40 protein-coding genes (1 of these 40 running past the window's edge) are annotated in these 57671 nt (G+C 46.3%); 26 read left to right on the forward strand and 14 right to left on the reverse strand.

Translation table 11 applies throughout. From position 1 onward, the window contains the following. Positions 1 to 289: 289 nt before the first annotated feature. Genes H8S52_RS02090 through H8S52_RS02100 form a run of 3 tightly spaced genes read right to left on the reverse strand, consistent with a single transcriptional unit; the run spans position 290 to position 4773 of the window. Positions 290 to 1261, reverse strand: coding sequence for a glycoside hydrolase family 43 protein (locus H8S52_RS02090; protein ID WP_186909237.1), 972 nt, complete (start codon positions 1259 to 1261; stop codon positions 290 to 292). A gap of 24 nt (positions 1262 to 1285) precedes the next feature. Further along, positions 1286 to 3265, reverse strand: a complete 1980-nt coding sequence (locus H8S52_RS02095) for an alpha-L-arabinofuranosidase C-terminal domain-containing protein (protein ID WP_186909238.1) — start codon at positions 3263 to 3265, stop codon at positions 1286 to 1288. A gap of 20 nt (positions 3266 to 3285) precedes the next feature. Further along, on the reverse strand, positions 3286 to 4773 hold the full coding sequence (locus tag H8S52_RS02100; protein WP_186909239.1) for an arabinan endo-1,5-alpha-L-arabinosidase: 1488 nt from the start codon (positions 4771 to 4773) through the stop codon (positions 3286 to 3288). Between the two features lie 176 nt (positions 4774 to 4949). On the opposite strand from H8S52_RS02100, the gene H8S52_RS02105 reads away from it, so the two are divergent. From H8S52_RS02105 to H8S52_RS02205, 21 genes are all read left to right on the forward strand, one after another. Then, the gene (locus tag H8S52_RS02105) at positions 4950 to 9212 is read left to right on the forward strand and encodes a two-component regulator propeller domain-containing protein (protein WP_186909240.1); all 4263 of its coding nucleotides are present in this window, start codon (positions 4950 to 4952) and stop codon (positions 9210 to 9212) included. 390 nt (positions 9213 to 9602) lie between these two features. Beyond that, entirely contained in the window at positions 9603 to 12797 is a 3195-nt protein-coding gene (locus H8S52_RS02110; protein WP_186909241.1) for a TonB-dependent receptor, read from the forward strand. 38 nt (positions 12798 to 12835) lie between these two features. Beyond that, complete coding sequence (locus tag H8S52_RS02115) at positions 12836 to 14587, forward strand: RagB/SusD family nutrient uptake outer membrane protein (protein ID WP_186909242.1); 1752 nt, start codon at positions 12836 to 12838, stop codon at positions 14585 to 14587. A 93-nt stretch (positions 14588 to 14680) separates the two neighbouring features. Further along, complete coding sequence (locus H8S52_RS02120; protein ID WP_186909243.1) at positions 14681 to 16450, forward strand: bacterial Ig-like domain-containing protein; 1770 nt, start codon at positions 14681 to 14683, stop codon at positions 16448 to 16450. Positions 16451 to 16529: 79 nt separating this feature from the next. Beyond that, entirely contained in the window at positions 16530 to 18422 is a 1893-nt protein-coding gene (locus H8S52_RS02125; RefSeq protein ID WP_186909244.1) for an arabinan endo-1,5-alpha-L-arabinosidase, read from the forward strand. Between the two features lie 164 nt (positions 18423 to 18586). Beyond that, positions 18587 to 19726 carry an aldose epimerase family protein gene (locus H8S52_RS02130; RefSeq protein WP_186909245.1) on the forward strand — a complete coding sequence of 380 codons (1140 nt, stop codon included), beginning with the start codon at positions 18587 to 18589 and terminating at the stop codon, positions 19724 to 19726. 26 nt (positions 19727 to 19752) lie between these two features. Beyond that, a complete protein-coding gene (locus tag H8S52_RS02135; RefSeq protein ID WP_022104162.1) occupies positions 19753 to 21447 on the forward strand; it encodes a sodium:solute symporter in 1695 nt (564 codons plus the stop codon). A gap of 118 nt (positions 21448 to 21565) precedes the next feature. Then, positions 21566 to 22243, forward strand: a complete 678-nt coding sequence (locus tag H8S52_RS02140; protein ID WP_186909246.1) for an NUDIX domain-containing protein — start codon at positions 21566 to 21568, stop codon at positions 22241 to 22243. 46 nt (positions 22244 to 22289) lie between these two features. Beyond that, positions 22290 to 22976: an L-ribulose-5-phosphate 4-epimerase gene (locus H8S52_RS02145; RefSeq protein ID WP_117741251.1), complete on the forward strand. Its 687-nt coding sequence runs from the start codon at positions 22290 to 22292 to the stop codon at positions 22974 to 22976. Positions 22977 to 23031: 55 nt separating this feature from the next. Beyond that, positions 23032 to 24540, forward strand: a complete 1509-nt coding sequence (gene araA, locus H8S52_RS02150; protein ID WP_186909247.1) for an L-arabinose isomerase — start codon at positions 23032 to 23034, stop codon at positions 24538 to 24540. A gap of 106 nt (positions 24541 to 24646) precedes the next feature. Beyond that, positions 24647 to 26245 carry a xylulokinase gene (locus tag H8S52_RS02155; RefSeq protein WP_186909248.1) on the forward strand — a complete coding sequence of 533 codons (1599 nt, stop codon included), beginning with the start codon at positions 24647 to 24649 and terminating at the stop codon, positions 26243 to 26245. 192 nt (positions 26246 to 26437) lie between these two features. After that, complete coding sequence (locus tag H8S52_RS02160; RefSeq protein ID WP_186909249.1) at positions 26438 to 28783, forward strand: glycoside hydrolase family 127 protein; 2346 nt, start codon at positions 26438 to 26440, stop codon at positions 28781 to 28783. Between the two features lie 72 nt (positions 28784 to 28855). Then, complete coding sequence (locus H8S52_RS02165; protein WP_186909250.1) at positions 28856 to 30400, forward strand: alpha-N-arabinofuranosidase; 1545 nt, start codon at positions 28856 to 28858, stop codon at positions 30398 to 30400. Between the two features lie 180 nt (positions 30401 to 30580). Next, positions 30581 to 32590, forward strand: a complete 2010-nt coding sequence (locus tag H8S52_RS02170) for a transketolase (RefSeq protein ID WP_186909251.1) — start codon at positions 30581 to 30583, stop codon at positions 32588 to 32590. A gap of 128 nt (positions 32591 to 32718) precedes the next feature. Then, a complete protein-coding gene (gene rpiB, locus H8S52_RS02175) occupies positions 32719 to 33156 on the forward strand; it encodes a ribose 5-phosphate isomerase B (protein WP_005654942.1) in 438 nt (145 codons plus the stop codon). A 264-nt stretch (positions 33157 to 33420) separates the two neighbouring features. Further along, positions 33421 to 34824 carry a glycoside hydrolase family 28 protein gene (locus H8S52_RS02180; protein ID WP_117666710.1) on the forward strand — a complete coding sequence of 468 codons (1404 nt, stop codon included), beginning with the start codon at positions 33421 to 33423 and terminating at the stop codon, positions 34822 to 34824. A gap of 379 nt (positions 34825 to 35203) precedes the next feature. Beyond that, positions 35204 to 35479 (forward strand): tetratricopeptide repeat protein, encoded by a 276-nt coding sequence (locus tag H8S52_RS02185; RefSeq protein WP_186909252.1) that lies wholly within the window; start codon positions 35204 to 35206, stop codon positions 35477 to 35479. A 12-nt stretch (positions 35480 to 35491) separates the two neighbouring features. Next, a complete protein-coding gene (locus H8S52_RS02190) occupies positions 35492 to 35719 on the forward strand; it encodes a ferredoxin family protein (RefSeq protein WP_004289820.1) in 228 nt (75 codons plus the stop codon). Positions 35720 to 35730: 11 nt separating this feature from the next. Next, positions 35731 to 36816, forward strand: coding sequence for a 3-methyl-2-oxobutanoate dehydrogenase subunit VorB (locus H8S52_RS02195; protein ID WP_186909253.1), 1086 nt, complete (start codon positions 35731 to 35733; stop codon positions 36814 to 36816). 254 nt (positions 36817 to 37070) lie between these two features. Next, positions 37071 to 37835, forward strand: a complete 765-nt coding sequence (locus H8S52_RS02200) for a thiamine pyrophosphate-dependent enzyme (RefSeq protein ID WP_005654929.1) — start codon at positions 37071 to 37073, stop codon at positions 37833 to 37835. Between the two features lie 19 nt (positions 37836 to 37854). Then, entirely contained in the window at positions 37855 to 38397 is a 543-nt protein-coding gene (locus tag H8S52_RS02205; protein ID WP_117904056.1) for a 2-oxoacid:acceptor oxidoreductase family protein, read from the forward strand. Between the two features lie 122 nt (positions 38398 to 38519). Here H8S52_RS02205 and H8S52_RS02210 read toward each other — a convergent pair whose 3' ends face one another. The 6 genes from H8S52_RS02210 to H8S52_RS02235 all read right to left on the reverse strand — a co-directional run bounded on the left by H8S52_RS02210 (position 38520) and on the right by H8S52_RS02235 (position 46086). Further along, a complete protein-coding gene (locus H8S52_RS02210) occupies positions 38520 to 40847 on the reverse strand; it encodes a BACON domain-containing protein (RefSeq protein WP_186909254.1) in 2328 nt (775 codons plus the stop codon). A gap of 24 nt (positions 40848 to 40871) precedes the next feature. Continuing rightward, on the reverse strand, positions 40872 to 41840 hold the full coding sequence (locus tag H8S52_RS02215; protein ID WP_186909255.1) for a hypothetical protein: 969 nt from the start codon (positions 41838 to 41840) through the stop codon (positions 40872 to 40874). Positions 41841 to 41856: 16 nt separating this feature from the next. Next, positions 41857 to 42618: a hypothetical protein gene (locus H8S52_RS02220; protein WP_186909256.1), complete on the reverse strand. Its 762-nt coding sequence runs from the start codon at positions 42616 to 42618 to the stop codon at positions 41857 to 41859. 37 nt (positions 42619 to 42655) lie between these two features. Continuing rightward, positions 42656 to 43393, reverse strand: coding sequence for a hypothetical protein (locus H8S52_RS02225; protein ID WP_186909257.1), 738 nt, complete (start codon positions 43391 to 43393; stop codon positions 42656 to 42658). A 30-nt stretch (positions 43394 to 43423) separates the two neighbouring features. After that, positions 43424 to 44077 carry a response regulator transcription factor gene (locus H8S52_RS02230; protein WP_186909258.1) on the reverse strand — a complete coding sequence of 218 codons (654 nt, stop codon included), beginning with the start codon at positions 44075 to 44077 and terminating at the stop codon, positions 43424 to 43426. Between the two features lie 104 nt (positions 44078 to 44181). After that, complete coding sequence (locus H8S52_RS02235) at positions 44182 to 46086, reverse strand: tetratricopeptide repeat-containing sensor histidine kinase (protein ID WP_186909259.1); 1905 nt, start codon at positions 46084 to 46086, stop codon at positions 44182 to 44184. A 261-nt stretch (positions 46087 to 46347) separates the two neighbouring features. On the opposite strand from H8S52_RS02235, the gene H8S52_RS02240 reads away from it, so the two are divergent. Further along, positions 46348 to 48429 carry a putative porin gene (locus tag H8S52_RS02240; protein ID WP_060385180.1) on the forward strand — a complete coding sequence of 694 codons (2082 nt, stop codon included), beginning with the start codon at positions 46348 to 46350 and terminating at the stop codon, positions 48427 to 48429. Positions 48430 to 48444: 15 nt separating this feature from the next. Further along, a complete protein-coding gene (locus H8S52_RS02245; RefSeq protein WP_186909260.1) occupies positions 48445 to 49260 on the forward strand; it encodes a transporter substrate-binding domain-containing protein in 816 nt (271 codons plus the stop codon). Between the two features lie 90 nt (positions 49261 to 49350). Here the strand turns inward: H8S52_RS02245 and H8S52_RS02250 are convergent, their stop codons facing one another. Further along, the gene (locus H8S52_RS02250) at positions 49351 to 51276 is read right to left on the reverse strand and encodes an NAD(+) synthase (RefSeq protein WP_186909261.1); all 1926 of its coding nucleotides are present in this window, start codon (positions 51274 to 51276) and stop codon (positions 49351 to 49353) included. Between the two features lie 194 nt (positions 51277 to 51470). Here H8S52_RS02250 and H8S52_RS02255 point away from each other — a divergent pair, with 194 nt between their 5' ends. Together H8S52_RS02255 and H8S52_RS02260 are read left to right on the forward strand one after the other, a co-directional pair. After that, positions 51471 to 51905: a Fur family transcriptional regulator gene (locus H8S52_RS02255; protein WP_186909262.1), complete on the forward strand. Its 435-nt coding sequence runs from the start codon at positions 51471 to 51473 to the stop codon at positions 51903 to 51905. Between the two features lie 26 nt (positions 51906 to 51931). Then, on the forward strand, positions 51932 to 52489 hold the full coding sequence (locus H8S52_RS02260) for an NADH peroxidase (RefSeq protein ID WP_005654904.1): 558 nt from the start codon (positions 51932 to 51934) through the stop codon (positions 52487 to 52489). An 88-nt stretch (positions 52490 to 52577) separates the two neighbouring features. Here the strand turns inward: H8S52_RS02260 and H8S52_RS02265 are convergent, their stop codons facing one another. Together H8S52_RS02265 and H8S52_RS02270 are read right to left on the reverse strand one after the other, a co-directional pair. Next, positions 52578 to 54242 (reverse strand): OmpP1/FadL family transporter, encoded by a 1665-nt coding sequence (locus tag H8S52_RS02265; protein WP_186909263.1) that lies wholly within the window; start codon positions 54240 to 54242, stop codon positions 52578 to 52580. A 65-nt stretch (positions 54243 to 54307) separates the two neighbouring features. Further along, positions 54308 to 55567 carry a hypothetical protein gene (locus H8S52_RS02270; protein WP_186909264.1) on the reverse strand — a complete coding sequence of 420 codons (1260 nt, stop codon included), beginning with the start codon at positions 55565 to 55567 and terminating at the stop codon, positions 54308 to 54310. Between the two features lie 204 nt (positions 55568 to 55771). On the opposite strand from H8S52_RS02270, the gene prmA reads away from it, so the two are divergent. After that, entirely contained in the window at positions 55772 to 56614 is an 843-nt protein-coding gene (gene prmA, locus H8S52_RS02275; RefSeq protein ID WP_186909265.1) for a 50S ribosomal protein L11 methyltransferase, read from the forward strand. A gap of 33 nt (positions 56615 to 56647) precedes the next feature. Here the strand turns inward: prmA and H8S52_RS02280 are convergent, their stop codons facing one another. Beyond that, on the reverse strand, positions 56648 to 57496 hold the full coding sequence (locus H8S52_RS02280) for a glycoside hydrolase family 25 protein (RefSeq protein WP_186909266.1): 849 nt from the start codon (positions 57494 to 57496) through the stop codon (positions 56648 to 56650). A 142-nt stretch (positions 57497 to 57638) separates the two neighbouring features. Then, a protein-coding gene (locus tag H8S52_RS02285) for a diphosphate--fructose-6-phosphate 1-phosphotransferase (protein WP_016661325.1) crosses the window boundary here: on the reverse strand, positions 57639 to 57671 show its final stretch. The gene runs 1614 nt beyond the window's last position; the window shows 33 of its 1647 coding nt (coding positions 1615-1647); its start codon lies beyond the right edge, outside the window; its stop codon occupies positions 57639 to 57641.

Below are 57671 nucleotides of genomic sequence, written 5' to 3' on the forward strand. Positions count from 1 at the left end.
TAAAGCAGCATGATATGATGTTACTCACAGAATCAGAAGAGGTCATCAGACTTCTTCCGGAACGTCATGTCCTGTCGGATAGAATTATGTGAGAAAGCACCGAAAAATGGCAATAAGAATGGCATATGAAGTGGTCATGTCCTATCATCTTCATATGCCATCTTATTTTTTAGGGACATTTACTGAATATCCCTAAGTAAGCACATGATAAAAACAATAGGGTGATAAAGTGGTTCTTCACAATATCACCCTATTTTTTGTTACTTTTAATTGGCCTATCACTTTTTTCCTAATAAATACCTTCTGTCGTCATTTGTATACGCTTCATCGTTCCATCTTCATTGTAATACAAACGCTCTATGCAGACCGAACGGCGAAAACTTCCTCCTGTAGGATTAATGCCACCATTATGATAGATAAAATACCAATTACCCTTAAACTCTATAATAGCCTGATGATTCGTATTGCTATTTCCAGCCAATTCATTTAAAATCCCTTTGTATTCCCAAGGACCCGTTATACTGCGACTCATGGCATAACATATCTTCTCCGGAAATTCGGAAGCATAAGAAAGGTAATACCAATCGCCTCTTTTATGAATCCAAGGAGCTTCTGTGAAGCGAAGTAAGTCAACCGGAATAATCGGCCCGTCCAATTCTATCATATTCTTCTTCAGTTTGGCGAAATAGCATTGACTATTGCCCCAATAAAGATATGCCTGCCCATCATCGTCAATAAAAACAGTGGGATCTATATCATCCCAATAACTTTTGCTGCGGTCTGCTGTCATATCGTTGGTAATGAGGGCGGAACCACGGGCATCTACAAACGGACCTGTCGGTGAATCGGATACGGCTACACCGATGGACTTACCGGGAATCGTCTCATGCTCCACCGTTACGTACCAATAGAATTTGCCTTCATGTTCTATAACCTGACTTGCCCAAGCTTCGCCTTTTGCCCAAGAAAAGTCCTTAGCCTTTAGAGGGACGGCATGTTCTGTCCACATTTTCAAATCGGAAGAGGAAAAGACACACCATTCTTTTAAGTCATAATGCTCTTTCGGTGGAGGACACTCATCATGACCACCATAAATATACATTTTTCCATCATGTACCATCGCTGCCGGATCTGCAATAAACTTATGCTTTACTATTGGATTTCCCACAGCAACAAAAGTAGTGTCACTTTGTGCCAGCAGCCCTTGCGGAACTGCCAGCATCAAAGAACTAACCCCAAAAATAAATATATTTTTCATCATGATATTCCCTTTGAGTTCAAGACATCAATACTTCAAAATATATACTGCGAAAGTAACAGGCTCCAAATCTACGTTCAAGGTATGCCCATTCACATCCAAAGATGTTTCTTGCGGAATAATTGCCAATGGATTTTCAATAGTATTATCCTTATCCATGCTAGTGAAAGAAAGTTTGATACAACGTGCTCCCGACAGAACTTCTTTCTTTTTCAATCCGTTAAAAATCAAAGACAAAGACTGCTTTTTGCCTGAGGTATTGACCACTTTCACAATGATCTCATTCTTATTTTTGTCACATACGGCACTCGCAAATAACCCGTTCTGCCCCTCGGCACCCGTTACAGGCTTTTTATTCATAGTCAGAGAAAGAACGTTCGTTCCCTTATGCGTTGCGAAAAGCTGCTGCACATAATAGCTCACTGTACACACTGAATTCAAGTTATCAAACCATATCATGTCCGGACGCCACTGCCAACCTTCTACATGAGCAAATAACGGTGCATAGGTAGCCATATGCACAATATCCGCATTCCGCTCCAATCCGGTCATAAAGGCTGCCTCGAGTAGTGAAGCATGGAAATGGTTCCACTTCTTTCCTTTGCCATGACAGGCATATTCTCCGGCAAAAACTTTCGGGCCTTTACGGTCGTAATTGTCATAACGCGCTCCCTGGCTTAGGAACCATGCTTCGGGACGATAGAAATGTTCGTCCACCAAATCGACTTTCAGACTTTTCATTTCCGGCCAGAGATAATCAAACTGCTCACCTTCCGAATCAGGACCGGAACTACCCACAATCTTTATGTCGGGATATTTCTTGCGAATGGCTTTGACAAAGGGTTCCAGATGTTCGGGATATTCCTTTCCCCACTGCTCGTTACCTATACCTATAAGTTTCAGATTGAACGGTGCGGGATGTCCCATATCGGCACGTATCTTTCCCCAGGGAGTATCAACTGCACCATTTGCAAATTCTATCAGATCGAGCGCATCCTGAATATAACTCTCCAGGTCGCAAAGAGACACATGCGCATCCATATTTGGGTTTTGAAACTGACAAGCCAAACCGCAACTCAATACCGGCAACGGTTCCGCACCGATTTCTTCGGAAAGCTGGAAGAACTCATAAAATCCCAAACCATAACTTTGGTAATAATCGGGAAAGAACCGATGCGGGAAAGTATATTGCCAACGATTTTCATTCAGCGGACGGTTCTCTACCATACCTACCGACTTTTTCCAGTCGTAGCGTGATGCGATATCAGTACCTTCTACAATACATCCGCCGGGAAAACGGAATACACCCGGCTCTATATCTGCCAGTGCCTGCACCAAATCTTTACGAAGCCCGTTTTCATGTCCTTGCCAGGTATCTACCGGGAAAAGGGAAATATGTTCCAAATCCACCGTTTGCCGGGAAGCAAGGAAAATACGAAGAATAGCTTTCGGATTGGTCACTTCCGGCTTTAGTATCACCTGATATTTTTTCCATTCCTTTGAATCGACCGTTACATCGGCAGTTGCAAAAGCCTGTTGTTCATTCATAGATTTCGTATCGGCCAGCTCCACACGGATTTTAGCGGGTGTTTCCCCTTCTGCCACACGTGCCCATACAGAGAAACGATACTCTGCGCCTTTTTTTATTCCGATACCGAAAAAGCCTTCATTGTCCAATCCGGTCTGTTTATGCGGATGTCCGGCATACGCCAAACGCACATAATGCGGGTTTCTTTCAAAAAGACCGTCATCTTTCAAAGATACCTTACCGAATGTCTTCCACCCCATAAAATGTTGCGGAAATTCAAATGAACGGTTCTTCACAAGTTCGGCATACAGACCGCCGTCGGCAGCATAATTGATATCTTCGAAAAACAGACCATACATAGTAGGCTGAATTTCCGCTCCCGGTTTCCCGGCTTGTATCACCAATTCATTTGTTTGTGCTTGCAGTGCCGAACCTGCCGCAAGAGCCAGCACTGCCAATAAACCTTTGTATTTTTTCATGGTATAAAATGTATATATGATTACTTAATTCGCTTTCCCCATATAGACCTGCCACAACTGTCCAGTCCTGTGAAAAGAACAGTTTCCTTTTCGTTTTCCCAATCGTGTCCGGCAAATATAATCAGATTATTTATAATTTCACCTTCCAGGGTCAGGGACAATAATTGCTTTGCTTCCAAAAGTTTCCAGGTACCTTTATTCTCACCTAAATGTCCGTTCTTCTCCAAGGACAGCAAATGAGACACGTTCCACTCCTCTTCTTTGAGCTGTCCCTCCCCCCATAGGATCTGGCCTGCCTGCAAACGGCGTTCATACGCAGGTTCCTGTATGCGTATAACTTCCCACTCTCCTGCCATATCTTCTGCCGAGAATTTACGGGAAACACTGCCTGTATAACGTTCGGGCGACACCACCGGCCATCCGTCGGGCGTAAAAAAGACCTGTCTCAGATGAAGATCCATCATTTGGTTATGGGGTGATAGGCGTCCCTGATGTGCCATAAAGTATTGCCCTTCATCCGAGGTGAATACACTGCAGTGTGCAGTCCCTGCCCAACCCGGATGATTATGAAAACGATATGGAGCTGTCAGAATAGGAAAATTATTAGTAGTGTCTTTCAGTTCCACGCCGGAGAAATCAACAAACGGGCCTTCCGCTTTGTCCGAACGCCCTACCCGTACGTTATAGGTGGTCATCAGCGGATCGTATGAAACAAACAAATAATACTGTTTCAGATCAGGATTGTAAATAATCTCGGGAGCTTCCAGATTATCTTTCTGATAATTGGCGCGGCGTGCGGTGAGATGCCCCTGATCTCCCTCCTCGGCGGGAAGTCCGGTTTCCGGATCCAACTCTACGCAGTACAATCCTCCAAAGAATGATCCATAATGCATCCACCACTTTCCGGTGACAGGATCGGCCATGACGCTCGGATCAATTGCATTCATTACCGAAGCCTCATTGGTCTTGACAACACAACCTCGTTGTGTCCAAGGGCCTTCGGGTGATGCAGCCTCTGCCATACCTATATACGATGTCTTGCGGCCAAAAGCCGATACGCAATAGTAGAGTCTGTATTTATCACCAAAAGGGATTATATAAGGAGCCCAGATGTTCGTTGCTCCCTCACCTCCGGCATGCGAACGTACCCACTCCACAGCTTCCTGCGGTATTTCCGGAAAAGCCCAGCCAACAAACTCCCATTTGACAAGGTCCTTGGAACGGCGCACTTGTATGTATCCCAACGGAACATTTTTTTCTTCGGCTTCTTGACGGTTCTCACCTAAAATGGCATCGGTAGAGTACATATAATAATAATCACCCAATTTACAACAAGACGGATCATGCACATTGTAAGTTCCCCACAAGCGGTAGTTGTCCATAGAGGACAAAAAAGAGTAGTCATCCTGCCAGGGATTAGGCGAAGCTATGGGAGTAAAAACCGGAGAATTACAATTAGCAAACAGAATTCCCATAGACGTGACGACCACACATAACATTTTTCTCATAATATCAGCAAATTAAAAATACAATGCAAATGTACGCCATACCCAAAACAGTAGAGGTGGATATATGACCTTTTAAGGTGGACAATCTTCCAACTTCACAAAAAAGACCGCAGACTTTTTATATCATCACAAGTAATACATTAACTTTGCTTGTGCTAATACCAAATGATGAAACAATGCATAAGTTTTTTCGTATTATTATATTATATATCGCTTTGGCAAGCCCCGCTATTTTGTGGGCTCAGGAGTCTTTTACCAACCGGTATAACACAATCTACATAACCATGAATGAGGGGCTTCCCAATAATTTTGTTGATGATATCTACAAAGACCGGCAAGGCTTCCTTTGGATTTCCATGTCGGGAGGTGGACTATCCCGATACGACGGCTATGAATTCGTCAACTTCACTCCGGCTACCCCACATTGCCGGCTCAAGAGCAACTTCATACGCAAAGTCTACGAAGACAACTTTCAGCGGCTTTGGGTTGTATCAGAAGGGGGCACTGATATTATCGACCTAACAACCATGCAGTCCGTATTGCCTCATGATCCCCGAAAGAGACTGGAGACACTCATTAAGCAACCGGCATTCATGGTTACACAAGATGCCAATGGATGTATTTGGCTGTATTGCAGCAATAGCCTGCACCGTATTGCTTTCCGCACTAATGGAGATATAGAAAGTATTCATTCACTAGAGATTCCTAATCCTTACCGATACGATATCATCTTTAAGGACGTGGAAAATGAGGGAAAAGTATGGATAGGTATCAATGGCGCACTACACAAAATAGGTATCACTGCACAAAGCAAACTAGAGGCAACCTTAATCGACGACTGCCTGAGTTTTGCACCGGATCTATATTTTACAGACTTCATAGCCAAAGAAAATGAAGTATGGATCGCCACCGACAAAGGTTTGTACCGATATAATAAAAACGAAGGTATAGTGAAACAATATATGCATACCCCTGACAATCCTCATTCCCTCTCACAAAATTTCCTGACCTGTCTCGCCATAACCAACGACAAACAATTACTGGTTGCCAGCCTGAAAGGCATCAACATATACAATCCCATAAAGGACAATTTTGAACGCATAAGTGACCAGGCATCCAATACAGGCAGCAAGCTACTGAACAGCAATTTTATCAACTGCATCATCGTAGAAGGGCAGCATATCTGGGTAGGAACCGAAAGTGGTGGTATCAATAAAATGACCGCCAAGCGTCTGTCCATACAAAATTATCAGCATGATAACAAGAATCTCCAAACAATCTCTCACAATCCGGTGAACGCCGTTTACGAAGATAATAGCGGAAACTTATGGGTAGGCACCGTAGAAGGGGGGCTGAATAAAAAGGCGGTAGGAAGCGACAGCTTCATCCATTATACATACGAAAGCGGCACTCTTACCCACAACTCTGTTAGCGCCATCACCGCCGACGGGCAAGGAAGATTGTGGATTGGTACATGGGGCGGCGGCATCAACCTTATCAACCCACAAAACCCACAGCACAGAATAGAAGCAATCACAGCCCGGAATAAAGGCAACTACCCCATAGACTTTATCGGAGCTCTGGCCTACGACTCCATAAACAACGGTATGTGGATCGGAGCAAACCAGGGATTATTCTTCTATGACCTGGCGCATAAACAGCTTTGTTCACCATTTGCCAAGCGTGCCGCCGAAGACATACGAGGTTGCATCGGCTCTATCATAGACAAAGACGGGCAATTATGGATGGGATGTCTGGACGGCGTTTATATCATCGACCTGCACTCCCGCTCCGTCTCATCGCCTGAGGGAACATTCCGTTACCGTCATCTGAAGTACAAACTGGATGATCCGTCTTCCGGACTGATAGAAAAGATATGTTGCTTTTACGAAACTCAGGACGGCACACTGTGGTTGGGCAGCAACGGTTATGGCATTTATAAACGTATGCAGAACGAAGATGGAGAAGAACAGTTTGTCTGTTACAACTCCCTTCATGGTCTGCCAGACAACAGTATCCGCAGTATCCTGGAAGATGATAAAGGATGTATCTGGATAGCAACCAACAATGGGCTGTCGCGCTTCCAACCCAAAGAAAACCACTTTATCAACTACAACCGACAAGACGGTCTTGCCGATACCCAGTTTTACTGGAATGCAGCTCACCGTTCACAATACAGCAAGCTTTATCTCGGCACCGTATCCGGGCTGGTTGCCATAGATTGCAACCTGCCTGCCCTTACAACCCAGTCTTCCAAAATACGGTTCACCCATTTGAAAGTAGGAAACGAGGAAATATTCCCCGGCAACGAATACTTGCCGCTCGATATTGCCGTCAGTAAGGCTATCCGCATCCACGAACGTGAAAAATCTTTTTCACTGGAATTTTCCGCACTCAACTACGAGTCCGACAATACCGCCACTTACAGTTACCGCCTACTGGGTTTTGACAACCGTTGGATACACGTGCCTGCTAGCCGGCGTTTTGCTACTTACACCAATCTGTCTCCGGGAAACTATACGCTGCAAGTGAAGTACACGCCCTACACCCCAACCGGAGAGGATAATATAACGGAACTGCAAATAACAATCCAGCCCTATTTTTACAAGACAACCTGGTTTATACTGCTTGTAATAATCCTTGCCACATTCGCTACATGGCAATTCTACCAATGGCGCATACGAAGCCTGAAAGAGCAAAAAGCAAGATTACACCAAAAGGTGGAACAACGCACCCATGAACTGAAAAAGCAGAAACAACTACTGGAAGAACAGACCGAAGAGTTGTCCCGTCAGAACCGGATGTTGAAGCAACAAAACGAAAAAATTACCCGGCAGAAAGCGCAGCTTACTAAAATGACACGTAAGATACAAGAGCTGACCTTGGATAAGATAGCATTCTTCACCAATATCACACACGAATTCCGCACCCCAATCACACTGATCATAGGACCGATAGAGCGTGCATTAAAGTTAAGCTACAACCCTCAAGTCATCGAGCAGTTACATTTCGTGGAACGCAATTCCAAATACCTGTTATCGCTTGTCAACCAGCTTATGGATTTCCGTAAGGTGGAGTCGGGCAAACTGGAAATCGTAAAATCCCGGAATAATTTTCTGAAATTTGCCAATGAACTGATCATATCTTTTGAAGTCTTTGCCAAAGAAAGAGACATCACAGTGAAACGTTATTTCCGGATGCCTTCACCGGAAATCTCTTACGATGAAGAAGCGATGCACAAAGTGCTGACGAACCTGCTGAGCAATGCCATTAAATTTACGCCAAACGGCGGAAGTGTGTCTTTGTTCATAGCCCTGCTACCTCCTGCTGATAACCGCAAATCCATGCTTTACATCTGTGTCAGCGACACAGGTAGCGGTATTCCTGATGATGACACAATCAAAATATTCAACCGTTTCTACCAGTCGCAAGGACAAACCAAATATCCTATGTACGGACAGGCTGGAAGCGGCATCGGACTTTACTTGTGTAAACGTATCGTACAGATGCATGGGGGTGAAATCCATGCGCAAAACAACCATACGACAGGCTGCTCGCTACGCATCCTCCTGCCAATAACACCGGAAAGCAATACGGTGGAAACACTGGCCGAAAGTGCCCCGCAACTTATGACTTCCGATGCGCTACCCCCATCCGATACTTTCGGAAAAGGTTTATCAATCCTGGTGGTCGAGGACAACGCGGATATGCGTGGATATATCCGTTCCATCCTACGGGATAAATACAATGTGTTCGAAGCTGCCCATGGAGCAGAGGCTTTGAATATATTAAACTCACATTCGGTAGACTTTATCATCAGTGACCTGATGATGCCCGTAATGGACGGCATTGAACTGTCCCGCCGGGTAAAAGAGAATTTCGCTATCTCCCATATCCCTTTCCTTATGCTGACAGCCAAGACATCGCAGGAATCACGCCTGGAAAGCTACCGCATAGGAGTTGACGAATATTTACTGAAACCTTTTGACGAGACATTACTGCTTACTCGCATCGAGAATATTCTTGAGAACCGTAAACGTTATCAAAAGAAGTTTGCTATAGCCATGGATGTGGATGCCTTGAATATGGAAGAGGAATCGGGCGACAAGAAGTTCCTCAACCGCATCATGGATGTCATTAAGGAGAACTACAAAAATTCCTATTTCGAGGTGAGCGATTTCTGCGAAGCGGCAAGTGTGAGCAAAAGCCTGTTGAACAAAAAGCTACAAAGTCTTGTCGGGCAGTCTGCCGGACAATTCATACGTAACTATCGCCTGAACATTGCCCGCGAACTATTATTGAAAAACCGGGAGAATAAAAGTATGAACATTGCAGAAATTGCCTATGAAGTAGGATTTAATGACCCTAAATACTTCACAAGATGCTTCACCAAATACTTCAATACAACACCGAGTTCACTACTTAATAAAGAAGAATAGCCTTACTTACGACAATAAACAATAAATCTATATAGTTGTATTACTTACACTTTAAGTTCGTTTATCCACCTCTAAAACTCATTTGTCCACCCTCATTTACACCATAAGTCCTACTTTTGTCGCACAATCATTGCTCATTCCTTCAAGAAATCCCTTCAAGGAAAAGCAATGATTGAAAACCTAATTTTAATATTAATATATGAAGAACGACAAGAGAACGGCTATCCATCGTAAATGGTATTAGCCAAATTCAATCTCCCCTAATTTTGTGGAGTCTGTGACCAGACTCCCCGACGGTTAACATCGGATCGTATATTGATTAATTTGATATTTTCAATATAATTAATTATACTCTAATCCATTAATTTAATAATCTTAATTCTTTTAAAAATGAGGAAACATTTATTTCTTTCCGTAATGCTTGGTCTGTGTGCCTTTAGCGGTATGACGGTGTATCCTACACCTGCCATGGCTACTGTGACACAATCTCCGACTATCAAGGTTCGTGGCCAAATTGTCGACGAACAAGGTGAACCTATGCCAGGAGCTACCATCAGAGTTAAAGGCGGACAAGGCGGAACCATTACCGATCTGGATGGAAACTTCCAGTTGGAAGTTCCCGGAAACGCTATTCTTTTGATAAGCTATGTGGGTTTCAAGGAACGCGAAGTAGCAGTTCGCAACCGCGCCATTATTGATTCCATACAATTACAGGCTGATGACCAGATGCTGGAACAAGTGGTTGTTGTAGGTTATGGTACACAAAAGAAATCCGACTTAACCGGTTCTGTTGCCGTAGTAGATGCGGAAGCTTTGAAACAGACATCAAACTCCAACATCTCCACCATGCTTGAAGGCAAGGTTTCCGGCGTGCAAGTCACCTCCGACGGACAGCCGGGTGCCGATCCTACCGTACGTATTCGCGGTGTAGGATCTTTCGGCAGTACTTCTCCCCTTTATGTCATCGACGGCGTTCCCATGGGAACTTCCATCCGCGATTTTTCTTCCAACGATATTGAAACCATCCAGGTATTGAAGGATGCTTCGGCTGCCGCCATCTACGGTTCACGTGCTGCCAACGGTGTGATTATCATCACCACCAAACGCGGACAAAAAGACCAACCGCTGAAAGTGGACTACAATGGATATTTCGGTATGGATTATATTCCTAAGGGAGTCTATGATGTAATGGATGCCGACCAATACAGCCAGTACATCGGTCAGGCTTGTGCAAACTCCAACACTCCGTTGCCATCGGGATACAAGCTCAACAGCGAAACCGGGAAATACCATTTCCAAGATGACACCAATACCAACTGGTTCGACGAAGTATTCAAAACGGGTATCCGTCAAAACCATAATATAAACCTTTCCGGAGGTGGTGCTCACAACACCTATAATATAGCATTAGACTATTTCAACCAAAAAGGAACACTCGAAGGTGCCGGTCCTAACTACGAACGTTACACCGCACGTGTCAACAACAGTATGGACACCAAGTTCATAAAGTTCCAGACCAGCCTTGTTTACTCCCACTCCGACCAAGACAACATGGGCCTGTCCAATGCTTCCGAATACGTTCAAGGTCTGTATGGCGACGTAACCAACATTCTACGCGGAACCTTACTGATGCAGCCCACCATCAAAGCATACGATTCTTCAACATGGGTGCTCGACAATTTGGTGGGAATTGCCAACAACTTCAATTATGACGCTTACGGCTATGGCGTATACTACGATACCATACATGGTGATATCTCCGCTTCCAATCCATTACTGGTAAACAACCTGCTGCAACGTAACACACGTGTGGACCGTTTCGTGGGAACAGGCTCGGCAGACGTAGACATCTTCAATATGTTCGGCTTCAACAGCAAAAACCACAAACTCAACTATAAAATAAACCTCTCTTACAGCAAAACCTTCTGCAAGGACTTCACTTGGATTCCGGCATGGGTGCAGAGTAACCGCGTCTATCTGTCCAAGAGTAATGAACGGTTGACCAAGGGTTCCCGTATTTATTCGGACGCCTTGATAGAGAATGTGCTTACTTACGATGGTACGATAGGCAAACACCACATCAACGTAGTGGCAGGCCAGACTTACGAAGAAGAAAACACCGACCTGCTGACCGGATGGGGAATCAACTTTACCGAACCTTATTTCCTACAACTTCAGAATGCCGCCAACACGTATTCCGAAAGTTACGAATACAAGCATGCTATCTTGTCCTACATCGGTCGTATCAATTACAACTACGATGACAGGTATTTATTATCGGCAACAGTACGCCGGGATGGCAGCTCACGCCTGACCAGAAGTATCCGTTGGGGAACTTTCCCTTCCGTCTCTGTGGGCTGGCGCTTCGACAAAGAAAGCTTCTTCCCTTTCAATCCGGACGTCGTGAACATGTTCAAAGTTCGTGCAAGCTATGGCGAGCTTGGTAATGAGAACATCGGTGAGTACATGTATCAGGCCGTCATGTCACGCAATAATATGACTTACAATTTCAACGGTAACGTAGTGACCGGTTCTGCCGTTTCCACTTTCGTGGACAATAACCTTGCATGGGAGAAAAAGAAGACCTACAATGTGGGTATTGATCTTGCTTTGTTCCGCAATCGTTTGGAGTTTACAGCTGAGTGGTACAAGAATACCAGCGAAGACCTTCTGTATGCTGTTCCTGTTCCGGAACAAGCCGGAGTGTCCAATACCACCGTAACGATGAATGCCGCTTCGATGAACAACTCCGGTTTTGAGTTCTCCGCTACCTACCGTAACCGCGACCATGACTTCAAATATGAAGTATCGGCCAACCTTAGCACATTACGCAACCGCGTAACCTCATTAGGTTTCGGTACCGATTCTTATATCTCAGGTTCTTACATCACTAAAGTAGGCGAAGAAATCGGTCAGTTCTACGGTTGGGTTTATGAAGGTATCGCCCGCACGCAAGAAGTTCTTGACAACCACGCCACACAAGAAGGCGCCCAAATTGGCGACTGCCTCTATAAAGACGTAAACAATGACGGTAAAGTAGACTCCGAAGATCAAGTGGTATTGGGCAGCGGCATGCCAAAAATCAATTTCGGCCTTAATGCCCGTTTTGAATACAAGCGCTTTGACCTGAGCATCGCAACGTTCGGCGCACTGAACTATCACGTTAGCGACGACATCTACAACTCACTCAACTCTTGCTATGGCTGGGGAAACAAAGAAGTGGGTATGCTCGATGCCAACCGCTTTAGCGAAGACGGCAGCACTTACCTTTCCAACGTGCCACGCACCTATGTTACCAACAGTGCCAGCTTGGGTTGGAACGACCTCTTCAGTTCACGCAAGATTCAGAATGCAGCCTACTGGAAAATAGCCAATGTAGAATTGGGCTACAACTTCCCGGATAAGTGGTTCGACAAATATGTATCCGATGTACGTTTCTACATATCGGCACAGAATCTCCACACATTTACCGGCTATCATGGTTACAATGTGGATTATGCAGGAGGAACTTTCACTCCGGGATACAATTTCTGTTCTTATCCTACTGCACGTACTTTCATGTGTGGTGTTCATTTTACATTCTAATCTTTACCTTTCTAGTACCTAAATTAAAAACAGATCTTATGAAACTAAATAAATATTCACTTGCTCTCATTTTGGGATTTGGCATGTTGACTTCCTGCAACGACAGATTAGAACTGTTGAATCCCAACCAGCAAACCTCAAGTACATTCGGCTTTAATCCTGATGACTTGGAGGAATGTGTGATTGCCGCCTACAACCACATCCGCATGGAAGGTTCTTATGCTCGTGTAGGCTACACCATCGATGTATGTCGTGGCGATGAAGCCTGGAACTCTTCACAAGTGTGGTATCTGCCTTTTGATGATCTTAATGCTGAAGTCACTTCAGACGTTACATGGTGGCCCTGGCGTGAGTGGTACTATACTATCAATGTGTGCAATTTCACCATTTCACGCTGCGGTGAAGATAACAGCCAACTTACCGAAAAAATGAAACGTATCAAAGGACAGGCGCTTTTCCTTCGCGCTCTATCCTACTACAACTTAGTGGGCTATTATCAGAATCCGCCTCTCATTACGGATTATGCTACCTACTCTTCGTTAAACGGACTTTATGGCGCCAACAGCACCTATGATGCAGTGCTCGACCAAGTGGAAAAAGACTTTCTGGAAGCAATGGAATTGCTTCCCTCCCGTGATGAAGGCAGTGAATGGAGCGGTGGACGTGCCACCTGCGGTGCTGCGGCTGGCTATTATGCCCGCGCCCTCATGATGCGTCAAAAATACAGCGAAGCACTTCCGGTATTGAAAGATATCATCGCCAAAAAGTATGGCACTTATAAACTGATGGACAACTACGGAGATAACTTCCGTGAAGGTTCGGCATACGAGAACAACACAGAGAGCCTCTTCGAAGTACAATTCCTCGACTATGGAGCGCAAGGCACCGACGATGAATGGACACCAGTAAACACAAGCCCCAATGCCACACAAGGCTCGGCCGTTGAGAGCAACTTCGCTCCAGGTGCCTACGGCGGATGGGCCGACATCTCGGCTTCGCCCTGGCTTTACCAGCTTTTTAAAGAAGAGCGTACCACCAGTGGGAAACTCGACCCCAGACTCTATTGGACCATTGGGACTTATGAAACCGATTGGGAAAACTTCGAATATGGCAACGTGGCTTATACAAATATACTTAAAGCCACTGATAATATCGTGACCAACAACACTTTCGGAGGTCTGCCGATTGCCAAATTCACGAATCTCCGCACCGGATTATATAGCACTGTGGTTACGGGCTTGCACGATGGCATCAACCTGCGGCTGATGCGCTACTCCGATGTACTGCTACGCGCTGCCGAGTGCGAGAACGAAGTCAACGGTCCTACACAGCAAGCTATCGATTGGATTAATGAAGTGCGTAACCGCGCCAATCTGGTAGATCTGAAGCTCGAAGACTTCAATTCTGCCGACAAGCTCTTTGAACAGATAGCCAACGTGGAACGTCCTAAAGAATTCGGATGCGAATTCGGACGAGGCTTCGACCTCATCCGCTGGGGATTCTTCTATGACAACGGACGCCTGCAACAACTAAAAGAACATGGCACAGTGCGCCGCTCCATAAATGGAGTAAAGGATCCTGTGAAGTACAGCGATATAGCAAGCGACTCCGAACTGAAGAGCACTTTCGATACTTACAGACCTGGACATGAGTTTCTGCCTATCGTACAGCAGTTGATGAACAACAATCCGAACCTGACAGGAAACTCAGCCAATTACAGTACAGATAATTCCATTTACTTCCGGGAAAACAAATGGAAAGTACGTCCAGTCGTAGAGTTAAGCAAGTAAATAAACTTAGAAACACACTCCCCTCAGCCCTACGGCCTCAACCGGAACAGGCGGGGAACGTTTCAAACCATTACCTATTAAAAAATAAAGAAAATGAAACATTTCTATAAAATAACATTTTTCTGTTGTGCAGCAACCTTGTGGATGTTGGTCCTGGCAAGCTGCGAAGGAGGCGAACTCTATGACGTAAATGCTCCCGAATGGATTTCTGATAAAATACAGGAAATAGAAGACTCCAAGAAAGAACCGGAAGATGAAATACTTGAAGGTATGCAGGAAGATGTATACACCATCGGGAATACGGATTTCACCTCCGGTTTCTGGGCTGCCTTTTCTAAGTATTATGTGATACCTGACGGCGAGAAATGGAACGCGGTGTTCAATCTTAACATCAACCCTGCCGATAACACATATTATAAGAACTTTGCCCTTATCATCACCAATGATGTGGAACGTGGCGGTGAGGGATATACCGAATATGGAGCTATCCGCTTTGATGTTACAGGTAACCCTGAAACTTATAACTCTCAGTGGGGCGATCATATTGACTTCCAGTACATATCGGGCACCTTGCTTCTTAATCCCGTTGATAACAAAGACGAGAACGTACAAAAGTTGGGTGGCAAAGTGACGCTCACCGTAGACCGCACCAGCGAAAATGCTTTCACCGTCAAGATGACCAACGGTGTGGCTACTAAGACCTATGCACAACCGAATAAAGAACCCAACCTGAATGCAGATGCAAGCAACACCAACATTCGCTGCTTCTTAGTCCCCGAAGGCTCTTACATCGACTTCCTGCAAACCAACATCGTTCCTGTCGGTGGGCTTACATCTGCCGCAGACAAAAATCCGGTATCAATGGTATTGCAGAATGTACCCGCACAGATATCTTTGGGTACTTCGCTTGAAGAGGCCATGACTAACATCTCTGCCATTGTAACCTTTGAAGAGGGAGTGACTAAAACCGTAACGGCTTCCGAACTCTCATTTTCAGCCATCCCAGATATAAATCAAATAGGAGATAAGACTCTTGTAGCTGTCTACAACAAAACCTTCAAGGGCGAAAACTGCGACAAACCGATTGTGGCTAACGCGTCTTTTAAGGTTGTGGGAGTACTTCAATCTATTTCAATAACCACTGCACCCTCGCGTACAAAGCCCTATTACTACACCTCGGAAGAAGCCAAGAGTTGCATGATGCCTTTCGACCCAACAGGCATGGTAGTTACGGGAACCTACTCTGACGGGAGTTTGGCAGTCATTGACAACGCGAAACTCAGCTTCTCTGCCATTCCGGCAAAGGCCGGTTCGCAACCGGTTACCATTACCGCCGGAGAAAACATCACCGCAACGGTAAATGTCACCGTCTCCGAAGCGACTGTCGTGAAGAACACAAGCGGTCAGTTAGGAAATACAGACAACTCAACTCTGTGGTTTAATCCGGAGACCTACTCAGATAATTTCAATGTACCTTCAGGTCAGACAAAGTGTATTTCGTTTACTAATTACAGCAACCTGGCAGGGAACTGGAACAATTTCCTTGTAGTTCTCCGTAAGAGTACCGGTGAACACTACGCAGTGGTCCGAGCCGATAACTTTGGCTGGGGCGATGGATATGCCGCCTGCGTTCACAACGGAACACAAGGCGACTGGGCTACTTGGCTTGCCGGAATGAACGGAGCCAAAGTTACGGTCTACGTGACTAATTGCGGTGACGGTACCGCCGACGTTCAAGCAGTGATGCAAGGAACCGATGATGCAATCTCCACCCAATGCTATTGGGGCATCAACACCATAGATGCAAACGACTTGAACTTCGCACTGTCTGTTGACGGTTGCCATCTCGTCTTCAATAATTAAGAATAACTATTAAATTCTTTATCATCCATATCGTTTCTTTTTATCAACGGAACGATATGGATCTTAAAAACTTACCCAAATGAAAAAAACAACATTTTTCTTACTATCTCTACTGACTGTATTCGTTTTCACAGCTTGTTCTGACGGGCTTGACAACATCGAATACAACAGAAACAGTGATGTAGTTTTAGCCACTCCCGAAGCAACTGCAACGGGCACCTCACTGAACGTTAAATCATCAATCACCGGCAATCTAAGCAGCGTAGTCAAGAGGGGATTTTGCTATAGTGTAAATGTCTCAAATCCTACTATCAAAGACCAGGTGATAGAAGCGGATGAAAATTTCAGTGCCACCCTCTCCGGATTGAAAATCAATACTCCTTACTATATACGTGCATACGTTTATGGTAACAGCCGGTACACTTACTCGGAAACATTCACGTCGACCATAGAAATCACAGACCTTAATGAACAATTAAAGAATTATATGGCTCCGGAATACGAAGATAATTATGCGAGCATTGCAAGCTGGTCCAATCGTACTCAATGGAACTTGGCAAACGTGCACGATCCCAGCGTAGTGCTTGCCGAAGACGGATACTACTATATGTACCAGACAGATGCCTCCTACGGCAATGCACATACAGGACATGGGCACTTTCACGCCAGACGCTCCAAAGACCTCGTGAATTGGGAATACCTGGGCGGAACCATGCCGAAGCTTCCCGACTGGGTGATGCCGAAGTTAAATGAGATACGCAAAGCAATGGGATTGACAGCAAGCACTGCCGCAGAAAGTGACTTCGGATACTGGGCGCCAAATGTGCAGAAAGTTAAAAACGGACTGTATCGCATGTACTACTCCATCGTAGTACCCGGCTATCTGGACGGCGGAACCGGAGCAACCGCCTGGAGTGAACGTGCCTTTATCGGCATGATGGAGAACAGCAACCCTGCCAACAACAGCGATTGGGTGGACAAAGGATATGTAGTGACCAACGCATCGGACAAGGGATTGACCTTCAACATACCCAGCACCCAATACGACAACTGTTATTACAAATGGAATGCCATCGACCCCTCTTACATCATTACTCCTGAAAATACCCACTGGCTGATATACGGTTCATGGCATAGCGGTATCGTTGCTATGGAGTTGAATGTCGAAACAGGAATGCCTAAACAAGACTTAGGTGTACCCTGGGCAGAAGGAAGTGCTCCGGCGGAATACGGACAGTTGATAGCCACCCGCGACATCAACAACCGTTGGCAAGCCAGCGAAGGCCCTGAAATCATCTACAATGCCGAGACAGGCTACTACTATCTGTTCGTAGCATACGATGCACTGGACATACCTTACAATACACGCGTATGCCGTTCCAAGAGCATCACCGGCCCTTATATCGGCATCGACGGCGCCAATGTCACCGAAGGAGCGGAAATGCTGCCGGTGGTAACACACCCGTACAAGTTCGGCAAGAGCAACGGCTGGGTAGGCTTCTCACATTGCACCATCTTCAACGACGGCAAAGGTAATTGGTATTACGCTTCACAAGCACGTCTTCCCAAAAGCGTGGACAACGCTATTATGCTAGGACATGTACGCAGCATCCGTTGGACCAAAGACGGTTGGCCTTTGGTTATGCCCGAACGCTACGGAGCCGTACCCCAAGTAGCCATTACCGAAGAAGAGCTCATCGGAAACTGGGAACACATAGACTTGTCCTACTCTTACGGAGTTCAAAAAGAATCTGCAACCATGACGCTGGCCGCCGACCACACCATTACCGAAGGAACATGGAAAGGCGGCACATGGAGCTATGATGCAGAACTGCAAATTTTGACAGCAAATGGAATAGACCTTTACCTGCAACGGGAAGTTGACTGGGAAGCCAGTCCCAGAACACCTACCATCGTCTATGCCGCTTACGGAAGTAACCATAAGACATATTGGGGTAAAAAAGTAAAATAAGTATTCTTTCAGACATTAAAACAGCTTTGAGATATACAAATTTCAAAGCTGTTTTTTTCTTTTATGTTACATAACATACAAAAGTGTATATATTACACCAAATAAAAGTGTTACTTTTACACCCGAAATAAGATAATAATCTAATTTTCAAATTAAATAACACCATGAAAAATCACATTCTTATTGCCGGAATAGCTACATTAATGTTAGCTTCCTGCGCTCAGAAAAGTCAAACGAAACTTACTCTTTCCGGTCTTAACCCGACAAAATTTCAAACTGTAGTGAACGATGCCCAGACAGATCTTTACACATTAAAGAATAAAGCGGGCATGGAAGTATGCATCACTAACTTCGGTGGACGTATCGTATCTATTATGGTACCTGACAAAAACGGGGAAATGAAAGATGTTGTCCTTGGCTTCGACAGTATAGCCGACTACATAAACGTTCCAAGCGATTTCGGTGCATCTATCGGACGTTACGCCAACAGAATCAACCAGGGCAAAATGGTATTGGATGGGGATACGATTCAATTGCCGAAGAACAATTTCGGACATTGCCTGCATGGCGGTCCTAAAGGATGGCAATATCAAGTGTATGAAGCCAACCCCATTGATGAAACCACTTTGGAGCTGACCCGCTTCTCTCCGGACGGAGACGCAAACTTTCCGGGCAACTTAACTGCCAAAGTTCTTTTCAAGTTGACAGACGATAACGCCATAGATATCAAATATAGCGCAACTACTGATAAAAAAACAGTTATCAACATGACCAACCATTCCTACTTCAATCTATCCGGAAATCCGTCTAAAGCAGCCACAGACCACATACTATATGTCAATGCTGATAATTACACTCCTGTAGACCAAACTTATATGACTACCGGAGAAATTGTACCGGTAAAAGATACTCCCATGGATTTTACTACTCCCAAAGTCGTAGGCCAAGATATTACCAATTTTGATTTCATACAATTGAAATATGGTAACGGATACGACCATAACTGGGTATTGAACACCAATGGCGATGTTAAACAACTTGCCGCCAAGCTCACCTCTCCTGAAAGCGGAATCAGCTTAGAAGTATACACTAATGAACCTGGTATCCAGGTGTATACAGGAAATTTCCTAGACGGAACTGCAAAAGGGAAAAAAGGGATCATCTACAACCAACGCGCTTCCGTATGTCTGGAAACACAACATTATCCAGATAGCCCCAATAAGCCACAATGGCCTTCTGTTATTCTGGAACCGGGACAGACTTACAACAGCGAATGTATTTTCAAATTCTCAGTAGAAAAATAAATAATAACTTTTAAATCATTATTATCGTGGGAACATTAGATTGGGTAGTCATTGGAATATTCTTCCTGGCTCTGATAGGTATTATTGTTTGGGTAGTCAAACAAAAGCAGAATGATTCGGCTGACTATTTTTTAGGTGGACGTGATGCCACATGGCTCGCCATAGGTGCATCCATATTTGCATCCAACATCGGTTCAGAACACTTAATCGGATTGGCCGGTGCCGGCGCATCCAGTGGTATGGCAATGGCGCACTGGGAAATACAAGGTTGGATGATCTTGATTCTCGGATGGGTATTTGTACCATTCTATTCACGAAGCATGGTATACACAATGCCCGAATTTCTGGAACGCCGTTACAATCCACAGTCGCGTACTATTCTTTCTGTCATTTCATTAATTAGCTACGTGCTGACCAAAGTAGCCGTAACTGTATATGCCGGTGGACTTGTATTCCAGCAGGTATTCGGTATCAAAGAACTGTGGGGAATAGATTTCTTTTGGATTGCAGCAATCGGCTTAGTTGTATTGACAGCACTTTACACAATATTTGGCGGAATGAAATCCGTACTTTATACCTCGGTACTGCAAACTCCTATCCTTCTTTTGGGTTCACTTATCATCCTCGTTCTCGGTTTTAAAGAATTGGGCGGTTGGGATGAAATGATGAGCATATGCAGTGCAGTTACAGTCAACGAGTATGGAGATACCATGACCCAACTTATCCGCGATAACAATGATCCCAATTTCCCATGGCTGGGTGCATTGGTTGGTTCGGCCATTATTGGCTTCTGGTATTGGTGTACTGACCAATTTATTGTACAACGCGTACTTTCCGGTAAAAACGAAAAAGAAGCCCGTCGTGGTACTATTTTCGGTGCATACCTGAAACTATTGCCTGTATTCCTGTTCTTGATTCCGGGTATGATTGCTTTTGCCCTGCATCAGAAATATATCGGAGCCGGTGGCGAAGGTTTCCTTCCTCTGCTTGCCAATGGTACAGCAAACGCAGATGCCGCTTTCCCTACACTGGTAGCCAAGCTTCTTCCTGCTGGAGTAAAAGGCCTTGTTGTTTGCGGCATTCTTGCTGCATTGATGAGTTCACTGGCTTCCCTGTTCAACTCTTCAGCCATGCTTTTTACAATCGACTTCTACAAACGTTTCAAACCGGAAACCCCAGAAAAGAAACTGGTAGGTATCGGACAGATTGCAACAGTGGTTATTGTTATTCTGGGTATACTGTGGATTCCTATTATGCGTAGTGTAGGTGATGTTCTTTATACTTATCTGCAAGATGTTCAATCTGTATTGGCTCCCGGTATCGCAGCTGCATTTCTGTTGGGAATCTGTTGGAAACGCACTTCTGCCAAAGGTGGCATGTGGGGATTAATTGCCGGTATGATTATCGGTCTCACCCGCTTGGGCGCAAAAGTATACTATAGCAATACAGCAATTACAGACAGCTCAATGTTTAAATATCTGTTTTATGATCTGAACTGGTTATTCTTCTGCGGCTGGATGTTCCTATTCTGTATTATAGTGGTAATAGCAGTCAGTCTGATGACCGAAGCCCCAAGTGCTGAAAAAATACAAGGTTTGGTATTCGGCACATCTACGCCTGAGCAAAAAGCTGCCACACGTGCCAGCTGGAATCACTGGGATATTATCCATACGGTAATCATTCTGGCTATTACCGCGGCTTTCTACTGGTATTTCTGGTAAAAACAGATATAGTGAAAAAAAACTTTTTTTGATGTACATGAAAAATAATCTTTATACGCATGAAAAATAGTTTTTATGTACATCAAACTAAGATATTCTAATTATAAAAACAAAAGACATGGGTAGTTACTACAGTTCCAATCCTAAATTCTATGTAGGTATCGACTGCATCATTTTCGGTTTTAACGAGGGTGAATTAAATCTGTTGTTGCTGAAAAGAAACTTCGAACCTGCAATGGGCAACTGGTCACTGATGGGCGGATTTGTTCAAGAAAGCGAAAGCGTAGACGATGCAGCCAAACGGGTTCTTGCAGAACTGACCGGACTGGACAACGTGTATATGGAACAAGTCGGTTCTTTCGGAGCTATCGACCGAGATCCGGGTGAACGGGTTATCTCCATTGCCTACTATGCACTAGTAAACATCAATGAATACGACAAGACTCTGGTACAGCAGCACAATGCTTTTTGGGTAAATATCAATGAGTTGCCCCCGCTTATCTTCGATCATTCTGCAATGGTAGAGAAAGCACGTACATTGATGCAGCAAAAAACTACTACTGAGCCTATCGGTTTTAACCTGTTACCCCAACTATTTACGCTTTCACAACTGCAGAGCCTATATGAGGCTATTTACGGTGAAAGCATTGACAAACGAAACTTCCGCAAAAGGATAGCCGAAATGGATTATATAGAAAAAACGGATAAAATCGATAAAACAAGTTCCAAACGCGGTGCCGCTCTCTACAAATTCAATGAAAAGGCGTATCGCAAAGCACCTAAATTTAAAATTTAATAACATGCTCATGTGCCCATATTAGCACATTAATCCATTAAACATTATGTTAGAAGAACTGAAAAAAAAGGTATTCCGTGCCAACCTTGATTTGGTGAAGCATGGACTCGTCATCTTCACATGGGGAAATGTATCGGCCATTGACCGGACAACGGGATTGGTTGTTATCAAGCCCAGTGGAGTTAGCTATGATGATATGAAAGCGGAAGACATGGTTGTGGTCGACCTTGACGGCAATGTTGTAGAAGGCAGCCTGAAGCCCTCTTCCGACACTCCTACCCACTTAGTGCTTTACAAAGCGTTTCCGGAAATCGGCGGTGTGGTTCATACACACTCTACGTATGCCACTGCATGGGCGCAAGCCGGTTGTGACATCCCCAATATAGGAACTACCCATGCCGACTATTTCCATGATGCCATTCCCTGCACTACAGATATGACAGAAGAAGAGGTAAAGGGAGCGTATGAGCTGGAGACAGGCAATGTCATCGTGAAGCGCTTCGAAGGATTGAACCCGGTTCATACGCCCGGAGTATTGGTTAAGAATCATGGTCCTTTCTCTTGGGGAAAAGATGCACACGATGCAGTGCACAATGCCGTAGTAATGGAGCAGGTAGCCAAAATGGCTTCAATAGCCTATGCGGTTAATCCGCAACTGACGATGAACCCGCTGCTTATAGAAAAGCATTTCAGCCGTAAACATGGTCCGAATGCTTATTATGGGCAGAAGTAAAATCAAGCATAAAGTATAAGATTATAAAATATAAACAATTAAAACGAAGAACAGTATGAATGCATTTGATCAATATGAAGTATGGTTCGTAACAGGAGCACAGCTTCTGTACGGAGGTGACGCAGTTGTCGCAGTAGACGCACACAGCAACGAAATGGTAAAGGGTCTGAATGACTCCGGCCGTCTGCCTGTAAAAGTTGTATATAAAGGCACTGTCAACTCTTCCAAAGAAGTAACCGCCGCTTTCAAAGCTGCCAACAACGATGAAAAATGTATCGGTGTCATCACTTGGATGCACACTTTCTCTCCTGCTAAAATGTGGATTCATGGCCTGCAAGAACTGAAAAAGCCGTTGCTGCATTTCCACACACAATTCAACAAAGAGATTCCCTGGGAAACAATGGACATGGACTTCATGAACCTGAACCAGTCCGCGCATGGCGATCGCGAATTCGGACACATCGTTACCCGCATGCGCAAAAACCGCAAAGTAGTTGTAGGACACTGGCAAGATGAAAAAGCACAAAAGCAGATTGCTTCATGGATGCGTGTAGCTGCCGCATGGGCCGACGCACAAGATATGCTCATCATCCGTTTCGGCGACCAAATGAACAACGTAGCCGTAACAGACGGTGACAAGGTCAGCGCCGAACAAGTATTGGGCTACCATGTGGACTACTACCCCATTAACGACGTCATGACTTACTATAACGCTGTTGACGATGCTGATGTAAAAGTTCTCGTAGCCGAATACTTCAGACTCTACGACCATGATGCCGCACTCGAAAAAGAAGGAACGGAAGCTTATACCAAAGTATGGAACTCTGCAAAAGCAGAAATTGCTATCCGTCGCGTGCTAAAAGACACCGGTGCTAAAGGCTTCACTACCAATTTCAACGACTTGGGCGACTTCGACCAAATCCCAGGTCTGGCATCTCAGCGACTGATGGCAGAAGGCTATGGCTTTGGAGCAGAAGGCGACTGGAAGACTGCCGCCCTCTACCGCACTACTTGGTTCATGAGTCAGGGCATGCCCAACGGATGTTCTTTCCTTGAAGATTACACACTGAACTTCGACGGTGAAAAGAGCGCCATTCTGCAAGCTCACATGCTGGAAGTCTGTCCGTTGATAGCTGAACAGAAGCCTAAACTGGAAGTACACCGTTTGAGCATTGGTATCGACAGTGAAACAGCACGCCTCGTATTCACCAGCAAACAAGGCAAAGGCGTAGCCGCAACTATCGTAGACTTGGGCAACCGCTTCCGCCTCATTGTAAACAAAGTGGAATGCATCAAGAGCAAACCGCTTCCGAAACTTCCAGTTGCAAGTGCATTATGGATTCCGATGCCTAACCTCGAAGTAGGTGCAGCCGCATGGATTTTGGCAGGTGGTACACACCACACCAGCTTCTCCTACGACCTTACAGTAGAAGACTGGGGAGACTTTGCGGAAATGGCCGGCATCGAAATGATTGTCATCGATGAAAATACCACCATCAACGAGTTCAAAAAGGAACTGCGCATGAATGAGGTATACTATATGCTGAACAAAGCGCTTTGCTAAGAATAACCGCGAATTACTAATTACGGATTACTTTTATGGTATGTGTAATTAGTAATTCGCGATTTATAGCTAACCACTTTTTTACCTTTATAATTACTTAAATCACATGAAATCAGATCCAAAATCAACAATTGAAGCCGGGAAAGCCATTCTTGGTATAGAATTCGGTTCGACACGAATAAAAGCTGTTTTGATTGATCCTGAAAATAAACCCATTGCTCAGGGAAGCCACACTTGGGAAAACCAATTGGTCAACGGGCTTTGGACCTATAGCATCGAAGCTGTCTGGCACGGGCTGCAGGATTGCTATGCAGACCTCCGTACGAACGTAAAAAACTTATACGATACAGAAATAAAGTCTCTGGCTGCAATAGGTGTCAGTGCCATGATGCATGGCTATATGGCATTCAACAAAAAAGAAGAAATCCTCGTTCCGTTCCGTACTTGGAGAAACACCAATACCGCTCAGGCAGCAGCGGCTTTATCCGACCTGTTTGTCTACAACATTCCGTTGAGATGGAGTATTTCCCACTTATACCAAGCTATTCTAGACAATGAGGAACATGTTAAAGACATTGACTACCTGACAACCCTTGCCGGATTTGTACATTGGCAGATAACAGGCCAAAAAGTGTTGGGTATAGGTGATGCATCAGGTATGCTTCCCATAGATCCTACCACCAAGAATTACTCGGCTGAAATGGTAGCCAAATTCGATGAACTCGTTGCCCCGAAAGGCTATGATTGGAAACTTCTGGATATTCTTCCCAAAGTATTGCCGGCAGGTAAGAATGCAGGCTTCCTCACGCCGGAAGGAGCCAAAAGACTTGATGTATCAGGCCACCTGAAAGCAGGAATACCGGTATGTCCGCCCGAAGGAGATGCAGGTACAGGCATGGTTGCAACCAATGCCGTAAAGCAACGCACTGGAAACGTATCGGCTGGTACATCCTCATTCTCCATGATTGTTTTGGAAAAAGATCTGTCAAAACCATACGAAATGATTGATATGGTGACTACTCCTGACGGAAGCCTCGTAGCAATGGTACATTGCAACAACTGCACTTCCGACCTCAATGCATGGGTCAACCTATTCAAAGAATATCAGGAATTGCTGGGTATTCCCGTAGATATGGATGAGATATACGGCAAGCTCTATAACCATGCACTCACCGGCAATACAGATTGCGGCGGTCTTATTTCATACAACTATATTTCCGGCGAACCCGTAGCAGGACTGGCAGAAGGACGTCCACTGTTTGTACGTTCGGCTAATGACAAGTTCAACCTTGCCAACTTTATGAGGGCTCATCTGCACGCTTCGGTCGGAGTTCTCAAAATCGGTAATGACATTCTGTTCAAGGAAGAAAAAATCAAAGTTGACAGAATCACAGGGCATGGAGGATTATTCAGAACCAAAGGTGTGGGCCAGAGAATTCTTGCTGCAGCCATAAACTCGCCAATTTCCGTTATGGAAACAGCCGGTGAAGGCGGCGCATGGGGTATTGCCCTACTCGGCTCTTATCTTGTGAACAACGACAAGCAACAAACTCTTGCCGATTTTCTGGATGAAAAAGTATTTGCAGGAAATGCCGGCATTGAGGTATCACCGACAGCTGAAGATGTAGAAGGCTTCAACGCATACATCGAAAATTACAAGGCGAATCTGCCTGTTGAAGAAGCAGCTGTTAAATCTAAAAGATAATTCCTATAAGATTAAGTCGGTTGCCTTAAGAAAGTTCATTCTGAATAAAAAGGCAAAGACTTAAAAACAATAATGTATGTGATTGTAGCGGGAAGAGCTTAGAGCTGCCGCACAGATGCGCCGGTATCGAAATTACTCCCGCTACGTTTACATACATAAAGTTATTCTTCATACTATAAACACCTGACACAAATGAAATCATCACTTACCTGCCTACTACTTTTCTGCTTTTTCTTAATCGGAAAAGCCCAAACAAGACAAGCAGTATCCTATTTCCCCCTTCAAGACATCAAGCTATTGGAAAGTCCTTTTTTACAGGCACAGCAGACCGACTTGCATTATATCATGGCCATGAACCCTGACCGGTTGCTTGCCCCTTTCTTACGCGAAGCCGGACTTGCCCCCAAAGCTCCAAGTTATACCAACTGGGAAAACACAGGATTGGACGGACACATCGGCGGACATTACATTTCCGCACTTTCCATGATGTATGCCGCTACCGGCGACACGACCGTATACAACCGTTTGAATTATATGCTGAACGAATTGCACCGGGCACAACAAGCCGTAGGTAACGGATTCATCGGAGGAACACCCGGAAGCCTGCAACTTTGGAAAGAAATAAAAGAAGGGAATATCCGTCCCGAAAGTTTCAGCCTTAACGGCAAATGGGTTCCCCTATACAACATACACAAGACTTATGCCGGACTTCGCGATGCTTACCTCTATGCAGGAAGTGACCTTGCACGTCAAATGCTGATTGCCCTCACCGATTGGATGGCAGGCATCACGTCGGGACTCACCGAACAACAGATGCAGGATATGCTGCGCAGCGAACATGGAGGACTGAACGAAATATTTGCCGACGTAGCCGACATCACAGGCGACAAAAAATATCTGGAACTGGCACGCAGATTCTCCCACAAGACACTTCTTGAGCCCCTTATCGGAGGCAAGGACCATCTGACAGGTATGCACGCCAATACACAAATACCGAAAGTCATCGGCTACAAGCGCATCGCCGATCTCACTCAAAACGATGCTTGGGATCAGGCCGCACGTTTCTTCTGGAATACGGTTGTCAATCACCGTTCCGTCTGTATCGGCGGCAACAGTGTACGTGAGCATTTTCATCCTGCGGACAATTTCACATCCATGCTCAATGATGTACAAGGTCCGGAAACCTGTAACACCTACAATATGCTCCGCCTGACGAAGATGCTTTTCCAGACTTCTCCCGACATCCGCTTTGCTGATTATTACGAACGCGCCCTATACAACCATATCCTTGCCTCACAACAACCGGCAAAAGGCGGTTTTGTCTACTTCACCCCTATGCGTTCGGGACACTATCGTGTTTATTCGCAACCGGAAACATCCATGTGGTGTTGCGTAGGTTCAGGGCTGGAGAACCACACCAAATACGGAGAGTTTATTTATGCCCATGCAGAGGACACTTTGTATGTAAACTTATTCATCCCCTCCCGCCTGACCTGGAAAGAACAGAAATTGACACTGGTACAAGAGAGCCGTTTCCCCGATGAAGCGCAAATCAGATTCCGGATAGAAAAGAGCAATAAGAAAACATTCAGCCTCAAGTTCCGTTACCCCTCATGGGCAAAAGGAGCAAGTGTTTCCGTCAATGGCAAAGTGCAGGATATAAACGCCCAACCGGGCGAGTACCTGACGGTTCGCCGCAAATGGAAAGCCGGAGACGAAATCACGCTGAACCTGCCGATGCAGGTCACTTTGGAGCAAATACCCGACCAAGAACATTTCTATGCCTTCATGTACGGTCCCATCGTACTTGCCAGCCCCACCGGTACGGAAAACATGGACGGGCTCTATGCCGATGACAGTCGTGGCGGACACATCGCTCATGGCAAGCTGGTCTCTCTGGAAAAGACGCCGATGTTGATAGGCTCTTCCGCATCATTGCCTCAAGCACTTCGGAAAACGGATGATGAACAGCTATCATTCAGCTATACCGGAAGCGTCTACCCTACGCAGAAAGAAGCGTTACGGCTGATACCTTTCTTCCGCCTGCACGATTCCCGTTATGCCATTTACTTTCATCAGGTGAGCGAAGCCGAGGTAGAAAGTATCCGTCAAGAAATGGAGCGGAAAGAGCGCAAAGCCATGGAACTTGCCAACCAGACAGCAGACATTATTTTCCCCGGAGAGCAACAACCGGAATCCGATCATGGCATCCGGTACGAACAGGCGGAAACCGGAACCGACAGAGACCGTCATTTCCGACGCGCCAAAGGCTGGTTCGGCTACACTCTGAAAACAAACAAGGAAGCAAGCCGGCTTATGATTACTACACGAAAGAATGATCCGATGAAGGTTGCAATCCTTCTCAACAACGAGAGACTGACTGCCAGCCCCACAATCAGCGAAGCGGATAAAGAGGGCTTCGTAACACTCTGTTATCCTTTGCCCCAAAAGTTAGGCGCCGGCAATTATCCGATACGGTTCAGTCCGGACGGCACAGAATGGACCCCGGCTATCTATGAAATCCGTCTACTTGAATAGCCGTATGCCCGGTAAAGCGCCAACAGAATTGAGATTACATCATATTACAAACATCTATTACCAATAAACATTATGAGAAACAAGTTATTATTCAGCAGTGTCCTATTAGCTGCATCTGTATCCTTGTCTGCACAACAAAGTGCTACAATCACGCTTCACGCCGATCAAGGCAAGCAAATTATTCCCAAAGAAATTTACGGACAGTTTGCCGAACATCTAGGTACTTGTATCTACGGAGGCCTTTGGGTAGGCGAGAACTCCGATATACCCAATGTCAAAGGTTACCGTACCGACGTATTCAATGCCCTGAAAGACCTCCAGGTTCCCGTTCTTCGCTGGCCGGGCGGCTGCTTTGCCGACGAATATCACTGGATGGACGGTATCGGTCCTAAAGAGAATCGTCCTAAAATGGTGAATAACAACTGGGGCGGCACTATCGAAGACAACAGTTTCGGCACACACGAGTTCCTCAACCTTTGCGAAATGTTGGGTTGCGAACCTTACATCAGCGGCAACGTGGGAAGCGGAACCGTTGAGGAACTTGCCAAATGGGTGGAATACATGACCTCTGACGGTGACTCTCCAATGGCGAATCTGCGCCGGAAAAACGGTCGTGACAAGGCATGGAAAGTCAAATACCTCGGTGTAGGTAACGAAAGTTGGGGTTGCGGCGGCAACATGCGTCCCGAATACTATGCCGACCTTTACCGCCGTTACTCAACCTATTGCCGCAATTATGACAACAACCGCCTGTTCAAGATAGCCAGCGGTGCCAGCGATTATGACTACGAGTGGACAAAAGTCCTCATGGAGCGCGTGGGCAGCCGCATGAACGGAGTTTCACTCCACTACTACACCGTTAGCGGATGGACCGGCAGTAAAGGCTCTGCAACCCAGTTCGACAAGGATGACTATTACTGGACCATGGGTAAATGTCGTGAAATAGAAGATGTGATCCGCAGACACTGCGCCATTATGGATGAATATGACAAAGACAAGAACGTAGCGCTCATGCTCGATGAATGGGGAACATGGTGGGACGAAGAACCCGGTACGGTCAGAGGCCACCTCTACCAGCAGAACACCATGCGTGACGCCTTTGTGGCTTCCCTGTCGCTCGACATCTTCCACAAATACACCGACCGCTTGAAAATGGCGAACATAGCCCAGGTTGTCAACGTACTGCAATCTATGATCCTGACCAAAGGGAAAGAGATGGTGCTGACTCCCACTTATTACGTTTTCAAGATGTACAAGGTGCATCAGGACGCTACCTACCTTCCCATTGAAATAAGCTGCCAGCAAATGAACGTGCGCGACAAACGTACATTGCCCCTCATCAGCGCTACGGCATCCAAAAACAAAGATGGGAAAATTCATATTTCCTTGTCCAATGTTGATGTAGATAACGAGCAGGAAGTTATTGTAAATCTTCCGGGAATACAGGCTACAAAAGCGGCAGGAGAAATGCTCACTTCCGCACAGGTAACTGATTATAATTCCTTTGAAAATCCCGACAAAGTAAAATTAGTGCCTTTCAAAGAGGTAAAAATCAATAAAGGAATCCTGAAAATAAAACTCCCCGCCAAATCAATTGTTACTGTTGAGTTACAGTAAACCATCAATAAAGACTTATTGTAATCAAAACAAGAAGCGGGTGACAGGGGCAAGAAAAAAGAGACAGGTTCTATGTTGCGGATTTACACATAAAAAGCTATCTTTGTCCCTGTCAAAATCAATAGGCAAGAAAATCAACTCACTAATAAAGTATTCAAATCATAACTATATTTTAATAATATGAACGACAAGAAACTTATGAACCTTGCAGCGGACAACATCCGTATCCTTGCTGCTTCTATGGTCGAAAAAGCCAATTCCGGACACCCCGGTGGCGCTATGGGTGGTGCCGACTTTGTGAATGTACTCTTCTCCGAGTTCTTAGTGTACGACCCCGAGAACCCCGCGTGGGAAGGTCGCGACCGTTTCTTCCTCGACCCGGGACACATGTCGCCGATGCTCTATTCCACATTGGCGTTGGCAGGCAAATTCACATTGGATGAGCTGAAAGAGTTCCGCCAATGGGGCAGCCCCACTCCGGGACACCCCGAACGCGACATTATGCGCGGCATCGAAAACACTTCTGGTCCGTTGGGACAAGGACATACCTTTGCCGTTGGAGCAGCCATCGCCGCCAAGTTCATGAAAGCCCGTTTTGAAGAAGTAATGAACCAGACGATTTACGCCTATATCTCCGACGGGGGCATTCAGGAAGAAATCTCACAAGGTGCAGGCCGTATTGCCGGCGCTCTGGGCTTGGACAACCTCATCATGTTCTATGATGCAAACGACATCCAGCTCTCAACCGAAACGAAAGATGTAACAATCGAAGATACCGCTAAAAAATACGAAGCATGGGGCTGGAAAGTTATCAAAATCGACGGTAACGATGCCGATGCTATTCGTGGCGCGCTCAATGAAGCTAAAGCAGAAACGGAACGTCCCACACTGATTATCGGTCACACCGTAATGGGTAAAGGCGCACGCAAAGCAGACGGCAGCAGCTACGAAGCCAACTGCGCTACACACGGTGCTCCTTTGGGCGGCGACGCTTATGTAAATACAATCAAGAACCTGGGCGGAAACCCGGAAAATCCGTTCACTATCTTCCCCGAAGTAGCCGAACTTTATGCCAAACGCGCTGCCGAGCTGAAGGGCATCATGGCAGAGAAATATGCGGCAAAAGCTGCATGGGCAAAAGCCAATCCCGAAAAGGCAGCCAAACTGGAACTATTCTTCTCCGGCAAGGCTCCCGAAGTGGACTGGGCTGCAATCGAACAGAAAGCCAATGTCGCTACACGTGCCGCATCGGCTACCGTACTCGGCGCTCTCGCCACTCAGGTGGAAAACATGATTGTGGCTTCCGCCGACTTGTCCAACTCCGACAAGACCGACGGCTTCCTGAAAAAGACCCACTCCTTCAAGAAAGGCGATTTCAGCGGTGCATTCTTCCAGGCAGGCGTATCGGAACTGACAATGGCATGCTGCTGCATCGGTATGGCGCTGCATGGCGGCGTTATCCCCGCTTGCGGAACATTCTTCGTATTCTCCGACTACATGAAACCCGCCGTACGTATGGCTGCCCTCATGGAAACTCCCGTAAAATTCATCTGGACACACGACGCATTCCGCGTAGGCGAAGACGGTCCTACGCACGAACCGGTGGAACAGGAAGCTCAAATCCGCTTAATGGAAAAGCTGAAAAACCACAAGGGGCATAACTCCATGCTGGTACTCCGTCCTGCCGATGCGGAAGAAACAACCGTGGCATGGAAACTTGCCATGGAGAACGTGTCTACCCCGACCGCTTTGATATTCTCCCGTCAGAACATCACCAACCTGCCTGCAGGCAACGATTACAGCCAGGCAGCCAAAGGCGCTTATATCGTAGCCGGTTCGGACGAGAATCCGGACGTTATCCTTGTAGCTTCCGGTTCCGAAGTAGCCACGCTGGTGGCCGGTGCAGAACTGCTGCGCAAGGATGGTGTCAAGCTGCGCATCGTATCTGTTCCGTCCGAGGGACTGTTCCGCAGTCAAGCTCCGGGCTATCAGGAGAGCGTGATTCCGGCAAATGCAAAAGTATTCGGTCTGACCGCCGGCCTGCCCGTTACGCTGGAAGGTTTGGTAGGCGCCCACGGTAAGGTTTGGGGATTGGAATCGTTCGGTTTCTCCGCTCCTTACAAAGTGCTGGACGAAAAGCTGGGCTTCACGGCAGAAAACGTGTACAAGCAAGTAAAGGCAATGATTTAATAAAACAACAGTAAAATAATGATAGAGTAATGAGGCGATAAGGTAGAAAAGCCTGCACATGCTGCACTACATCATCACCTCATTGCTCTATCACTTTTTCACATTATCACTCTATCATTTTATTTTATATGAAAACTATTGGACTTTGTTCCGACCACGCCGGCTTTGAACTGAAAGAGTATGTCCGCGGTTGGCTGGAAGCCAAAGGCTGGCCTTACAAAGATTACGGAACCTACTCTACCGAAAGCTGCGACTATCCCGACTTTGCCCATCAACTGGCGCAAGCTGTCGAGGCAGGCGAATGTTACCCGGGAATTGCTATCTGCGGCAGCGGAAACGGCATCAACATGACGCTCAACAAGCATCAGGGCATTCGTGCGGCTCTTTGCTGGACTGCCGAAATTGCTCATCTGGCACGCCAGCACAACGATGCCAATGTCCTTGTCATGCCGGGACGCTTCATCGGCACGGAAGAAGCGGATATGATTATGACCGAATTCTTCAACACTTCGTTTGAGGGCGGACGCCACCAGCGGAGAATAGACAAAATACCGGTACAGGGATAACCCTCGGATTCAAGGAAGCCCTTAACCGGTTATTTTCATCCCGCGAGACGGAATTATTCGCCCTGCGAGATAAAGGAAATCATCCCGCGAGACGATTTATTTCATCTCATGGGATGATTTTTTTCATCTTACGGAACGGATTTTTCTTCATCTCAGTCAATTATTACACCCTTTCAATCAAAAACTAACCTCTGTCACCGGAAGAGTTTTCCTACTTTTGCCTGCGTAATCTATTTACCATTTAAGAACATAAAAGAAAAACGCATGAAGAAAGTAATCGGAATCATCTCCCTGCTTCTATCGGTAACCCTGGCCACCGCCAATCCGATAGACTTTGACAAAGCCTTCAAGGAAAGCGCCAAAATTGAAAAACAAATCAAGCGGACCTCTTTCCCCAAACGTACCTACCTCATCACAGACTTCGGTGCACAACCCGATACGCCGGATGAACCTTGCCATGAGGCTATCAACCGGGCCATCCTGACATGCAGCCTGAACGGCGGCGGAACGGTCGTAGTACCTAAAGGGACTTTCCATACCGGTCCCATCACCCTAAAGAGCAACGTAAATTTTCATGTGGAAGAAGGAGCCGTACTGAAATTCTCCACCGACCAGAGCCTTTACTTCCCTGCCGTCATCACCCGTTGGGAAGGTCTGGACTGCTACAATGCCCGCCCGCTGATATATGCATACGGCGAAACCAACATCGCCATCACCGGCAAAGGGACAATCGACGGTCAGGGTTCCAATGAAACCTGGTGGCCGATGTGCGGCGCTCCGCGCTACGGCTGGAAAGAAGGCATGGTGGCCCAACGCAACGGCGGACGCGAACGTCTGCTGATGTACGGGGAAACATCCACGCCGGTATACAAGCGTATCATGAAACCCGAAGACGGCATGCGCCCGCAGCTCATCAACCTCTATTCCTGCAACACGGTACTGATAGAGGATGTAACCCTGCTGAACTCTCCGTTCTGGGTTATACACCCGTTGTTTTGCGAAAGCCTCATCGTACGTGGCGTGCACGTATTCAACCGTGGACCCAACGGAGACGGCTGCGACCCGGAATCCTGCAAAAACGTACTGATAGAGAACTGTACCTTTGATACGGGCGACGACTGCATAGCCATCAAATCCGGCCGTAACCAGGACGGACGCAAGTGGAACATTCCCAGCGAAAATATCATCGTGCGCGGCTGCTTCATGAAAAACGGTCATGGCGGCGTCGTTATCGGCAGTGAAATATCCGGCGGCTACCGCAACCTGTTCGTTGAGAACTGCCGCATGGACAGCCCCGACCTGGACCGCGTAATCCGCATCAAGACCAGTACCTGCCGTGGCGGACTGATAGAGAATGTATTTGTACGCAACGTCACTGTCGGCCAATGCCGCGAAGCCGTACTGCGCATCAACCTGCAATACGAAAACCGGGAAAAGTGCAATCGCGGCTATGCCCCTACCGTGCGCAACGTACACCTTAAAAACGTGACTTGCGAGAAGAGCAAACTCGGTGTACTCATCATCGGACTTGATGATGACAAGCACGTTTATAATGTAAGCGTGGAAGACAGCCGCTTCAATAACGTCAAGGAAGGTAAAAACCGGATTAGCGGAGCAAAAGATGTCACGTTCAAGAATCTGTATATAAACGGGGAACTTGTGAAATAACCGGTCTCCCCCGACAATCCCTGCTAAAATAAAAGACCGAAGAAGTATATTCCATCTGCACATTCATCAGAAGAGCATCCCTTTGTCCTGCTTTGCATCGTAATGAATCAAAGCCGGAACAAAGGGATTGTCATATCTCCAAATCCCCCGGCATTTGCTCCCGAAACACCCGGAGTTTACTCCTGAAAGACCGGGCATTCCAATAGAAAACACCCGGAATATGGGAAGCAAACGCCAGGAGTTTCGGAAGCAAACACCGGGAATAAGAAAAGACAAGATACAGCCGTCTCCTTATTTTCTTATTTTTCACAGTAAAGATGCCTCTCATTTTCAAATAAAAACTATCTTTGTAGTTAAATAATCCGGAACTCAGAACGATATGGAGCAATTAAACACCATAAAAGAGCTTATCAGTCAGGGAAACGTAGAGCAGGCCATTCTGTTGCTTGATGAACTGCTTCAGGCCGATTTCCCGCAAAAAGACGAAGCCTATTATCTCCGGGGGAACGCATACCGCAAACAGAGCAACTGGCAGCAAGCGCTAAACAACTACCGCTATGCCATCGACCTCAATCCGGACAGCCCCGCCCGGCAAGCCTATAACATGGTAATGGATATTCTGAACTTCTATCACAAGGATATGTACAATCAATAAAAAACGTAAATTATGGCAAAAATCAAAGGAGCAATCGTAGTAGACACCGAGCGTTGCAAAGGCTGCAACCTGTGTGTTGTGGCTTGTCCGCTCAATGTAATAGCCCTCACCAAAGAGGTGAACGTAAAAGGGTATAACTATGCCCACCAGATATTGGAAGATACCTGTAACGGATGCAGTTCATGCGCAACTGTATGTCCGGACGGATGTATCTCGGTTTATAAAGTAAAAGTTGAATAAATAAGAAGAATATGGCAGAAGAAGTTGTATTAATGAAAGGAAACGAAGCCATCGCCCATGCAGCCATCCGCTGCGGCGCCGACGGATACTTCGGTTACCCTATTACCCCCCAATCAGAGGTATTGGAAACACTCGCCGAACTGAAACCGTGGGAAACCACCGGTATGGTAGTGCTTCAGGCAGAGAGTGAAGTGGCAGCTATCAATATGGTATACGGTGGCGCCGGAAGCGGAAAAATGGTAATGACCTCTTCGTCCAGCCCCGGTGTCAGCCTCAAGCAGGAAGGTATCTCCTACATTGCAGGAGCCGAATTGCCGTGTCTGATTGTAAATGTAATGCGCGGCGGTCCCGGACTGGGAACCATCCAGCCAAGCCAGGCCGACTATTTCCAGACCGTAAAAGGCGGCGGCCACGGTGACTATCGCCTTATCGCCCTTGCCCCCGCTTCCGTACAGGAAATGGCAGACTTCGTAAGTCTGGGCTTCGAGCTTGCCTTCAAGTACCGCAATCCGGCTATCATCCTTGCCGACGGCGTAATCGGACAGATGATGGAGAAGGTAGTTCTTCCCACACAGAAGCCGCGCCGCACGGATGCCGAAGTTATCGAGCAATGTCCGTGGGCCACTACCGGCAGAACCAACGGCCGCAAGCCCAACGTCATCACTTCTCTGGAACTGAAACCGGAAGAGATGGAGAAGAACAACATCCGCTTCCAGGCCAAATACAAAGAAATCGAAGAGAACGAGGTACGCTTTGAAGAGATTCACTGCGAGGATGCCGAATACCTGATTGTAGCTTTCGGCTCCATGGCGCGTATCGGCCAAAAAGCCATGGAAATGGCGCGCGAAGAAGGCCTCAAGGTCGGAATGCTTCGCCCCATCACTCTGTGGCCGTTCCCAACCAAAGCCATTGCCGCATACGCCGACAAGGTAAAAGGCATACTGGTTACCGAGCTGAATGCCGGACAGATGATTGAGGATGTCCGTCTCGCCGTAAACGGTAAGGTGAAAGTAGAGCACTTCGGACGTCTCGGCGGCATCGTTCCCGACCCGGACGAGATTGTAGAGGCGCTTGCCAAATTAAAAATCGAGGGTTGAGAATCAAGAAGTCTCAGCCAACTCTATTTTTATTTTTTATTTTTAATCCTCAACTCTCAAATTAAGAAATGAATCCTGACAAAATAAGAAACGTACTGAACATTCTCTTTCTGATACTTGCCCTGGCATCTATCATCGTGTACATTGTAGCAAGGGACGATTTCAAACTGTTTATATACGTTTGCGGCGCAGCTATATTTGTAAAGCTTATGGAGTTTTTCATACGGTTCACCAACAGATAAGGAGAAGTGATTATGACAAAAGAAGATATTATCAAACCCGAAAACCTGGTTGCCAAGAAACCGACTCTGATGAACGATAATCCCATGCACTACTGCCCGGGATGCAGCCACGGCGTGGTTCACAAACTGATTGCCGAAGTAATCGAAGAAATGGGACTGGAAGATAAGGCCATCGGCATCTCCCCCGTGGGATGTGCCGTGTTTATCTACAACTATATAGACATCGACTGGCAGGAAGCCGCCCACGGACGCGCTCCCGCCCTTGCCACTGCCATTAAGCGCCTGTGGCCGGACCGTCTGGTATTCACCTATCAGGGCGACGGCGACCTGGCATGTATCGGTACGGCCGAAACCATCCATGCGCTGAACCGCGGTGAGAACATCACCATCATCTTCATCAACAACGCCATCTACGGTATGACCGGCGGACAGATGGCCCCCACTACCCTTGTGGGCATGAAAACCTCTACCAGTCCTTATGGACGTGACGTACACCTGCACGGTTATCCGCTGAAAATGGCCGATATAGCCGCCCAACTGGAAGGTACGGCATACGTAACCCGCCAGAGCGTAGATACGGTTCCCGCTATCCGCAAGGCAAAGAAAGCCATCCGCAAGGCGTTCGAGAACTCCATGGCAGGCAAGGGTTCCAACCTCGTGGAAATCGTTTCCACCTGCAACTCCGGCTGGAAGATGTCTCCGGAGAAATCAAACAAATGGATGCAGGAGCACATGTTCCCCTTCTATCCATTGGGTGACTTGAAAGATAAACAATGATGCTAAAAACAGAAGAACAATGAAAGAAGAAATCATTATAGCAGGCTTCGGCGGACAAGGCGTATTGTCCATGGGAAAGATTCTGGCATATTCCGGACTGATGGAAGGCAAGGAAGTTACCTGGATGCCGGCCTACGGACCGGAACAGCGTGGCGGTACGGCAAACGTTACCGTAATCGTGAGCGACGAGAAAATCTCCTCGCCCATCCTGAGCAAGTATGATGCGGCTATCATCCTGAACCAACCTTCACTGGAGAAGTTCGAGAACAAAGTAAAGCCGGGCGGCATACTTATCTACGACGGCTACGGCATCATCAACCCGCCTACCCGCAAGGATATACACATTTACCGCATCGACGCCATGGATGCAGCCAATGAAATGAACAACGCAAAGGCTTTCAATATGATTGTGCTTGGCGGACTGCTGAAGATTGCTCCCATCGTAACGCTGGAGAATGTTATCAAGGGATTGAAAAAGACACTCCCCGAACGTCACCACCACTTGATACCCATGAATGAAGAGGCTATCAAACGCGGTATGGAGCTGATTAAAGAGGTCTGAAAAAACAGACCGTCCGTTTGAGGTAAACAGATGGTCTGTCAGCCCCGAACGGACGATGCGTTCAGTATAAACGGATGATGTATTTCAAAGCGATACATCATCCGTTTTTCATTGCCCTCATATCACCAATGGTCAGGCATATCGGAATAGTCAGTCAGTTTTGTGCAATCTCCGAAGCAACGTACATATTCTTGCAGTGCAACGAACTCGGTCGGGTAGTCTCCGCGTTCATACAAGTGTACCTTTTTATTACCTATCACGGTATAAGGCGATTCGCCCTCTACGTTCAATGAACCGCTAAACGCCGATTTCACATTCATAAGTTTCCGATTATTATCAAAGAGCATTGCGGGAATAGCCGTCAAAGCCGTACAACTCGAGAAAGTGCCTTCCACCTGCTCCAGTCGGGAATTCTGCCTGAACAGATTATCGGGAAGTGACGTCAGCGCTTTGCATCCGGCAAATGCGTAAGACATGTCCTCTGCAAGCGGGCAACCGGCAAACAGAGTTTCCGGAACGGCCTGCAAGGACTCGCACTGCTGAAACACGCCCAGCCCGCCTCTGTGACTGCTATCGCGCAGCCAATTCATGCCGAAATAAAGAACTTTGTCACAGTTGGCAAACAGAGTCGGCGGAATGCTCTTCAAACTTGTACACCGACTGAAAGTACCCTCAAATGATGTCACCTCCGTATTATCGGCAAAGAGGTTTGCGGGGATACTCTCCAAAGAAGTACACAGAGCGAATGTGGTGGAAAAATTCGTCACAGCCTTACATCCGCTGAAAAGGTCTTCGGGTATCTGCCTGAGCAATCCGCACTCTATAAAAGTCCGCTGGAAAGAAACGGCTTTCGTGCAATTCTTGAATAATCCTGCCGGAATACTCTTCAGTTTTTTGCAATCACCGAATGTATAGTCAAAGCTGGTGGCATTTACCGCATATTTAAAGAAATCATCGGGAATGGACTCGATAGCCGTACCGGTAAAACTACCACCATAAGGCTCCACGCCAAAGTGCTCCATGCCCCGGAATGCACCTTCCGTATCGGCAGCTATCGACTTCAAACTGCTAAAGCCGGAAAGCATAATCCGTATCAGTCCGGTATATCCCCACTGCTTGATTGACAGCAATGTGTTTTCTCTTGCTTCGCGGATATCCGCCACTAGGTCAAGCGAAGTGAGCACACCCGAAAAACGCACTTCATACGTGGTGGCAACGTTGGTTTCATATTGATGACTGACCCCGTACATATTCCAGCCTTCCACCTTCTCTACCGTGCCGTCTCCCCAGTCGACCGTACCTTTCAGATAATCATCACAGAAAGGCAGGTAAACCTTAAAGTCGTTCGCCCTATTGGCACTTACCTCCAGCACCAAATCATGCCTGCTCTCCTGCACGGCAGTTGTGGCAGTTTCCATCATGTAAGCGCCCGCAGCGTCTCCGGCACTATGAACCGGAAGCATATACAGGTAATAGGTCGTGGCAGGAAGCAGACCGTCAAAATTCAGGGCAAACTCCTCCGCCCCATCGGACAAGGAAAGCTCTTGCGACCGGTTGCGGTCGGCAAGGAACTCCTCCACTTCCTTTTCCGACCGCAGCCGGGTGTCCGAAAGTCCGTAATACACATGGTGCACCTGACCGTTTGTCCCGAACCGGAACACCAGTCCGCCTACTTCCGACTGTGTATCGAGCAATTGGCACACGGCTCCCCGTTCCTGCCTCAGCACGACAACAGCCAACTGCTCATTGTCATGCGTCATAAAACGCAGAATGTTCCTCCGTTCCTTATCCGATATGTTTGGGAACACCTCCAGTTCCAACTGGCTGTTTTCATCCGGAGTGCACATCAATACCCCTCGAATGGCAGCAACGTATTCCTCGCCCTCTTCTTCACCCGGCAACTCCAGCGCTATCGCAGGCTCTTCCATCAGATTCGATTTGAAGTTTACGAAGAAGCGACCGGAAGCCACAGCAGGCAGAACCACCTCTTGCTCTTCTACCGTCACATACGGCGCTTCACCATCATAGGTAGGCTCCTGGTTGACGGGGACATCACCCGATTCAGTAACCGCCTTTTGCTCTATTGTAATGGTAATGCTGCTTCCGCATGTTATCCTGATATAAGCCTTGCGGTCGGCACCCGTATAATTCTTACGGACAAATACGGTTATCGTATATTCGCCTGCCGCATTGCCGCTGTACTTGTCGAGAGTGACCCAACTCACACTGCTTCCTTCCGCTTTGGTAGATGCCTCCGTCACCTCCGCTGTCCAAGCACCGTCTGTCGTGAAATGTATGTCACCATCGGTAGTCGTTTCGTCAGCAAAGATGGTCTGACCGGGAGCCGTACCTTCTATAAGACGTATGCCGGAGTTTTCTTCCTCTTCCGTACAACCCGCCAGCATGCAGATACAGACCAGAAAAATAAAAAGTTGAAGTTTGTTCATCATTCCATATTTATTACTGTTAATCAATTAATTGTAAGGACAAACTCCCGTATCGCGCATCTTGCATCTGGAGTTTGTAATCTTGCATATCCCCCTTCCGTTGATTACATCATCGGTCAGATTTTCACAAGTCACTTTATACTTGCCTTTCCCTCCCGAATTGCCGGTAGCGGAAAGGACTATATAAAGAATGAGCAGCGCAACTGCCACGAATATCAGAATCCAGGTGATAGTGAACACCGCATAGGTAGTCAATACCATATATCCGCACCGCCATGCAATCTGCTTCCTGCCTTCGGGTGCGGCACTGCGTATCTGATACCAGGCATAGCCGATGAGGGCAAGCACGGATATGCCCACCAACCAGCCGATTACCGCCTCACCGTCCGAACCCCAGAACTGCGACAGTACGGCAACCACACCCAGCACAGCACCTATCCAGTAATAGCTATTCGACTCCGGCACAACGTCCACTCCGGACATCTCGCGGAGATGCTTGGGGACAAAATCGTTCCATTTTGTAAAAGACAAGATAACCGCCACAAAAGACAAGATGACAAGCAACAGCAAACCGCCGAACAAACCCGCCAGGTTTACCGCTACGTCATAGAACAGTCGCCACCTTTCCGCTTTTCTGTTTTCCGCACGGCTGCAACGCACGATACGGCGTATCACGCGCCAAACCGGATACACCAGCGTCAACGCTACAAACGTACCTGCAAACCAATACATCTGTGTATCCGTAGGCGTCTTATCTATAAAAAGCCCCACGCTGCAAAGCAGGGCCACCATCATCATTACAAACCCCAGCACCCCGGTTACAACCAATGTGCGGAGAGAACGGAAGCTGAATGAGGATACAATCTCCGTACCTGCCTTCTTATTGAACCAACCTTTTACTTTGCCGAACCTCAAAAATAAAAGACATGAGAAAACAAAGCCGAACAGACCCAATATTTGAGAAAGCAAAGCCAATAATACAATTATAGTTTCCATAATACCTTGTCCATTATCATTCGTAATAAGTAATGCTGCGTTCCGCAATACCATAGGGCTGTCCGTTAAGGGTTATCACCATGCGTGTCCAGTTGCCCCGGTCGTCCGTTTCCGGATAATCGTAAGACACCTTATTATCATCGGAAGATACGCAGGTTTCCAGCCAGCCTTTTTCGTTATAGGTATACTCCTTTACGGTGAGATAATCGTCCATCTCGCTGTAAGCGGACTCTTTCAGCACACGCCCCAGAGCGTCTTTCACAACATAATCGCGTTCCGTATCACCATGCTCTATGCAATTGCCATCCACGTACTCTGTCTTTGAAGCATCCACCGGATACTCACTGGTAGTCTTATCGCCGCCGATATACATATCTTCGATTGTACTTGCCAGCTTGCCGTCCCGATAAACATATCTGCGATCGGTTAGCAGTTCACCGTTCTGAAAGAGTTTCTCATTGCTGACATTCCCGTCCCGATAGGCATAGACCGTAATGTATTTGACGGCGTCCACCACACTCACCACAGAATCGAGCTGCCCGGCAGCATTATAAATCCGGGTATCTTCTTTCGGAAAGAAATCCGTTTCACGATAAGAATCCGGTTTGCCGTCCTTTACTGTTTCATTGTCCTGAGACTTCGCGTTGTAAATCAAGGTTTGCACCTTATGCACTTTACCGTTCAGTCCTTCTTTGTCCGTCCCGTTGCCGTTTTGTGTGGATACGCCACCACAGGCTGCCAGCACAATAAGTGCCGCCGCCATTAAAAGCCTGTTCATAGTTGTTTGCCTTTAAGATTAAAGAAGTTTGTTTCTATCAGAAGCCGTAAGCCTGCTTACGTATAGCCATATAATCTTTCTCTGCCAGAAATACAATCTTGGCAAATTCCGTAAAGTCGTAGGTATGGCAGTTGATGTACACCGGAGCTCCTTCGCTATGGCAAGGTACGCCGGCTTGAACCATCTGTCCGGGAGCATATTCGGCTTTCAAAGAGCTGTTATAAGAATTACCGTTGAAAGGATTCAACTGTCCGAGTTCAATCAAATGGTCGTTGGCCTTCATCAAGGCGAAATACAGACGGGTATCTTTCAGCGGATATTCACCTTCGGCACATTGACGTTTGGTTTCACGTACTACAATATCCTGTTTGGGAGTGACCGTAACCCGCACAATTATACTGCCCGCCTCTCTGCCGGCATAATATTCCGCCACCTTAGCACCCGTTATCTGAAAATCAGGGTAGACATCTCCCGTACAGACAATTTCACGTCCGACAAGTTTCTCGCCTTCTTCCGCCGCCTTCTGATAACTCTTGGCAGCATATTCATCAAACTCTTTCAGTTTCTTCTGATACCGGTCCAAATCATCCTCCTTACGCAAGCTTTCGTCCAATGCTTTTTTCTTGGCAGCCACCTCTGCAAATATCGCAGGCACACGGCCCAAAGGCGCATCGCTACTTGCAGCCGAACCCGAAGCGGCTCCACCGCCGCATGCCGACAACACAACCAGTCCGCAGAACATTGCGGATAAAGTTATAACCGTAAACTTTTTCATACTATTGAATTATTTAAATGAGTAATGTTGTCAGCATTTACGGATAGGGATTATCCCTTTGGAGATAGCTGTCATAATGAGGTCGGCCACATTACGTGCATCCAGCTTGTCCATCAGATGACGGCGGTGCGTATCAACCGTATTGGTAGAGACACAAAGTTCCTGAGCTATTTCCTGCGTGTTCTTGCCCTCGGATATCCGTTTCAGCACATCAAGTTCGCGCAAGGTCAGTTCCTCACGCCGCCCTTCGTCCGAACGCCGCATCTGTGCACGCACATGCTCGGCATAAGGGCAATAGTAAGTTCCGCCATCCAACACCCGGCGAATGGCTTCGGCTATTTTCGTAGAATCGATGGATTTAAACAAGATACCGTCTACTGCACTCTGAATCAAATCTTTGATAAACCAGATTTCTTCGTGCATGGTGTTGACAATGATGCGTGCCCGCGAATCTTTTTCACGTATCCGCACAATGATGTCCATCCCGGATATGTCGGGCAGTTCCATATCCAGCACGAAAAGATTGAAACGTTGAGATGCGATAAGATGCAATGCCTCCTGTCCCGACGATGCAGTACATACGTTTTTTATTTCCGGTAGCGAACATTCTACTATCCGCTTCAAACCTTGAAGCACCAAATCATGGTCATCCACCAACAAAATGCGTATATCTCTTTCTTTCATCAACCTATCTTTGTGTTCTGAATTATGTTGCAAAGAAATAGCATTTATCAATATGCGGCATCATCAAAAATAGTGATTTTACTCTCCGGCATACCGGTTTTCCATTAAATGGATAACGATATTTCAAGCCTGAACTTTTGGCTTCCGTCCTGAATATCCGTGGTAAACAAACCACCGACGGCTTTGGCGCGTTCTTGAATGGTAGTAAGCCCGATGCCCTTTCCCCGCACCTCGTCACCACAGTAGTTTTTACCGTTATTTGAAATTTGCAGAGTCAGCAACTTCCGTTTCAATGTAAGAGTCACATCTATCTCAGTCGCTCCGGAATGTTTCAGGATATTGGACAGCAACTCCTGCATGATGCGATAAACTTCATAAGACACCTCTTCGGGCACTTGGCTCCATTGAATCTCTTCATTTTCCTTACTGAACGCAAGTTGCACGGACGCAGGAAGGGCAAGCCCTTCCACATAGGCCTCCACCGTCTCGGCAAGGGTAGTAACCTGGAACTTAGGCGGCATCAGTTCGTGAGAAATACAGCGTACATCGCTGCGCACCTGCTCCAGCAGAGCCAGAATCTCCCGTTTCGATTCGTCCGTAGGCTGCATGTACTGCATATTCATACCGATACCAAGCAGGTCGTTGCACACACCGTCGTGCAAATCCTTGGCAAGGCGCGTACGTTCGCGCTCCAAACCGTCTATATAGCTTTGGGCAAGTTTCAATTCCTCCTCTTTCCTGATGCGCTTACGCCGGAAGACATAATAGGCAGCCAGCAGCAGGAAAGCAGAAGAAGCCGCCACTGCCGCCACACTCCATTGCATCGTCTTAGCTTTCTGTTCCAAATGCTGCTGAGTGAGCCGCGCTATCTCAAGTTCCTTTTCCTGGTTCTCGTATTTTATGGAAAGTTCCGACAATTCCGTTTCCACCTCCGCCTTATGCAGGCTGTCTGCCGTATGATAGGCCTTCGCGTAATACTCCATAGCCTCCGGATAGTTTTTCATTCCGGCATAGTTGCGTGCCATTCTCTCAAAAAGCCGGTCTACGGGAGTCTGCGAACTGCTGTCCCTCGCAGCCAGCATCCGTTTTTGGATATGCAGGCTCTCGCCATAGCGTCCCATTTTAGTCAGTATGTCACACAGACTTTCATGATACCCCTGCACTTCGGCATTGGTAGCGGGCAGTCCTGCCGCCACTTTATCGCCTTCTGCCATGTAATGATTGATGGAGTCGCGATTGTCCAGCCTGTAATAGGCACTCAACAGATACGCTATGATTTTCAGTACGAATCTCGGCTTCTGCTGCTCCCGTGCTTTGGCAAGTACGGGATAAAGCAGTTGGGCTGCTTCCGCATAATTTTCCCTCAGCGTAAAAATACTTCCCGCCGTAGCGGCAGCATACATCACCATGTCCATGTCATCACTCTTCTCCGATGCTTCCAAAGCTTTCCGGATGTAATATTCGCCTTCTTTCAGCCGGGCGGTGTTCGTATAGAGAATGGCTATACTCGTCAGCAACTGTGTCCGTTCATCATAAGCCTTGCGATTATCAAGCAACGCCAATGCCCGGTTATAGCACACCAGCGCCGAATCGGGCATCTCCTTTCTACGGTATATCACGCCGACAGAGGAAAGCACGGAAGCTATCTCGACCTCGTCCCAATGCAAACGTCCGGCTTCTTCGAGCACAAAACGGAAACGCTTTAACGATTCGTCCAACTGCCCCGAAGAAAAATAAGCGTCTGCCAGATTATTCAACAGGTAAAGGTAAGGCTCGGCTTTATCCGTTGCGGCATATTTCAATCCCTGTTCGCAATAATACCGGGTACTGTCCGCCTGGCGATAGGCGTAGTATTCTCCCAAATGACAATAAGCTGCAGCAATGCTGTCGCGGTTCTTCTGGCTCATGCCGCGCGCCAGCTCTTCCCGGCAAGCCTGCAACTCCGCATCTTGAGCGTATAAACAAGGATAAATTACAAACATCCCCAAAAGGACAAACAATGTTTTCATGTTATAAGATATGGATTTTAAGTATATATAAACAGTCTTTGACACCTACTCACCACAAAGGTAACAATTCATCATAATATCTGCGCAAATATAAATAACCCGGCACATACAATACTCCATTTACAAGAAAAAACATTCTTTCCATCTCATTTTTATCGTCAAAAAGAAAGAGATTGCCTGTAAACGCCGAATGTAAAAAAGAAGCAAAAAAGACTGAATTCCGTAAGCGAATAATTTTTTATTGTATCTTTGCGCCTAATTATGAGACGAATCGTACTGACATACATATTTCTATCTATTATAGGCATCTTGGGCGTCGGGGCACAAAACCCTTTCAACCGCATGGATCCTGTAACAGGCCGTGACCAGTTCGGCAACCAGGTAGACCCCAACACACTACCCGATAATCTGGAAGACAGCACCGATACGGAAATCCAAAGCCTTCCGCCCAAACTCTATATGTGGCGTTTGAGTGAAACATTGGGCAACCGCACTATTATCCCCGCCGATACTGCCAACCTGAACTTCCAGAATACCAATCTGGTAGAAGGCATGTACGGACACTATAATTATCTGGGTAATCTGGGTTCCCCCCGTATGTCACGTATCTTCTTTGAACGCAGAGACAACGAGCCGACCATCTTCATGGAGCCTTTCTCCAGCTTCTTCGTCCGCCCCGATGAAGTGAAATTTACCAACAGTAATGTGCCTTTCACCAATCTTACCTACTATAAAGCAGGAAATAAGGTCAACGGTGAAGAACGCTTCAAGTCCTATTTCTCGGTAAACGTCAACAAGCGGCTGGCGTTCGGCTTCAACATCGACTATCTGTACGGACGGGGATACTACCAGAACCAGTCCACATCGAACTTCAATGCCGGAATATTCGCCAGCTATATAGGTAACAAATACCAGATGCAGGCGGTGTACAACAACTTCACTATGAAGATGAATGAAAACGGCGGTATTCAGGACGACCGTTACATCACGCGCCCGGAAGATATGGCGGAAGGCAAGAAAGAATACGAATCCACCACCATTCCGGTTAAGTTGGAACAGACGTCAAACAAGAACAAAGATTTCTATGTATACCTGACGCACCGTTACCGCCTCGGCTTCACACGTGAAACCACAACTGTGGAAGATGCCAAATCCCCCAAAAGAGCAGTTGCCAACGACAGCGTACCTTTAGCCAAAGATACCATTATAACCGAAGAGTTCGTTCCCGTCACCAGCTTCATACATACCATGAAAGTGGAACGGGCGCGTCATAAATTCTCTTCCGCCAAGGAGACGGAAGGGCAATACCCCAACGCTTACTTCAACGAAGTAGCCAGCAGGGACTCTACTACGGCTTTCAGTGTAAAGAACGTATTCGGCATCGCTTTGCTCGAAGGTTTCAACAAGTATGCCAAAGCCGGACTGACAGCCTATATATCGCATAAATTCAGCCGCTATGAGCTGATGGACACATTGTCGCGAACCAATTTCGACGAACAGGAGATATTCGTTGGCGGCGAACTGGCCAAACGGCAGGGTAAAACACTGCATTACAACGTAAACGGTGAAGTGGGCATCATGGACAAGGCACTCGGACAGTTCCGCGTCAATGCCGACCTCGACTTGAACTTCCGCCTCTGGAAGGATACCGTGAACTTCTATGCACGAGGTTATGTAAGCAACACGCTGCCCTCTTTCTATATGCGTCATTATCACTCCAACCATTACTACTGGGACAATGAAAACATGGACAAGGAGTTCCGCACACGTGTGGAAGGCGAGCTGAACATCAGCCGCTGGAAAACCAATCTGCGTGCCGGTGTAGAGAACATAAAGAACTACACCTATTTCAACCAGAATGCCATGCCCGCTCAGGAAAGCGGTAATATACAGGTGCTCTCCGCTACACTGAAACAGGATTTCCGCTTAGGCATCCTGCATCTGGACAACGAAGTAACCTGGCAGAAATCAAGCAATGAAACAGTATTGCCCTTGCCGCAGCTCTCGCTATATCACAATCTGTATCTGCTTGCCAAAATAGCCAAGAAAGTGCTGACTGTACAGCTTGGTGCGGATGTGCGGTATTTTACCAAATACAATGCACCTGCCTATACCCCTGCCATTCAGCAGTTCCATCTCCAAGCAGCAGATGACCAGGTGGAAATTGGCGGCTATCCGATTGTAAACGTATACGCCAATCTGCATCTGAAGCGGACACGTATCTTTGCCATGATGTATCACGTTAATGCAGGAATGGGTAAAGGCAATTATTTCCTTGTGCCGCACTACCCTATAAACCCGCGTCTGTTCAAGATTGGCATTTCATGGAATTTCTACGACTAATGCCGTCTTTCAACTATGAAAAAGAGTAAATTATCAAAATATATCATCCTGGGGGCAATAGCCGCAGTCGTTGCCACATTTATATTGCCCAAAAAGGAAATCCGTAAAGGACATCCGCGCGATTATGCCGAAATAGCAGCAGACGGTACGCTCCATGCCGCTACGGAATATAACTCCATCAGCTTTTATGTGGACGGAGACACCCTGGCCGGATTTCATTACGAATTAATAGAGGCCTTTGCCCGTGACCACGGTCTGCAGGTAGCCATTACTCCCGAAATGAGTTTTAACGAACGTCTGGAAGGCCTGGCAAACGGCAGATTCGATGTCATAGCCTATGGAATTTTAGCAACCAGCGAATTAAAGGACTCCTTGCTTCTGACCTCTCCAATTGTCCTGAACAGGCAAGTATTGGTACAACGGAAAACAGACTCTCCCGACGATTCCCTGTTTATCAAAAGCCAATTGGATTTAGCGGGAAAGACGCTGAATGTGGTAGAAGGGTCGCCTTCCATCCTGCGCATCCGTAATTTAGGAAACGAAATCGGTGATACCATATATATTAAGGAAGTAGAAAAGTATGGTTCCGAACAACTTATCGCCCTTGTCGCACATGGCGATATCGATTATGCCGTATGCGAAGAAAGCATCGCTCGCGCAGCAGCCGACAGTCTGCCGCAGATAGACATAAATACGGCTATCAGCTTCACCCAATTCTACTCGTGGGGAGTGAGCAAGCAGTCTCCTGTACTCTTGGACAGCCTGAATACCTGGCTGGAAAGATTCAAAAAAGGAAAAGAGTACCGGAAAATATATAAGAGATACTACTAAAAAGTTAAACGCCGAAAGCTAAAAGGTCGTGTCAAAAAGAAATTATCAGGTTCTTTTTGACACGACCTTTTAGCTTTTAATGCTTAATCCTCAAATCTTTTCAACTTCCTTCAGCCACATTTCTGAAGAAGCATCGCTCGGCATCCGCCAGTCACCGCGCGGACTGATAGAAATGCTTCCTACCTTAGGACCATCGGGCAAGCAGGAACGCTTGAACTGCTGGTTAAAGAAGCGACGGCAAAAAGTCTGCAACCACTTCTTTATAGTTTCTTCATCATAAACATCTTTAAACGTACGTGCAGCAAGGAAGAAAATCTTGGAAGGACGGAAACCGCAACGAAGAAAATAATATAAGAAAAAATCATGCAGTTCGTACGGCCCTACAAGGTCTTCCGTAATCTGCCTGATATTTCCGTTTTCATCCGCCGGTATGAGTTCCGGACTGATGGGAGTATCCACAATATCCAATAATGTGGCCCGCGACGTCTCATCGATGTCATTCTCCGCCACCCACTTCACCAAATGCTTCACCAATGTCTTGGGGATACTCCCGTTAACACCGTACATAGACATATGGTCGCCGTTGTATGTAGCCCAGCCTAAGGCAAGTTCCGAAAGGTCGCCCGTACCAACCACCATACCCCAGGTCTGGTTGGCAATATCCATCAATATCTGCGTACGCTCACGCGCCTGCGAATTTTCATACACCACATCGTGTACGTTGATATCATGGTCTATATCTTTGAAGTGCTGGATACAGGCATCCTTTATGCTGACCTCGCGCATGGTTACGCCTAATGATGCCATTAAGTCCACCGCATTGGTATGGGTGCGGTCGGTAGTACCGAATCCCGGCATAGTCACGCCGATAATTCCTTTACGGTTCCAACCCAGTTTATCGAATGTTTTCACACAAACCAGCAATGCCAGTGTGGAATCCAGACCACCGGATATGCCTACCACCGCACTCTTGGCATTGGTATGCAGCAAACGTTGCGCCAATCCCGACACCTGTATGGAGAATATCTCCTCACAACGCTCGTCCAACGCTGCTCCTTGAGGAACAAACGGATGCGGATCGAAAACACGGGTCAAATTCAAATCTTTGGAATTGACATATTCCGTAGAGACACGCACCGGCACTTCCGGTGCACAATTGGCGCGACAGGCTGCAAATGTAGTGTTCACCCGGCGTTCCGTACGTATATGCTCCACGTCAATCTCACTGATAACGACCTGTTCCTCGAACGAGAAACGCTCGCTGCCTGCCAGCAACGTACCATTCTCGTAAATTAATCCGTTACCTGCAAACACCACGTCTGTAGTAGACTCGCCAAAACCGCATGAACTGAATACATACCCTGCGATACAACGTGCCGACTGCTGGCTGATAAGCGAACGCAAGTAAGCATGCTTGCCTATCCCCTCATTGTCTGCCGAGAGGTTGAAAAGAATTTCCGCTCCTTGCAATGCCAAAGAAGAACTCGGCGGAATCGGAGCCCATAAGTCCTCGCAGATTTCAATTCCGAAGGTTGTATCCGCCGTCTCGAAAAGCAGATTCCGCCCCATGGGTACTATTTGCCCGCACAAACGGGCTGTCGTTTCCGGAACTTCACACGCAGAAGTAAACCAGCGCTTCTCGTAAAACTCTTTATAATTCGGAAGATAAGTTTTAGGAACAACTCCCAATATCTTACCTTTCTGTATAACCACCGCAGTATTCAGCAGTATACCGTTCAAAGGCACGGGCATACCGAGAATGGATATAATATCCATCTGACGGGTATTGTTCAAAATCTGCATCAGCCCCATTTCAGCCTCTTCAAGCAGAAGTTGCTGGGCAAAAAGGTCACCACAGGTATATCCGGTAATGCACAACTCCGGAAAAGCAATTATCTGCACTCCTTTCCCATCGGCAATGATTATCTCTTTTTCAATCTGTCCGGCATTGAACTTACAGTCTGCCACTCTAACACGGGGTACAGATGCCGCTACTTTAACATATCCGTAATTCATATATGAATCCTATTAATATCAGGGTGCAAAAATACGGCAATTTATCAATAAACACAAAAGAATCAGCCTTTTCACTTTGCATAGCCGCACTTTCTGATAAAAAATATCTAAAATCTTTTGGATAAACAAAAGAAGTGCCTATCTTTGCAAGAGAATTAAAAATGTAATTATTACAAGTTTGAATTGCAGATGATATGGATGTAGTAAAACGATTGCAAAATCACAACATTAAGCCCTCGGTACAGCGCATAGCCATTATGACTTATCTGATGGAGCATCGTACACATCCCACGGTGGATGAAATTTATACGGCACTTGCCCCTTCCATTCCCACATTGTCTAAAACAACTGTTTACAACACTTTAAAATTACTTAGCGAACAAGGTGCTGCACAGACATTGACAATTGACGAACGGAATACCTGCTATGATGCAGATACCACTCCTCATGCCCATTTCTTATGCAAACATTGCGGAAAAATATATGATTTGGAATGCAATGCCAACATTAAACAGGTAGAAGAAACGGATATGAATGGTCACGAAGTGCAAGAAATCCATTATTATTATAAAGGTATCTGCAAAAGCTGTCTGGAAAATGAATATTTAACCAAAATAACGAATAACTAATTCAACTAATTAAAATCTGAAGTAAAATGAAAAAGTTTAGATGTACTGTCTGCGGTTACGTATATGAAGGAGACGCAGCTCCTGAGAAATGTCCTTTGTGTAAAGCTCCTGCAAGCAAATTCGTTGAAGTAGAAGAAGCACAGGCAGGCGGTCCGTTGGTTTTTGCTGACGAACATGTCATTGGCGTAGCCAAAGGTTGCGATGACGAAATGATTAAGGATTTGAACAACCACTTCATGGGCGAATGCACGGAAGTAGGTATGTACCTTGCAATGAGCCGCCAGGCAGACCGCGAAGGCTATCCTGAAGTAGCTGAAGCTTTCAAGCGTTACGCATGGGAAGAAGCAGAACACGCTGCAAAATTTGCTGAATTGCTGGGTGACTGCGTATGGGATACCAAGACTAACCTTGAAAAGAGAATGAATGCAGAATCAGGCGCTTGCGAAGACAAGAAGCGTATCGCTACACGTGCCAAAGCATTGAATCTGGATGCTATCCATGACACAGTTCATGAAATGGCTAAAGACGAAGCTCGTCACGGTAAAGGTTTCGAAGGTCTGTACAACCGCTATTTCAAGAAATAATCCGAAACAATACGGTAGAATATAAAAAAGACTTGCAGAAGAAATTTCTGCAAGTCTTTTTTTATCGGTAACGGGGAATCACTTCCCCTTAAAAACGTAAACCTAAGGTCAGCAGCACCTGGCTTCGGGTATTTTTTACTTTCGTTGCTTCAGGAGAGCCAATCACTAACTGGCCTCCATCTTCATAGGCATTAATGAACGGATAGAAATCTTCCTTATATGAAGAAAACTTATATGCCAAATCAGCATAAAACATAGACCCTCTGTAACCGAGCCCCACTGTATAGTTACTCAAAGCTTTGGTATTTGCAAAATCCGTATCCGTCTGAATTGAGTTATAAGGCAAATCCTTATATGCATCACTATTGAAAATGGCAGAGGTATAATTGTATCCTGCACGCAAAGCAAACTGAGGAATCACTTTATATTCGGCTCCCAAACGAATGGTGCTCACCCCTTTCATCATAGAAGTAGTACTGTTTTCGTACCCAAATGTATCGGAATAGCCTTCCTGGTCCTTGAATTTCATGGACGAATAGTCCTGATATTCATACTCTGCCCCTAAAGCCAAACTGGAACCTACAGTATATCCCAAACTTACATTATACGTCCATGGTGTCTGCAAGTGGAATTGACGCACCATGTCTCCATTCATTATATCATAAGTATCCACAGTATATTGACCAATCACACCGCTTCCTATACCCGACTCGTTAGCTATATCCAAATCATTCAAGACATTCGACTCCAGACGGGCATTTGTCTTATAATCCAGATTATAATAGGTCGGTGTATGAATGGCTAATCCAATCCTCAAAGGGGAATATTCGAAAGGACGCACGATGGCTCCGAATTTCACATCAAAACCCGAACCGTGTATCTTGTTCCAGCTCTGCAGGTTATAATTCTGTCCGATGCTATTTCCGGCATTATCCAAATAGTCTTCACTATAAAAAGTATATTTATTGTAATCTATGGTATAAGCTCCCACAGTTACGCCTAAATATACCCGGTCATTAATATTGAATGAAATATTGAAATCATATTGTTCAATTCCGCCACGCTCTTCCGACCGGAAATTGCCATTTCCTCCTAAAAACATTCCTCCATATTCACCCGGAGTGATATACATTAAATCACCGTTCAGATTCTTTACCTGAGTCCCGTTTTCCATATAGGGAACGTAACCGGAAGGGACATCTCCCTGTCCGTTGTGGGCAATAAAGTCGGTTATCAGATAACTGTCATATCCCAATGCGGATAGCCATCCTACTTCCGGATCTGTATAAATATTGCCCGACCAGTCCTTTATTCCTCCGGCTTGTGCCGCCATATAATCCGTTTGCGTATAATCGCCTAAATTACCTCCCATCGACATATTCTTATAAAAAGACTTCGCCTTATGATAATTAAAGCCGAAATTCACATAACGCAAAGCCGTAGCATTGCCTATCTTTGAAGAAATAACAAAACCGGCATTATCAAATGAGGTTTTCATCTTGTCTGCATTCATCTTACTTCCCATATAATTACTTTCAGTACCATAAGAAGAAAGACTGAATGACAGCATTGCATCATTACTGCGATAAATACCTATACCGGCAGGGTTTGTAGCAATAGTGGAAATATCTCCGCCCAACGCACCCATAGCCCCGCCCATACTTACAAAGCGTGCTGTACCATTTAAATCCTTGTTTGCGATGTTGGCTGCATCGTACACGGTCTGTGCACTTACCGGAACTGCACCCAACATCCCCAAAACAGCTAAAGTTATAATTTTTTCATATCCTACTCATCTTTTTCTATTGAATACTATACCTATCTTCTTCTTGAAGAACCACCACCTGACGAACGGGTAGCACCGCCGGAATAACTGCGTGAACTGCTACCGCCTCCCGAAGAATAACTACGGGTGGAAGAGTTGTTTTGCACAGGCGTATAAGAGCGACGGCTACTACTGTTACCGGTTGAATAATTGCGTGTTGACGATGCAGAACTGCCCCTGTTGTAAGTAGAAGGACTTCCGGCTGCGGAACGTCTTACACCTGTAGCATGTACACGGCTACTACTTCCCTGCACTCCTGAAGCTGAAGAACCTACCCGCGTACTGCTTGGACGGGTATATACCCTGCGCCGGGTAGAGGCGGCATCTGTACGGGTAGTTACCCCACTACGTGTACCCGACGGACGTGTACCTACCACACGTCTGGTGGTCGTACCGCTTTGTCCGTCTCTTCTATAGGATGACACACCTGAACGGGCAGCCGAACCGGTCCTGCGAACCGTAGAAGAAGAATTTCTATAACTGCTTGCTCCCGAAGAACGGCGATAGGTATATGTATTACGCGGCCAATAACCTCCACCGGGATAACAGTGATGATGATAGTGGTGATGTCCCCACCAGCCGCCTCCATACCAGCCGCCCCAGCTTACGCTCCAGCCAAGGCCCCAGCCCGGACCATACCAACTGTTCCACCCCCAGCCATAATAGGGATAGCCGCCCCAACCGAAAGAGTTATAGCGCCAATCCCACCACAAACGGTTGGTGAAGGTAGGAAATGCATATGCGTACAATCCGTCCGTATATACATTCCAGTCCCATGGATTCAGACCATAAACTACATCCCAGTAAAGCGGGCTGCTGATACTGATGGCATAGCGTGGATTGCGGAAACGGATAATGCGCGTGGCATATTCATAATCATCTTCCGAACCGTCAAAACCGTTCACCCATTCTCCATCCAGGCCATCGTCTTCTTTTTCGTCTATATAAAGCGTATCATTCTCTTGCGAGAAGTCATAGTCTTTAGAGTCATACCGACGATTATACTCGTCTACATCACGAATATTCCCTTTACGGTCTTTCACTACAATGGTCGTATTGCCCGGCGACGCATAAACCGTAGTCGGAGCATTTGTCTTTACTACAACCGCATCGGCAGCCGGAGTTTTTTTCTTCTCCGTCTTTTCCTCTTTTTTCTTGGAAGGAACGTAGTAAAGGTCGTCATCTACACTTTGAGCTGAAAGTGCCCACGGAAGACACAATGCAAAAAGCGATAAAAAAACAATCTTTTTCATATTTATTTGGTTTATGGGTTTACAATTCCATACTTTTTCACACCACAAAGATAACGCAGGGATTTACTCTATACAGAAGATTTTCCCCAAAGATTTATAGGGATTTCCCTAAATGCACCTATCTTTGTATCCAAAACAAATATACGCAGAAATAGGGTTTTCTCCTATACCTGCCTTTTGCATTTAACAAACAATTATATTCCAATGAAATATTTAGAATTTACATTTCATACCACTCCCTGCACGGAAATTGTCAACGATGTCTTATCGGCAGTGCTGGGTGAAGCCGGTTTTGAGAGTTTTGTAGAGCAAACAGACGGAATTACCGCCTACATTCAAAAAGATTTATACAATGAAACTGCCCTCAAAGAAGCTCTTGCCGATTTTCCCTTACCTGATACACAGATAGAATATGCTTACCAAGAAGCGGAAGACAAAGACTGGAATGAAGAATGGGAAAAGAATTTCTTCCAGCCCATTATCATTGGCGACCGCTGTGTCATCCACAGCACATTCCATCGCGACATTCCGCAAGCAGAATACGATATAGTCATCAATCCTCAAATGGCATTCGGTACAGGACACCACGAAACGACCAGTCTCATTATCGGTGAATTGCTGGATAACGATCTGCAAGGCAAATCTTTGCTTGATATGGGATGCGGAACATCCATTCTCGCCATATTGGCACGTATGCGCGGTGCTGCGCCCTGTACAGCCGTCGATATAGATGAATGGTGCGTACGCAACTCTCTTGAAAACATAAAGCTAAATGGAGTAGACCGTATATCCGTTTTTCAAGGAGACGCTTCTCTGTTGAAAGACCAAGGACCTTTTGATGTAATCATAGCCAACATCAACCGTAACATCCTGCTGAACGACATGAAACGATATGTAAGTTGCATGCATCCGGGGTCGGAACTATATATGAGCGGTTTTTACGTAGATGACATTCCTGTAATACAGGCCGAGGCGGAGCATAACGGACTGCATTTCGTACATCATAAGGAAAAAAACCGTTGGGCCGCAGTAAAGTTTGTATTATGACACAACGATAAAAGGAAGAAAACGGAAAGCAAACTATTGCAGGGTCATACCAACCAATTCTTCCAACGTGCCGTTAAAAACATTCAGATCGACTTCTTCTTCAATGCCGGGAACATTACCTACATCGGTATGTTGCCAAAAATGCCATTTGCCCTCGTACTTCACGGAATCAACGTAATAATGGGCTATCCAGTAAGGATAAGCGTTGAATATGGAGTCGTTGAGATAACGTTTCTTAAATTTATAAGAAGTGTAAAGAATCGGTTTTACGCCGTAATGCGTCTCTACTCTGTCGAGCCAGGTTTTAACGGCAGATTTCAGTTCCTGAGGAGATCTCTTTCCCGTAGTTTCCACATCAAGAACGGGGGGAAGGTCTCCTTTTGACAAGTGTACCGTACCAATAAAAAAGTCAGCCTGCTTATGCGCATCTGTCTTGGGCAGGAAATAATGATAAGCTCCTCGGATAAAACCGTATTTCCGTGCCTGACTGAAATTTTCTACAAAAGTTTCATCGCCATAATCGCCCCCTTCGGTAGCTTTCATAAAGATAAAATGTATGGGAAATTTCGCTTCTTTATTATGAAGGAGCTTATCCCAATCTATAATACCCTGATAGTGGGAAATATCAATGCCATGCACCTCATAGTTGCAAGGCATGCATACGCCGTAGCCTTTTAAACCGTAACAAGGTTTCCAACGATAAGCATAAGGACGGATAAAGAACCAATAGAATCCTGCTGAAAATACCGCTATAATACAAAATGCCAATAAATTACGCAACCATACAGGCATGGGACGAGACACCGTCTGCTTCTTTTTTCGAGAAGAAGGACGACGGGATACAGGTTTGCGCCGGGAAACTGTACTGTTTTTAGAAGGCATTCAAGTATATTGAAGTAATAAATATCTATCAAAAATAAAACACAAACTACACAGATTACACAAACTCGGATTTGCGCAACTCTTGTGTAATTTGTGTTCTACATAGTCAATTGCTGCAAATGCAGCAATTGACTATAAGATTTTATCTACCTTGTTCCAGTTGCAAAGTCTTGGT

The organism is Bacteroides sp. NSJ-48 (assembly GCF_014287405.1).
GTDB lineage: Bacteria > Bacteroidota > Bacteroidia > Bacteroidales > Bacteroidaceae > Bacteroides > Bacteroides stercoris.

What these genes read in the sequence shown, in the direction of transcription:
- H8S52_RS02205 (WP_117904056.1), top strand. Translation starts at nt 37,855, where the DNA reads ATGAAAGAAGAAATCATTATAGCAGGCTTCGGCGGACAAGGCGTATTG.
- H8S52_RS02195 (WP_186909253.1), top strand. Translation starts at nt 35,731, where the DNA reads ATGGCAGAAGAAGTTGTATTAATGAAAGGAAACGAAGCCATCGCCCAT.
- H8S52_RS02125 (WP_186909244.1), top strand. Translation starts at nt 16,530, where the DNA reads ATGAAAAAAACAACATTTTTCTTACTATCTCTACTGACTGTATTCGTT.
- H8S52_RS02215 (WP_186909255.1), bottom strand. Translation starts at nt 41,840, where the DNA reads ATGGAAACTATAATTGTATTATTGGCTTTGCTTTCTCAAATATTGGGT.
- H8S52_RS02095 (WP_186909238.1), bottom strand. Translation starts at nt 3,265, where the DNA reads ATGAAAAAATACAAAGGTTTATTGGCAGTGCTGGCTCTTGCGGCAGGT.
- H8S52_RS02090 (WP_186909237.1), bottom strand. Translation starts at nt 1,261, where the DNA reads ATGATGAAAAATATATTTATTTTTGGGGTTAGTTCTTTGATGCTGGCA.
- H8S52_RS02280 (WP_186909266.1), bottom strand. Translation starts at nt 57,496, where the DNA reads ATGCCTTCTAAAAACAGTACAGTTTCCCGGCGCAAACCTGTATCCCGT.
- H8S52_RS02230 (WP_186909258.1), bottom strand. Translation starts at nt 44,077, where the DNA reads ATGAAAGAAAGAGATATACGCATTTTGTTGGTGGATGACCATGATTTG.
- prmA (WP_186909265.1), top strand. Translation starts at nt 55,772, where the DNA reads ATGAAATATTTAGAATTTACATTTCATACCACTCCCTGCACGGAAATT.
- H8S52_RS02225 (WP_186909257.1), bottom strand. Translation starts at nt 43,393, where the DNA reads ATGAAAAAGTTTACGGTTATAACTTTATCCGCAATGTTCTGCGGACTG.
- rpiB (WP_005654942.1), top strand. Translation starts at nt 32,719, where the DNA reads ATGAAAACTATTGGACTTTGTTCCGACCACGCCGGCTTTGAACTGAAA.
- H8S52_RS02100 (WP_186909239.1), bottom strand. Translation starts at nt 4,773, where the DNA reads ATGAGAAAAATGTTATGTGTGGTCGTCACGTCTATGGGAATTCTGTTT.
- H8S52_RS02210 (WP_186909254.1), bottom strand. Translation starts at nt 40,847, where the DNA reads ATGATGAACAAACTTCAACTTTTTATTTTTCTGGTCTGTATCTGCATG.
- H8S52_RS02190 (WP_004289820.1), top strand. Translation starts at nt 35,492, where the DNA reads ATGGCAAAAATCAAAGGAGCAATCGTAGTAGACACCGAGCGTTGCAAA.
- H8S52_RS02270 (WP_186909264.1), bottom strand. Translation starts at nt 55,567, where the DNA reads ATGAAAAAGATTGTTTTTTTATCGCTTTTTGCATTGTGTCTTCCGTGG.
- H8S52_RS02155 (WP_186909248.1), top strand. Translation starts at nt 24,647, where the DNA reads ATGAAATCAGATCCAAAATCAACAATTGAAGCCGGGAAAGCCATTCTT.
- H8S52_RS02115 (WP_186909242.1), top strand. Translation starts at nt 12,836, where the DNA reads ATGAAACTAAATAAATATTCACTTGCTCTCATTTTGGGATTTGGCATG.
- H8S52_RS02250 (WP_186909261.1), bottom strand. Translation starts at nt 51,276, where the DNA reads ATGAATTACGGATATGTTAAAGTAGCGGCATCTGTACCCCGTGTTAGA.
- H8S52_RS02255 (WP_186909262.1), top strand. Translation starts at nt 51,471, where the DNA reads ATGGATGTAGTAAAACGATTGCAAAATCACAACATTAAGCCCTCGGTA.
- H8S52_RS02200 (WP_005654929.1), top strand. Translation starts at nt 37,071, where the DNA reads ATGACAAAAGAAGATATTATCAAACCCGAAAACCTGGTTGCCAAGAAA.
- H8S52_RS02240 (WP_060385180.1), top strand. Translation starts at nt 46,348, where the DNA reads ATGAGACGAATCGTACTGACATACATATTTCTATCTATTATAGGCATC.
- H8S52_RS02185 (WP_186909252.1), top strand. Translation starts at nt 35,204, where the DNA reads ATGGAGCAATTAAACACCATAAAAGAGCTTATCAGTCAGGGAAACGTA.
- H8S52_RS02145 (WP_117741251.1), top strand. Translation starts at nt 22,290, where the DNA reads ATGTTAGAAGAACTGAAAAAAAAGGTATTCCGTGCCAACCTTGATTTG.
- H8S52_RS02120 (WP_186909243.1), top strand. Translation starts at nt 14,681, where the DNA reads ATGAAACATTTCTATAAAATAACATTTTTCTGTTGTGCAGCAACCTTG.
- H8S52_RS02165 (WP_186909250.1), top strand. Translation starts at nt 28,856, where the DNA reads ATGAGAAACAAGTTATTATTCAGCAGTGTCCTATTAGCTGCATCTGTA.
- H8S52_RS02245 (WP_186909260.1), top strand. Translation starts at nt 48,445, where the DNA reads ATGAAAAAGAGTAAATTATCAAAATATATCATCCTGGGGGCAATAGCC.
- H8S52_RS02140 (WP_186909246.1), top strand. Translation starts at nt 21,566, where the DNA reads ATGGGTAGTTACTACAGTTCCAATCCTAAATTCTATGTAGGTATCGAC.
- H8S52_RS02130 (WP_186909245.1), top strand. Translation starts at nt 18,587, where the DNA reads ATGAAAAATCACATTCTTATTGCCGGAATAGCTACATTAATGTTAGCT.
- H8S52_RS02235 (WP_186909259.1), bottom strand. Translation starts at nt 46,086, where the DNA reads ATGAAAACATTGTTTGTCCTTTTGGGGATGTTTGTAATTTATCCTTGT.
- H8S52_RS02160 (WP_186909249.1), top strand. Translation starts at nt 26,438, where the DNA reads ATGAAATCATCACTTACCTGCCTACTACTTTTCTGCTTTTTCTTAATC.
- H8S52_RS02105 (WP_186909240.1), top strand. Translation starts at nt 4,950, where the DNA reads ATGCATAAGTTTTTTCGTATTATTATATTATATATCGCTTTGGCAAGC.
- H8S52_RS02220 (WP_186909256.1), bottom strand. Translation starts at nt 42,618, where the DNA reads ATGAACAGGCTTTTAATGGCGGCGGCACTTATTGTGCTGGCAGCCTGT.
- H8S52_RS02170 (WP_186909251.1), top strand. Translation starts at nt 30,581, where the DNA reads ATGAACGACAAGAAACTTATGAACCTTGCAGCGGACAACATCCGTATC.
- H8S52_RS02260 (WP_005654904.1), top strand. Translation starts at nt 51,932, where the DNA reads ATGAAAAAGTTTAGATGTACTGTCTGCGGTTACGTATATGAAGGAGAC.
- H8S52_RS02265 (WP_186909263.1), bottom strand. Translation starts at nt 54,242, where the DNA reads ATGTTGGGTGCAGTTCCGGTAAGTGCACAGACCGTGTACGATGCAGCC.
- H8S52_RS02110 (WP_186909241.1), top strand. Translation starts at nt 9,603, where the DNA reads ATGAGGAAACATTTATTTCTTTCCGTAATGCTTGGTCTGTGTGCCTTT.
- H8S52_RS02180 (WP_117666710.1), top strand. Translation starts at nt 33,421, where the DNA reads ATGAAGAAAGTAATCGGAATCATCTCCCTGCTTCTATCGGTAACCCTG.
- araA (WP_186909247.1), top strand. Translation starts at nt 23,032, where the DNA reads ATGAATGCATTTGATCAATATGAAGTATGGTTCGTAACAGGAGCACAG.